Here is a 57,671-nt window from a genome sequence, read left to right as displayed (position 1 = left end):
AAACGTTTCGTTTCTGAGCGTGGTAAAATTTTACCTCGTCGTGTAACAGGAACAAGCGCAAAATACCAACGCAAACTTACAGTTGCAATTAAACGTGCTCGTCAAATGGCACTTTTACCATATGTTGGTGAATAATAGCGTATGAAATGCACAGTAGAGTCCGACTCTACTGTGCATTTTGCTATGCTTTTCTTTTTGAAAGAGAGGTTAAAATGTGAAACAAACAAAGTTTATTACAGAAGGTGCAGCATTATTAGCTATATATGCAATTTTATTGCTTATATCTATGTATGTTCCGATTTTGGGTACAGTTGTAACTTTTGCGTTGCCGTTACCATTTATACTATTAATGATAAGACATAAACTATCTAATGTGCTCGTGGTTTTTGTAGCAGCACTTTTTGTTACTATTATTGTGAGTCAACCGCTGAATTTAGTGAAGACAATTATGTTTGGATTGATAGGGATTGTTTTAGGATATATGTATAAAACAAGAAAAAAGCCAGTTGAAATCTTAATAGCGGGGACGCTTGCATACTTAATTGGTTTTGTGCTTATTTATGTTGCGAGTATAAAGTTTTTCAACATAGATATAATGAAGCAAATGCAAAGTATGTTTAGTGAAAGTATGGCGAAAAGCGAAAAGATAGTAAGTGCTACAGGTATGCCGATTAGTAAGGAACAAAAAGAGCTACTTGCACAAATGAATGATATATTACAATCGTTACTTCCAAGTATACTTGTGCTAGTTTCAGTATGTTTTTCTTGGATTACAGTGATAATATCAGGTAGTGTTTTGAAAAAGTTGAAACATGAAGTTATATCTTGGCCTAAATTTAAAGATATACAATTACCAAAGAGTATCATTTGGTATTACGTTATATTTATTTTGTTAGCAACTTTTATAAAAGTAGAACCAACATCATATTTACATATGGTATTTTCTAACCTAAATGTCATATTTGCACTATTGCTTGTACTGCAAGGTCTGACATTTATCGCCTTTTTAGCGTATAGAAAAGGTTTTACTAAAGGGGTTCCTATTATTAGTTTTATTGCATGCATGTTTATTCCGATGCTGTTTCCTCTTGTGACAATCTTAGGTATAATTGACTTAGGGATTTCATTGCGTTCTAAAATAGGGGGATAAAATAATATTCCTTATACTATTTTAATCTGTTTAACTAACTGGAAGGTAAGTTAGTTTTACTTTATAGGAGTTGTATACATGCCTGAATTTGATAAGAAACAGTGGTTTTTATATCCTGTTTATGTATTGGCATTTTTTGTGTTTGTGCTCATTTCAATTCTCTGTTATTTTCATTTAATTATGGGTATAGCTGCTTTTGTCATTTTTTGTATCGTATTCTTTATCGTTATACGATTTGAACTTAATTTTCAAAGGAATTTCGAAAAGCATACGACAGATATGATTACAAGAGTAAAGAAAGTAAGTAATGAAGCATTTAACCAAATGCCGATTGGTATTTTGTTATACAATAAGGATTATGGGATTGATTGGGCAAATCCTTATTTATCTTCATGTCTGGGACAGCACGCATTAGCTGGATGGCACCTTTACGATGTATCAGAAACATTACTTCTTTTCATTAAAGGAGAAACTTCTGATGATATAGTCTCTTTAAATAATCGAAAGTTTCGCGTTTTTGTAAGGAAAGAAGAAAAGTTAATTTATTTCTTTGATGTAACGGAACAAACAGAAATCGAAAAGATGTACGAGGATCAAAGGACTGTTTTAGCTGTCATCTATTTGGATAATTATGATGAAGTTACACAAGGATTAGATGATCAATTACGTACGAATATAACAAGTCTTGTGACATCGCGACTAAATGAATGGGCACTTAAGTATGGTGCTTATTTAAAACGTGCATCTTCAGAAAGATTCTTCGTTGTGCTAAATGAAAGTATTTTGACGCAGATGGAGAAAGGGAAATTTAGCATTTTAGATCAGGTGCGTGAAGAAACATCTAAAAGGAATATACCACTTACATTAAGTGTGGGTGTCGGATCAGGTGATTTACCTTTATCAGAGCTTGGAGCAATGGCTCAATCTGGTTTAGATCTTGCGCTTGGGCGTGGGGGAGACCAAGTAGCTATTAAACAAGCGACAGGTAAAGTTAAGTTCTATGGAGGTAAGACAAATCCAGTTGAAAAACGTACCCGTGTACGCGCCAGGGTCATTTCGCATGCGTTAAAGGATTTAGTATTAGAAAGTAGTAATGTCATTATTATGGGGCATAGGGCTCCCGATATGGACGCAATTGGTGCTGCGATTGGTATTTTAAAAGTGGCTCAATTAAATGAGCGTAAAGGATATATTGTGTTAGATGAAAATGATTCCGATAAAGGAATTAAGCGTTTGATGGACAAAGTGAAACAAAATGAGGAGTTATGGTCTCATTTTATTACTCCAGAGCAAGCGATGGAATTTGCAAATGATGAGTCGTTACTTGTTGTTGTCGATACGCATAAACCTTCTATGGTGATGGAGCAAAAACTGTTACATAAAATTGAAAATGTAGTAGTTATTGATCATCATCGCCGTGGAGAAGATTTTATTGAAGACCCATTGCTAGTTTATATGGAACCATATGCTTCTTCAACGGCAGAATTGGTTACAGAATTACTTGAGTATCAACCTAAAAATTTAAAGATGACAATGTTAGAAGCGACGGCATTGTTAGCGGGTATTATTGTCGACACGAAAAGTTTCACATTCCGGACAGGGGCTCGTACATTTGATGCTGCTTCTTATTTACGCTCACATGGTGCAGATACTGTACTTGTACAAGAACTTTTAAAGGAAGATATGGATCAGTATTTACGGGTTGCAAAAGCTATAAAAAATGCGTACATTTATAAAAATGGAATTGCGATTGCTAAAGTTGATAGTGATGATTACTACGATCAAGTGCTTATTGCGCAATCGGCAGACACGTTATTAACGATGACAGGGATTATTGCATCATTTGTTGTTGCGAAACGTGGCGAGAATCTCATTGGAATTAGCAGCAGGTCTTTAGGTGAAGTGAATGTGCAGCTAATTATGGAAAACTTAGGCGGTGGCGGGCATTTGACGAATGCAGCCACACAGATGAAAAATGTTACAGTAGATGAAGCTGAGGAGAAGCTTCGATTTATTATTGATGACTATTTACAGGGAGGCACACAATCATGAAAGTAATTTTTCTAAAAGACGTAAAAGGTAAAGGTAAAAAAGGAGAAGTAAAAAACGTACCAGATGGCTATGCAAACAACTTCTTACTAAAACAAGGATTAGCTGCTGAAGCAACAAATAGCAGTATGAAAACTTTAGAAGCTCAAAAGCGTAAAGAAGAAAAAGATGCAGCAGCAGAGCTTGAAAATGCAAAAGAGTTAAAAGAGACTTTAGAGAAATTAACTGTAGAATTAAAGGCGAAATCTGGAGAAGGTGGCCGTTTATTTGGTTCTATCACAAGCAAACAAATCGTAGATGCAATGCAAAAATCACACAAGATTAAACTTGATAAACGTAAATTTGAAATGGACGATGCAATCCGCGCGTTAGGTTATACAAACGTTACTGTGAAATTGCATCCACAAGTAACAGCAACAGTAAAAGTTCATGTTAGTGAACAATAAAAATAAATTAAGCAAGGAGGATTGCGTATGAGTGATGTACTTGCTGATCGTACCCCTCCGCATAATATAGAGGCTGAGCAGGCGGTTTTAGGGGCCATATTGATTGATCAAGATGCGTTAACTTCAGCATCAGAGTTATTGGTACCTGATTCGTTCTATCGAACGAAACATCAAAAGATTTTTGAAGTCATGCTTGGGCTATCTGATAAGGGAGAGCCGATCGACTTAGTAATGATGACATCAGCAATGGCTGATCAAGGATTACTAGAAGAGGTTGGTGGGGTTTCTTACTTAGCAGAGTTAGCAGAAGTTGTGCCAACTGCAGCTAACGTAGAATATTACGCACGCATCATCGCTGAAAAGGCGCTTTTACGTCGTTTAATTCGCACGGCGACTCATATTGTATCGGATGGATACGAGAGAGAAGATGATGTGGATGGTCTTTTAAACGAGGCTGAGAAAAAAATATTAGAAGTATCCCATCAAACGAATGCAAAAGCATTCCAAAACATTAAAGATGTTCTTGTAGATGCTTATGACAAAATTGAACTTTTGCATAATCAAAAGGGTGAAGTTACTGGGATACCAACTGGGTTTACTGAATTAGATAAGATGACAGCAGGTTTCCAACGAAATGATTTAATTATCGTGGCAGCACGTCCATCAGTAGGGAAAACGGCATTTTCATTAAATATTGCACAAAACGTAGCGACGAAAACGGATGAAAATGTAGCGATTTTTAGTTTGGAGATGGGTGCTGATCAGCTTGTTATGCGTATGCTTTGTGCAGAAGGGAATATTGATGCACAAAGACTTCGTACTGGTTCATTAACTTCCGATGATTGGGCAAAATTAACAATGGCAATGGGGAGTCTCTCAAATGCTGGTATATATATTGATGATACGCCAGGTATTAAAGTAAATGAGATTCGAGCAAAATGCCGTAGATTAAAGCAAGAACAAGGTCTTGGTATGATTTTGATTGACTATTTGCAGCTTATTCAAGGAAGTGGGAAATCAGGAGAAAACCGTCAGCAGGAAGTATCTGAGATTTCTCGTACCTTAAAAGGGATTGCGCGTGAATTGCAAGTGCCTGTTATTGCTTTATCACAGTTATCTCGTGGTGTAGAATCTCGTCAAGATAAACGCCCGATGATGTCTGATATTCGTGAATCTGGAAGTATTGAGCAGGATGCTGATATTGTAGCTTTCCTATATCGTGAAGACTACTATGATCGAGAAACGGAAAACAAAAATACAATTGAAATTATTATTGCAAAACAACGTAACGGTCCAGTAGGTTCAGTGGAACTTGCATTCGTCAAAGAGTTCAATAAGTTCGTTAACTTAGAACGTCGTTTTGAGGATGGACATGCTCCACCGGCATAAAGGCAGTATAAAAAAGAAACACATTTCTTATAATAAGATGTGTTTCTTTTTTTTTATAAGAAAGATAAGGCTTTCATAAGTTAAATATATAATTCTTACGAACGAAAATGTTTTTTTGTGAAAAAATGTTCGCTTTTCGGTTGACTTCTCTTTCGGTTTTGGTACAATTATATTGTTTGAATAGATCGTTTGAAAATTGCGGAGGTGCTTTAATAATGTCTTCAGTAGTAGTTGTAGGAACACAATGGGGCGACGAAGGAAAAGGTAAAATCACTGATTTTCTTTCTGAGCATGCGGAAGTAGTTGCAAGATATCAAGGTGGAAATAACGCGGGACATACAATTGTTTTCGGCGGAGTTAAATATAAATTACACTTAATTCCATCTGGTATTTTCTATAAAGAGAAAATTTGTGTAATCGGAAACGGATTAGTAGTAGATCCAAAAGCATTACTTGAAGAGTTGAAATACTTACACGATCGTGGTGTAAGTACTGATAATTTACGTGTAAGTAACCGTGCACATGTTATTTTACCTTACCACTTAAAACAAGATGAGTTAGAAGAAGCAAGTAAAGGTGATAACAAAATCGGTACAACGAAAAAAGGTATCGGTCCTGCATATATGGATAAAGCTGCTCGTATTGGTATTCGTATGGCTGATCTTTTAGACCGTGAAGCATTTAAAGAGAAGCTTGAGCGCAATTTAGTAGAAAAAAATCGTTTATTTGAAAAAATGTACGATACAGAAGGTTTCACTGTAGAAGAAATTTTCGAAGAGTACTTCGAGTACGGGCAACAAATCGCGCAATATGTATGTGATACGTCTGTTGTATTAAATGATGCATTAGATAATAATCACCGTGTATTATTTGAAGGTGCGCAAGGTGTTATGCTTGATATTGACCACGGTACGTACCCGTTCGTTACATCTTCTAACCCAATTGCTGGTGGTGTAACAGTTGGAACTGGAGTTGGTCCTGCGAAAGTTACTCGCGTTGTAGGTGTATGTAAAGCATATACAAGCCGCGTTGGTGATGGTCCATTCCCTACTGAGCTTCATGATGAAATTGGTCATCAAATTCGTGAAGTTGGTCGCGAGTATGGAACGACAACTGGTCGTCCACGCCGCGTAGGTTGGTTCGATAGCGTTGTTGTAAGACATGCACGTCGTGTTAGTGGTTTAACGGATCTATCATTAAATTCTATCGACGTTTTAACAGGTATTCCAACTCTTAAAATTTGTGTAGCTTACAAATACAATGGCGAAGTTATTGATGAAGTTCCAGCTAACTTAAACATTTTAGCGAAATGTGAGCCTGTATATGAAGAGCTTCCAGGTTGGGAAGAAGATATTACTGGTGTAAAATCATTAGATGAACTTCCTGAAAATGCACGAAAATACGTAGAACGTGTTTCTGAGTTAACAGGAATTCAAATATCTATGTTCTCAGTTGGACCAGATCGTAACCAAACAAATATTGTACGTAACGTATACGAAGCTTAATTAACATTTTTTGAAAAAAACTCATGTCTGCATGAGTTTTTTTCTTATTCTTTTATAAAAAAACAAAAAAAGTATTGCAATAAATACAGAATACATGTTATGATACATCTTGTCGTCACGAAAATATGACGTTGGTGAGTATGAGCCATTAGCTCAGTTGGTAGAGCATCTGACTTTTAATCAGAGGGTCGAAGGTTCGAGTCCTTCATGGCTCACCATTTTATTTTTCGTGGCCCGTTGGTCAAGTGGTTAAGACACCGCCCTTTCACGGCGGTAACACGGGTTCGAATCCCGTACGGGTCATGTTTTTTTTTGCTTATTTTTGGTCCCGTGGTGTAGTGGTTAACATGCCTGCCTGTCACGCAGGAGATCGCCGGTTCGACCCCGGTCGGGACCGCCACTTTTGTTTATACCACCATTAGTGGTTTTATATATAGTTTTGGCTCGGTAGCTCAGTCGGTAGAGCAGAGGACTGAAAATCCTCGTGTCGGCGGTTCGATTCCGTCCCGAGCCACTCTCAGGATATTAAGTGGGCCCACTTAATATCCTTTTTATTTATGTAATTTTACAAAACTGAGTAGTTATTTTAAAATAGAACGAGGAGCCTCTAGCAGTTGAAGCTAGAGGTTTTTCTATAGATCGTATAGGATGCCGTGTAAAAGTGGATCATACATGAGTCTATGAGAATAGAGGAGAAAATACTTAAACAAAGGATGCGGTCATATAGGACATACTATGTAAACATCAATATGTTTAGGGATTATTGACCATATTTTTATAAGGAGGAAATAGACGATGATGGGAAAGAAAATTTTAGTAGTTGATGATGAAAAGCCGATTGCAGATATTTTGAAGTTTAACCTAGAAAAAGAAGGTTTTGAAATAGTAATGGCGCATGATGGTGATGAAGCAATTGAAAAGGCTAATGAAGAGCAACCAGATATGGTTTTATTAGATATTATGCTACCAGGTAAAGATGGCTTAGAGGTTTGCCGTGAAATACGTAAAAGCTCAGAAATGCCGATTATTATGCTTACAGCAAAGGATTCTGAGATTGATAAAGTATTAGGGCTCGAGCTTGGGGCAGATGATTATGTAACGAAGCCATTTAGTACGAGGGAATTACTTGCTCGTGTGAAGGCGAATTTACGCCGCCATCAACAAGGTGGTGCTGCGGAAAAAGAAGAAAATACAGAAATGGTTATTGGACCAATTGTGATCAATCCAAATGCATATAGTGTAACGAAGCGCGAGGAAAATATCGAGCTTACACATCGTGAATTTGAGTTGCTACATTATTTAGCGAAACATTTAGGACAAGTTATGACACGCGAACATTTATTACAAACAGTTTGGGGTTATGACTATTTTGGAGATGTGCGCACAGTAGACGTTACAGTACGTCGTTTGCGTGAAAAAATTGAAGATAATCCAAGCCATCCTACTTTAATTGTAACTAGACGTGGAGTAGGGTATTACTTGCGTGACCCAGAGCAGGAATAGTATATGAAGAAAGTTGGTTTTTTTCAATCTATTCATTTAAAATTTGTGCTTATATATATGCTATTAATATTAATAGCGATGCAAGTTATTGGAGTATATTTCGTAAGGGAATTAGAGAAGAGCTTAGTACAAGGTTTTAGGGATTCTTTAACGCAGCAAACAAACTTATTATCATATAATTTGAAGCAAGAGTTTAAAAAAAGTTATACAAAAGCAGAAACAGAGTCAACAGATGAAACGATTAAAACTTCAATTCGAAAATTTGCCTCTGATCAGAAGAAAGTTATACAAGAGGTAAGTGTATTTGATTCGCACAGAAAGTTACTGGCTATTTCAGATGAATCAAAGCAGAATAAGGTGAATCGAACATCAACTGATATAGCTGTTCAGCGAGTGTTAGTACAAAAAAAGCCGGAAGTGAAAATTGAGAAGGATGGTAGTACAGGTCATCGTGTTCAAGTTATGCTTACTCCGATTCTAGATGATAACGGTAAGGATGCGCTTGGTGTTATTTACATTGTGGCATCTATGGAAGATGTATATAAACAAATGAAGGATATAAATCAAATTTTTGCTACGGGAACAGTAATTGCTTTATTAGTAACGGCCGTACTTGGGATTTTATTGGCTCAAACAATTACAAGACCAATTTCAGATATGCGGAGACAAGCAATCGAAATGGCAAAAGGAAATTATTCGAGAAAAGTAAAAGTGCATAGCCATGATGAAATTGGACAACTGGCATTATCCTTCAATAATTTATCAAAAAAATTACAACAAGCTCGTTCTTCTACAGAAAGTGAAAGGCGTAAATTATCATCTGTTTTATCACATATGACAGATGGAGTAATTGCTACTGACCGAAAAGGGGATATTATTTTACTAAATGATCCTGCGGAAAAGATGTTAAATGTTTCTCGTGAAACAGCGCTCGATCAATCTGTTTTAGAGGTATTAGGGATACAGGAAGAATTTACGCTCGATCATTTATATGAAGAGCCAGATTCTGTTTTATTAGATTTTAGTACGAGAAACGAACCATATATTTTACGTGCTAGTTTCTCTGTTATTCAAAAAGAAACAGGGAAGGCAAACGGCTTAATTGCTGTACTATATGATGTAACAGAGCAGGAGCGTATAGAACGGGAACGCCGTGAGTTTGTGGCGAATGTCTCTCATGAATTAAGGACGCCATTAACGACGATGCGCAGTTATTTAGAGGCACTTACAGATGGAGCATGGCAGGATCCAAATATTGCACCACAATTTTTAACGGTTACACAAGAAGAAACAGAAAGAATGATTAGACTTGTAAATGCGTTGTTACAGCTATCTAAACTTGATAGTACAGAGCATCGTTTAATGAAAGAATGGGTCGACTTTACTGATTTCTTTAATAATATTATTGATCGCTTTGAAATGTCTAAAGAGCAAAATGTAAGTTTCAAACGATCTTTCTCTAAGAAATCTAGATTTATTGATATGGATACTGACAAAATTACTCAAGTGCTGTATAACATTATTTCTAACGCATTAAAGTATTCACCAGAAGGTGGAACAGTAACATATCGTTTACGTGATCGCGGTGATTTATTAGAAATTAGTGTAAGTGACCAAGGAATGGGTATTCCAAAAGAAAACGTTGATAAAATCTTTGAACGTTTTTATCGCGTAGATAAAGCTCGTTCAAGACAAATGGGTGGTACTGGGCTTGGATTAGCAATTGCAAAAGAAATGATTGAGGCACATGGTGGCTCTATTTGGGCGAAGAGTGAAGAAGGAAAAGGGACAACTATTTATTTCACGTTACCAATGGCAGCAGATGAAGAGGACGATTGGGAATGAGTATGGAAAACTTTAAAACAATAGTTTTAATTAACCTAGTTGTAATTAGCCTGTTTCTTACTTTTAACCTATGGACGTATGTGCCAGATTCTACATCCATGCAAAACGCGAAATTTGTGCAGGGAAATGAAGGAATGAACCAAACTAAAATTTCCGATGTTGTCCGTCCTACTTCTATCATCGTGCATAAAGATAAAAATCATTATGGGAGCAGAAGAGAGGCAGATATAGAATCAATCTATAAGCCTCTGGAAGTAGGGGAACTACATGATTTTAAAGAGATATCAATCACTAAGGGTGATTTCCTTTCATATGTGCATGGTGAAGGGAAAGTTGAACTTGTTTTCCCTACCGATATCCCATTTGATGCAGTAAAATCCATGTTTAACATGAAAGAGAAGAGTACAGATAAGCCTAAACATTTTAACCGTATTCTCCTCGATCCTTCTCGAAGTAAGGATCAAGAAATTAAAATTAACTTTGTTTCTGATGGTGATAACTTTAAAATATACGAGGCAAAATTAAGTGGCGTGTATTTAAAAGATATTGTAAATGCCCAAAATCAATTTATAGTATCAGCAAAGCCTTATTTTGATTATCAACTTAATGATATGAAAAAGTTATTTTTACCAGATGGAACGACAGAGTTAAACAATATAACATATATTTCATCTAATTTAGCAGTTGATACGTTTAAGAATGCTCTGTTTAGTGATCCTCGTTATTTAAGTCCGATTACCGAGATGTCGAAAGAAACATTTACAGATGGTATTAGATCCATGGAAATTGAAAACGATCGTCACATGCTAAAGTATAAAAACTCTTCTGTCTTAACTGAGAAAACGATAGATAATTTAATGCTTTTACAAAAAAGCTTTGAATTCGTAAGTGGTCACAGTGGAAGTTTGGATTCATATCGTTTGGACTATATGAATAAAGGAGAGACAGTATTTCGTTTAAATGAAGATGGATATTCAGTATTCAATGAAGATGGATTAGCTGAATTGAGACAAATATGGGGATCAGAAGAAGTAATGGAATATGAAAGACCTTTGCTGTCTTTAAATACTAAAGGTATAGAACAGAAGGTTACTCTTCCGTCAGGGCATGTTGTAATAGCATCCCTAGAAAATAATCCAGAGATAAAGAAACAAGTAATTAAGGATATTGGTATTGGATACAAGTTATCACTAGATGGACAAGTAGTTCGATTACAACCAATTTGGTATGTAAAGCTTGTTGAAGATGAAACAGGTAAACAGAAAATCTATGAGTGGAGTGAGGGAGGACTAAATGGATTGGGATCGGATTAAAACCATATTTATTGTGACCTTTTTTGTTTTGGACCTCTTTCTCATTTTCCAATTCATTCAAAAGCAAGATAGTAATCAATTGGAGCTTATTGCAGAAACAAAGATAGATCAAGAATTAAAAGCAAACAAAATTACGATGGGAAATATCCCTAAAGAACCGAAAAAAGAGTCATTTATTAGAGCGGAAAATAAAGCCTTTAAAGAAGAAGATATACAGTCTTTGAAAAATCAAACGGTGCATATACAAAATATGTACAAGATAGAAAGTAAGCTAAAAGAGCCTTTTTTAAATACGAAATCATTATCAAAAGATAAGTATAATGAATTTTTGAAGAACTATGTATTGGATGGACAAAAGTATGAATTTGGAGCGGTGAAAGACTCTAAAATTTATTTCTTCCAAAAATATAAAGATAAGCCTATTTTCTATAATAATCAGGCGATGATTGTTGTGGAATTAAATGAAAAAAATGAACTTGTTTCATATACGCAGACAATGCTAACTGATTTAAAAGAAATGGGCGAAGGTGAAAAAACGAAAGAGCAAGAAATTATTACGGCTCAAACAGCTTTAGAAAATTTGTATTTAAAAAATAAAATTCATGGAAATACGCATGTTAAAGAAGCGCAAATTGGTTATGCCACTCTTACCGCATCTACTTCTAATAACCAAGTACTGGCTCCAACGTGGAATTTGAAAACGGAGCAGAAGCAGGACTTCTTTGTGAATGCAATTGAAGGACAAGTTATGGAATTAGGAGAAAAGGAAAATCAAGTGGTTGATGAACATACTGGAGTGAGAAAGAATGGGGTTGCATTTTAGCGTACTTGCAAGTGGAAGTACAGGAAATATGCTATACGTAGGAACCGATGAAAAAAAATTACTAGTCGACGCAGGTTTAAGTGGTAAAGCAACAGAGGCTTTATTTAAACAAGCAGAACTGAATATAAATGATGTATCAGGTATTCTTGTAACGCATGAGCATAGTGATCATATTAAAGGTTTAGGTGTACTGGCACGTAAATATGATTTACCTGTTTATGCGAATGAGAAAACATGGAATGCAATGGAACATTTAATAGGAAATATCCCAACTGAACAAAAGTTTATTTTCTCAGTTGGTGATGTGAAAACCTTTGGTGATATTGAAGTCGAGTCATTTGGAGTTTCTCATGATGCGGCAGAACCGATGTTTTATGCTTTCCATAACAATAATAGGAAGTTAGCGCTTATTACAGATACGGGATACGTAAGTGACCGTATGAAAGGCGTTATTAAGGGAGCTAATGCTTTCGTATTTGAAAGTAATCATGATGTAGAAATGCTTCGTATGGGACGTTATCCATGGAGCATTAAACGACGTATTTTAAGTGACGTTGGGCATGTTTGTAATGAGGATGCTGCATTAGCGATGGCAGATGTAATTACAGATGAGACAAAGCATATTTATTTAGCCCATTTAAGCTTAGATAATAACATGAAAGAACTAGCGCGTATGTCAGTATCACAAGTACTAGAGGAAAAAGGATTTGGAGTGGGTGAATCCTTTGAAATTCACGATACAGATCCAAAAATGCCTACAAAAATTCAATACGTATAATTCTTCATTTTAGTAAACAATAAAGGTGAATATAGTTGTTTTCAGGAAGATAGGTGAACAAATATGTCCTTTATTGATGAAGAAAATTATCGTATGAAACGTGCAGGAAAAAAGAAGCACAAAGGTATAGTTCTTTCTAGTATAGCGGGAACAATTGTAGGAGCTTCTTTATTCGCGTTTGGAGCGCCTTTATTTTCAAATTCTGCTGATACTCTTCCGCAAGCTGAAGCAAGCGGAAGTAATATGGCCGAAGCTCAAGGGATTAAACAGATTAGCTTTGTAGATGCTGTTGATCGTGCATCTGAAGCTGTTGTGGGTGTTATTAACATTCAACGAGATAACTTTTCAGAGGCAGATTCAGAGGCCGGTACAGGATCAGGAGTAATTTATAAAAAGACAGATGGTCAAGCTTATATTGTAACGAATAATCATGTTGTAGCTGGAGCGAATCGTATTGAAGTAAGTCTAAGTGACGGTAAGAAGGTTCCTGGAAAAGTATTAGGAACCGATGTAGTCACAGACTTAGCTGTATTAGAAATAGATGCAAAGCATGTGAAAAAAATAATTGAAATTGGCGATTCTAATACTGTTCGCAGAGGAGAGCCAGTTATTGCGATTGGAAACCCGCTTGGACTGCAATTTTCTGGAACAGTTACACAAGGCATTATTTCAGCTAATGAACGTATTGTCCCTGTAGATTTAGATCAAGATGGACATTATGATTGGCAAGTAGAAGTGTTACAAACAGATGCAGCGATTAATCCCGGGAATAGTGGCGGTGCGCTTGTAAATGCAGCAGGACAATTAATTGGTATTAATTCAATGAAAATTGCTGCAAAAGAAGTAGAAGGAATCGGCCTTGCTATTCCGGTGACTAGAGCTGTTCCGATTATGAATGAACTTGAGAAGTATGGAAAAGTAAGAAGACCATATGTTGGGATTGAACTTAGGTCATTAAATGAAATTCCAAACTATTATTGGTCAAAAACATTACATTTACCAGGTACTGTAACAGAGGGAGTTTGTATTTTGGATGTGAAAAGTCCTTCGCCAGGTGCGGATGCTGGTTTAAGAGAACATGATGTTATTGTGGCGGTAGATGGAAAACCGATTCGCGATATTATTGGATTCCGTACGGCCTTATATGATAAGGAAATTAATGATAAAATGACTCTTACGTTTTATCGTGGTACAAAAAGAGTAACAACAACAGTGAAATTAGGCATTCAAAAGTATTAAAAACAGGAGGGCCTACCTCCTGTTTTCTATTGTAGAAAAGTGAGGTGAAGAAAATGAATTTACCTTGTTGTTTAGAGCATGTTGAATTAGCGTTAGATATTATTGTGGATGAGTGTGAAGTTGCGCCAGTTATCAACAATGTGGATAACTCGGGAAAAGAGAAAAAAACATGTGAATTTTGTCAAAATGAGGCGACATATGTTGTATCGAACACAGATTCTCACACAATATGTGGGTAGTATTTGTGGATATGTGGATAAGTTTTGTGGATAACATGTTTGTAAGGTGGAGGATACGTGTGAATATCTCGATTATTTCAATTGGGAAATTAAAAGAAAAATATTTGAAACAAGGTATAGCAGAATACTTAAAACGATTATCTGCATACGCAAAAGTAGAAGTAATTGAATTGCCTGATGAAAAGGCGCCAGAAAATTTAAGTGAAGCAGAAATGTTAATTGTAAAGGAAAAAGAAGGTATACGTATACTGGATAAAATTTCTGATGACACGCATGTGATTGCATTAGCTATAGAAGGAAAGCAAAAGTCATCAGAAGAATTCGCGATAAGTCTAGATCGCCTTGCTACATACGGAAAGAGTAAAGTCGCATTTGTAATTGGTGGATCACTTGGACTAAGCTCAGAAGTGATGAAGCGTTCAAATGAATCACTTTCTTTTTCAAAGATGACATTACCACACCAATTAATGCGATTAGTGTTGCTTGAGCAAGTGTATAGAGCGTTTCGGATTAATCGTGGTGAGCCGTATCATAAGTGATGTATTCTATATAAAACACTGATATTATCATATTTATTTTATTATGCCTATAACTGGAGGCTATGTGAATGGTAAGTGATCAGACGAGATATTCTAGGCTCGCGAATATAACAAAAATAATAAATACGAAATTAGAACTACGTGACGTATTGCAGCGTGTGACAATGGCGATATCAGAGGAGATTGTTAGGTGCGACGCTGTTGGAATTTATTTACCCCAGGAAGATGGAACATTTAGAGGGTTTGCAGGAAAACCAGAGACTATAAATGGTGTAACGCTCGATACTCAAGTAATTGATCCTGAAATAGACTTACTGGCAAAAGAAGTTATTGAAACGAAAAGAACCATCTATATTCCTGATACCTCAAAGGATCATCGACCAGATCCGAGACCGGTTAATGCATTCAAAATTAAGTCCTTATTAGCTCTGCCTATCTCATTTGGGCAAGAGTTATTTGGTCTGGTTTTTTTATTTGATTATGGAATTCCGATGAACTTAACAGATTCAGAAATTCAAAGTGTTGAAGCTTATGTAAATATGGCTGCGGTTGCAATTCAAAACGCAAATAATTTAAAACAAAAGGAAAACCTTATTGCTGAGAAACAACTGTTACTAAATGTTACACGTGATTTATCGATGTGTTCCTCGATACAGGAGAGTTTTGATAAATGCTTTTTTTACCTAGAACAGATTTTAGAGAGTAAAAATATGACTGCTCATCTTCTAGATCCGCTAGACAAAACAACAATTAAAACAACGAAATTAAGTAAGGACTGTCATTGGACAGAAGCGGATTGGACAGAGAAAAGCTATGAAGCCAAGATCCAAGAGGTTATTCAAACAAAAAATATAGATAGTAAGGGTCTATTGATGATTCCATTGGTTTCAATGGGAGAAGTATTAGGGGTAATCGTCGTTGGCAAAGAAGGAAAAGCTCACAATTATGATGATTCCCAACTTCAACTAGCAAAATCTATCGTTGATGCCACAGCCCCTACGTTTTCGAATTTGTTGTATATGGATCAACTAGAGAGCATAGTGGAAGAGCGAACGAGAGAGCTAGCTGCTGCTAATGAAAAAGTTACAAGTGTGATTGAATGTATTACGGATGGATTTTTTATTTTAAATAATAAATGGGAATTTACGTACGTAAATAAGCACCAATATTTTCCGCAAAGAAAAACAGCAAAAGATGTATTAGGAAAGAATATATGGAATGTTTTCCCGAGTGAAATTGACACAGTTATGTATAAGGAATTTCATCGTGCGATGTCAGAGCGAACTACAGTTCATTTCGAATTTCTTTCTACTGCAGATGAATATTGGCACGAAGTTATTGCATACCCATATGATGATGGTATTTGTTGTATTTTTAAAAATATAACGGAAAAAAAGAAATATGAACAGGAATTGAAAAGATTATCCAATATAGATTTAATAGGGCAAATGGCAGCAGGTATCAGCCATGAAATTAGAAATCCAATGACAACAGTACTGGGATTTTTACAGTTATTAAAAGAAGAGAATACCTATGAGAAACATAATAAGTACTTTCATTTAATGATTGAAGAACTTAACCGTGCCAATTCTATTATTACTGAATTTCTCTCAATGGGTAATACAAGGAAATTGGATTTGCAGATGTTAGATTTAAATTCAATTATCCGCGATATTATTCCTTTAATAAAGATTGATACGTACAATCAAAATAAATATATTCAAGTCGATACAAATGACATTCCAGAATTACTTTTAAATCGTAATGAGATACGGCAATTATTAATGAATCTATATCGTAATGGCTTAGAAGCGATGAATACAGGGAAAGTTCTAACCATTAGCACTTACAAGGAAGGTCAAAATTGTGTGGTGCTTGCAGTGCGGGATCAAGGAAAAGGTATCAGGCCTGAAGTATTAGAGAAACTGGGTACGCCGTTTTACACGACCAAAGATAATGGAACTGGATTGGGGTTAGGTGTATGCTATGCCATTGCTGCCCGCCATAATGCAAAAATAGAAATTCAAACAGGATCGGAAGGCACTACCTTTTTTGTTAAATTTAATTATGAAAATAATAAAAAATAACCTTATTTAGAATAGTTACGATGAACCGTATCATAAATAAATTTATTCTTTGTATATAAAAGGATAAAAAGACCATTGGACAAAAATTACCGATGGTCTTTTAAATATTATTAGATGGTATGTAGATTTCCTAAAATAAGTATGTTTCTATTTCCATAAAAATATGCTGTAATATGAAGAGGAAAAAGTATAAGTAGTTAGAGAAGTGAGGAATTAAAGGTGAAGAAGTTTAAGAAGTTTTACTTGGAGATTACGAGTGTATGTAATCTTGCGTGTAGCTTTTGTCCGCCGACGGAAAGGCAGAAGCAATTCATTTCTGTGGAGGATTTTGCTAAAAGATTAGACCAAATTAAACCTCACACAGACTACATTTATTTGCACGTGAAGGGTGAGCCGTTGCTCCATCCGAAAATAGATCAACTATTAGACTTAAGTCATGAAAAAGGATTTAAAGTTAATATTACAACGAACGGAACGTTAATTAATAAGAGGAGACATAGGCTGTTAAATAAGCCTGCGTTAAGACAAATGAATTTTTCACTGCATAGTTTTGATGGACATCCAGGTTCGCAAGATAAAGAGGGCTATGTAAGGAGTATACTTTCCTTCATTAGGGAAGCGACAAGTCAATCAGATTTAATTGTATCGTTAAGGTTATGGAATTTAACTCAGGATAATAAAACAAATGCTGAAATCCAGAAAAATAGAGAGTTATTATCTATAATTGAAAATGAATTTGATCTATCTTATCAAATTGAAGAGAAGCTTACACCAGGAAAAGGTATAAAAATTGCAGAACGTGTCTTTATTAATCAAGACTATGAATTCCAGTGGCCAGCATTACATGAGGAAGAGGATGATGGGAAAGGATTCTGTCATGGACTTCGTAATCAAGCTGGTATTTTAGCGAACGGAACGGTTATTCCTTGTTGTTTAGATGGTGAAGGGATTATTAACCTTGGAAATATTAATAATGATTCATTTTCTAACATTATAGAAGGTGAAAGAGCAACAAACATTGTTGATGGATTTTCCAGAAGAGTTGCGGTTGAAGAGCTATGTAGAAAATGTGGATACCGTAAAAGATTTGGAAAGTAAATATGAAATAAGCCCTCATTAAAGCGAGGGCTTATTTTTTTATTCTTGATAAGAATGCTCTAATTCATCAATTAATGAACCAACGTAAGAAACAGCTTTACGGATTGCATCTGGTTTTGACATATCTACTCCGGCATGTTTCATTAGTTCAAGTGGTTTCATTGTACCGCCAGCACGAAGCACATCTAACCAGCGATCAATAGCAGGTTGTCCTTCCTCTTTAATCATTTGAGCTACTGCAGTGGATGCAGTGAGGCCTGCGGAATATGTATAAGCATATAGACCCATATAATAATGAGGCTGACGCATCCAAGTTAAGCCCGCACCCTCATCGATTTCTACAGAATCTCCCCAGAATGTCGAAAGGACATTTGTTTTAATTTCAGTTAAAGTTGTAGCTGTAAGGGCCTGTCCTTTTTCTGCTAGAGCATATACTCTACGTTGATATTCACCCTCAAGTAAATGAGTAACAAAGTTGTGATAATATGTGCCAAGTAGTTGTAGAGTGACCCATCTGCGCATTCTCTTATCGTCAGTAGTCGCTAGTAAATGCTGAGCTAATAGTAATTCATTCATGGTTGATGGTGCTTCAACAAAGTACATAGATGGGCGTATGTTCATGATACGTTGGTTTTTATTTGCTAAATAGAAATGACCAGCATGTCCAAATTCATGTGCTAATGTAAAGCATCCACGCATCGTATTTTGCCATGTAATTAAAATATAGGGATGAGAGCCGTATGGACTTGAGCAAAATGCCCCTGTTGATTTGCCTACGTTATCTGCAAGATCTACCCATCTTTCTTTGAATCCTTTTTGGATTATGGAACTATATTCATCGCCTAATATTTTTAAAGAATCTTGAATGAGCGTGCCTGCTTCTTCATAAGTAATCGCCGGATTAAATTCGGGATCTAAAGGTGCATGTAAGTCGCAGAAAAGCATTTGATCGAGTCCTAATACCCTCTTTTTTAAATCTGCAAAACGGCGCATATGAGGTGCTAGTTCTTTATAAATAATATCAAGTTGGTTGTTATACATTTCAAGTGGAACCTTTTGTGGTTCTAATAGCATATGAGTAACGGATTCATATTTACGTAAACGAGAAAGTGTTACTTGTTTTTTTACTTCAGTAGCATATGTTGTGGCAATTGTATTTTTATATCGTTTTAGTGTGGAAACAAATGATGAATATGCTTTTCGACGTATATATGTGCTTGGAGAAAATTCATATTTGCTTTCAAATAATGAGAATGAAACAGGAAGTTCGTTTCCTTGTTCGTCTTGTATAGAAGTGAAATCCATATCGGCCAATTTAGTCATGCCGTAAATTTTGTATGGAGAACTATGAACTTCGCCAAGTGCAGCAAGTGCTTCTTCTGTTTCAGGAGAGAGTGTGTGCTGTCTTTTTTGTAGTATCTCTAGTAAAGATTTACGGAAAGGTTCGAGTTTTGTTTCTTCAGTTAAACATCTTTCAATTGTTCCTTCGTCGAATGAGAGGATTTCATTATGAATAAAGGATAGTGCAGTATGTACTTTCGTCCATAAAGCAGAAATTTTGGAAGAGTTCGCTTGAATACTTGGATTTGTACGATCAGTAGCTTCTTTTAAATTTGCATATGAGTACAGTTTTGTTAACGTCATTAAAAGCTCTTCTTCTAAAAGTAGGCAATTTAATAAAGTGTGGGAGCTAGTATGTAAATGCCCTTTAAATGAATCAAGTTTCTGTATATCATTTTCCAATGCGTTTAATGCAGTATGCCATTCGGCATCGGAATTATACAAATGGGATAAATCCCATGTTAGTTCAGCGGGTACCTCTGCGCGATTAAGGCGATTTTCTATTACATTTTTCAAGTCGTATCTCCCCCTTATTAAGACTATCTAAACACATAATATTAGAAAATTCAGTTAAATTAAAATGTTTTACATTTTCATATACAAAAAAGAAGGACAAGCATGAAAATGCTTGTCCTTCGAGTTAATTTAAGAATTAATATACTTTGTCACCATTGAAAATCGAGTTTTTCACGACAACATAATCTACAGTACGAATAGCGTCTAATTTTGTTCCGCCAGCGTAAGAGATAGAAGATTGAAGATCTTGTTCCATTTCGATTAACGTATCTTCTAAAGAACCTTTATGCTCAACGAACATTTTCTTACCTTCAACGTTTTTCTTCTCACCCTTTTGGAATTCAGAAGCAGAACCGAAGTATTCTTTATAAAGTTTTCCATCTCTTTCAATTGTTTCCCCTGGAGACTCTTCGTGACCAGCGAATAGAGAACCGATCATGACCATAGTTGCCCCAAAGCGAATAGATTTAGCTACGTCGCCGTGTGTACGAATACCACCATCAGCGATAATTGGCTTACTTGCAGCTTTTGCACACCAGCGAAGTGCAGCTAGCTGCCAACCACCAGTTCCGAAGCCTGTTTTAATTTTAGTAATACAAACTTTACCAGGTCCAATACCAACTTTTGTTGCATCGGCACCAGCATTTTCTAATTCTCTTACCGCTTCTGGAGTTCCAACGTTTCCAGCAATAACGAAGCTCTCTGGTAAATGTTTTTTAATATGTTGAATCATGTTAATCACAGCATTAGAATGACCGTGTGCGATATCAATCGTGATATATTCAGGTGTAAGTTGCTCAGCAGCTAATTGTTGTACGAATTCATATTCGTCCTCTTTTACACCAACGCTGATAGAAGCGATTAATCCACGTGATTGCATATCTCTAATGAATGAGATTCGTTTCTCTGGTTGGAAACGATGCATGATATAAAAGTAGTTGTTCTCAGCTAAATAAGTTGCAATTCTTTCATCAATAATCGTTTGCATATTTGCAGGCACGACAGGTAATTTAAATTTATGTTTTCCTAAAGTGACAGTTGTATCACATTCAGAGCGGCTATTTACAATACATTTTGCAGGAATTAATTGAATATCTTCATAGTCGAATACGTTTTCCATCATTTACACCCCTAAAATACGAATATTTTATTTTTATTAATCAAAAATGTTCGTCCATAGGATAATTTACATTATTTTTATTAAGAAGTCAAAGGATTTCTTAACGTTTTTTGAAAAAATAGATTTTATACCTGAAAAACAACGTTAAAAACGAATTTAAAACGTTTTTTAAATTATATTGTTCGTTTATGGGAAGGGTTGAAAAATTAAGATAATTATAGAAGGTTGTATGTATTCTTTTTATTTTTTTGATTGGATGTAGGATACTATAAAAAGGTTAATGCTAACAATACGAGCAAAAGATGTTATCAAGTATTTGAACAATATATGAAATGAAAAGGTTTATTTCTATATAAAAAGATGAATCTGGCATGATTCACCTTTTATGTGAGGTTTCAAGTATAATAAGTAGGGTGATAGTAACGTATACAAAAGATAAAAAAGAAAATAATACAGAATAAAATGAGGTTAATATATGAGTAAAAAAAGTTTTTCTGATTATAAATTAAGTAAGGAAATTGTAAGGGCACTTACTGGGTTAGGGTATGATCATCCAACAGAAGTACAAGGTGAGGTTATTCCAGTTGCATTACAAAAGAAGGATCTTGTTGTGAAGTCCCAGACTGGAAGTGGAAAAACAGCTTCATTTGGTATTCCACTTTGTGAAATGGTGGAGTGGGAAGAGAATAAACCACAAGCATTAGTTTTAACACCAACGAGAGAGCTTGCGGTACAGGTAAAAGAAGATATTACAAATATAGGTCGATTCAAAAGGATTAAGGCTGCGGCAGTTTATGGGAAATCTCCATTTGCACGTCAAAAATTAGAATTAAAGCAAAAGACACATATTGTAGTTGGGACTCCTGGTCGTGTGTTGGATCATATTGAGAAGGGTACCCTTTCTTTAGAGTGTTTGAAGTATTTAGTTATTGATGAAGCAGATGAGATGCTAAATATGGGCTTTATCGATCAAGTAGAGGCAATTATTGATGAATTACCTACAAAAAGAATGACGATGTTATTTTCAGCAACACTTCCAGAAGATGTTGAGAAATTGTCTCGTACATATATGAATTCACCAACTCATATTGAAATTAAAGCGGCTGGGATTACGACGGATAAAATTGAACATACTCTTTTTGAGGTGATAGAAGACGAGAAGCTTTCACTACTTAAAGATGTAACAACGATTGAGAATCCTGATAGCTGTATTATTTTCTGCCGTACACAAGAAAATGTAGATCATGTATATAGACAATTAAAACGAGCTAACTATCCCTGTGACAAAATACATGGTGGTATGGTACAAGAAGATCGTTTTGAAGTCATGGATGATTTTAGAAAAGGAAAATTCCGCTATTTAGTAGCAACAGATGTAGCTGCGAGAGGAATTGATATTGATAATATTACACATGTTATTAATTATGATATTCCACTTGAAAAAGAAAGCTATGTACATCGTACTGGAAGAACGGGACGAGCTGGAAATAGTGGAAAAGCTATTACATTTATAACACCATATGAAAATAGATTTTTAGAAGAGATTGAGGAGTATATTGGATTTGAAATTCCAAAGGCAATTGGACCTTCAAAAGAAGAAGTTATGAAAGAGAAAGCTGCATTTGAAGAAAAGATACATGCTAAACCAATTATAAAGAAAGATAAAAATGCAGACATCAACAAAGGCATTATGAAGCTGTACTTTAATGGCGGGAAGAAAAAGAAAATTAGGGCGGTAGATTTCGTCGGTACAATTGCTAAAATTAAAGGTGTTACAGCAGAAGATATAGGTATTATTACGATACAAGATAATGTTTCTTATGTTGAAATATTAAATGGAAAAGGCCCACTCGTCTTGAAAGTTATGAAGACTACAACGATTAAAGGGAAACAACTAAAAGTTCATGAAGCAATTAAGTAAATAAAAAACTATCCACTTTAATAGGTGGATAGTTTTTTATTTATGATTCTTTTAAATCATCCACTAGTTGCTCCGCTAAACGTCTATACATATTACTCATAGTCACGAAGGATGTTAGTAGTAGAAATTTTTCTAGCTTTGTATCTTCTAAGGAAGAAATCTCATTTACTTCTGTAACACGGTTATTTACGTCTTGTTTAAAGCTTTCGACATTGCTTTCAGTAAGAGCAAGATAATTTTTGTATAACGTATTTAATTCGAATGAATCATCATTTAATAAGGAGTCATTTATAGTTTCTAATGAACTTTTTATGTCGTTAATGGAGAGAGCTCCCTTTAATTGATAAATTAGGCTAATTAAAATCATATGCTCTTTTGAATACTTTTTATTTTTGATGGGGATGAATAGTTTTCCTTTTGCGTAATTATTAATCATGGTTTTGGTTAATACTTTTTCATCATCAGTTCTCGTTGTATCTGCATAAGTATTCTCAAATAGTTGAACAACTTGATCTACATATAAGTCAACATTTGGAATATCCTCAAGTTTAATGTTTTTTTCTAAATGCAATGTCTCAAGTAATTCATTTATATTTTCCACGTAGAATCCCTCACTTTTATAACTTAGTGGAACTTAATGTTTAATATATCTTTAAATATGGTATTACGAAACAAATGAATTGTAAATGTTGACCTTAAAAAGAAATGTGTATATAATTACATGTAGTTATCAAAACTACATGTAATTATATGAGGGGTGTTATTATGAATGCTTATGTAAGGGAACCGGTTAATGCATTTACTCACTTAGGTGGAGCAATATTATCATTTATTGCCTTATTAGCTATGCTTGTGAAAGTTTCTATCAAGATGCCATCATTTGCTGCAATTACAGCTGTTATTTTGTTTGGTATTGGAATGATGGTCCTTTATACGGCGTCAGCTGTGTATCATAGTGTTGTGGCCAATGAACGTGTTATTTACTTCTTTAGGAAGCTAGATCATTCTATGATTTTTATATTAATTGCAGGTACATATGCACCCTTTTGCTTAATTACATTAAATTCAGCAAGTGGTTTACTATTATTTTGTTTAGTCTATGCAACTGCGATTTGTGGCATTGTATTTAAAATGTTTTGGTTTAATTGTCCAAGATGGTTATCGACAGCAATTTATATTACGATGGGTTGGTTAATTGTGTTATTCTTTGCACCGTTAGCTGAGAATTTAAGTACAGGAGGCATTATTTTCTTAGTACTTGGGGGCATTTTTTATACAATTGGTGGATTTATTTATGGAACAAAGCCAAAATGGTTAGAGTTTAAATATATGGGGCATCATGAAATTTTTCATGTTTTTGTATTATTAGGTAGTCTTGCGCATTTTCTAAGTGTATATTGTTATGTAATTTAATAAAAAAACGCCACATAATAAAAATTATGTGGCGTTTTTTTATTACCTGATTAGAATCGTATATGTTATAAATTTATTATGGGATAAAATGTAAGTTTCTGTGTTCGCATGTTAAACATAGGATAAGAAATATGTGATATACTTTGAGAAGTTTATAATGAATGAAATATGGAGGACTATAATTATGGCAATACTTGTAACAGGTGGAGCAGGATATATTGGTAGTCATACATGTGTAGAATTACTAAATAGCGGTTACGAAGTTATAGTAGTGGATAATCTTTCGAATAGCTCGGTAGAATCTATAAATCGAGTGAAAGAAATAACAGGAAAACAATTTAAGTTTTATAAAGAAGATGTTTTAAATCGCGAAGCGCTTGACGCAATTTTTGAAGAAAATGCAATTGAAGCAGTTATTCACTTTGCAGGATTTAAAGCTGTAGGGGAGTCAGTAGCGATTCCATTAACATATTATCATAACAACATTACAAGCACGTTAGTGCTATGTGAAGTAATGAAGAAACATAATGTAAAGAAGATAATCTTTAGTTCATCTGCAACTGTATATGGTATCCCAGAAACGTCACCGATTACGGAGGAGTTTCCATTAAGTGCAACAAATCCATATGGTCAAACGAAATTAATGATTGAGCAAATTATGCGTGATGTAGCATTTGCAGATGCAGAATGGAGTATCGCATTACTTCGCTATTTCAATCCGTTTGGTGCACACGAAAGTGGGCGTATCGGAGAAGATCCAAATGGAATCCCAAATAACTTAATGCCATATGTAACGCAAGTAGCGGTAGGTAAGTTAAAAGAATTAAGCGTATTCGGAAATGACTATCCAACGAAAGATGGAACAGGAGTCCGTGATTACATCCATGTTGTGGACTTAGCAAATGGTCATGTAAAGGCGCTTGAGAAAGTACTGAGTACAACGGGAGTAGATGCTTATAACCTGGGCACAGGTATGGGCTATAGTGTACTAGAGATGGTTGAAGCGTTTGAAAAAGTTTCGGGCAAGAAAGTTCCTTATAAAATTACAGAGCGTCGCCCAGGTGATGTGGCAGTATGTTTTGCTGATGCATCGAAAGCAAAGCGTGAATTAGGCTGGGAGGCAACACGCGGATTAGAAGAAATGTGTGCAGATTCTTGGAAATGGCAATCAAATAATAAAAATGGCTATTTAGAAGTTTAATGATGAATATAAAAAAATGACCTTTGCATAAAAGCAAGAGGTCATTTTTTATTAATTTTATTAGCGAACCTAGAAAAGAGCGTTCGCTGTTTTAAATGATGTGATTTTACAATATCTTATGCTAGAAGGTAGTAGAATGAGATAGAGGAATGTATTATTTTATTAATTTTTTATAGAAATTGAAAGCGTATTATTGAAAAGTATTCCAACACTTGTATCATTGCTAGAGTCCGTTTATAATCAAGGAATCCTAGTTCATGTTTTAATAGGATTATTTATTATTGAAAGCGTTTTAAGTTCGCTCCTTTTTGAGGTAGGAGGTCTGACTTATTTGAATGAAAAATTATGTATGTAGTTTTAAATGGGAAGAAAAATAATATAAGTATCACTTTATAGTGTGGGGAGGTTAAAAGTGTGAAAGGTAAAGATTTTCACACGAATATATATGGGTTATGTAGGATTATTACTTTCAGGGGCAGCTTTATTTTTAAATAGTCTTGTTATATTAGGGAAAGCAGAGATGAAAAGTGCGGGTGTTTTTAATTTATTTGTGGGTGCACTACAAATTATTATTCCGTTTTATTTGATCATGATTTCTGACCAAAGCAATTGGACAGTGTATTCATATGCGGCTACTTTCTTATTTGGATTAACTTATTTATATGTAGGTGTTACTTTTATAAAAGGAATGGATAGTAGTGGTCTAGGATGGTTTTGTATTTGGGTAGCAATTATAGCCTTATTCTATATGGTTGTTTCATTTGTTCAATTCCATGATGTTGTTAATGCGTTAACATGGTTTATGTGGGCATTACTTTGGTATTTATTCTTTGTATTAAATACACAAAAGAAGAACATTAATCAATATCTTGGAAGGATTGCCTTCGTACAATCATGGGTAACATTGACTTTACCTTCACTCTTTTATTTTATGGGAGTGTGGGGAGAGGGATTTGTATATGAACTATGGGTTTATGTATCAGTAATTTCTATTTTGTACTTCTGTTATTGTATTTATAAATATCGAGTACGTTAATATATTTTCTGTAGAAAAGCATGGAATCGTTAAACGAATTCCATGCTTTTTATATGTTGGCACTTATAATAGAGAGGTAGTATTTTACAATTTGCTAAAATGGGGATGATGAAGTTGAAAAAAGTATTGGTGCTAGGGGGAACAAGATTTTTTGGTAAACATTTAGTAGAAGCACTTTTGCAAGAGGGGCACGATGTAACGATTGCGACGAGGGGAGTTACTGAAGATTCTTTTGGTAGCGCAGTAAAAAGAATAATTATTGATAGAGAAGATGGAAAGCTACTAGAAAAGTGTCTAGAAGGAAAAAGTTATGATATTGTATACGATAATTTATGCTATAGCTCGAATGCAGCGAAGATAACATGTGAAGTGTTACGAGGGAAAACGAAGAAATATGTTATGACATCTTCAATGGCCGTCTATGAACCTGCCCTAAGCTTATCAGAAGAAGACTTTAATCCGTACGATTATGCAATCGCGTATGGAGATAGGAATGACTTCAATTATGGTGAAGGAAAGAGATTAGCTGAAGCCGTTGTATTTCAACAAGCAACATTCCCAGTTGTTGCAGTTCGTTTTCCAGTTGTTATTGGAGAAAACGATTATACGAAAAGGTTACAATTTTACGTTGAATGTATTGTGAACCAAAAACCTATCGTTGTGGATCATGTAGATGGAACTTTGTCATTTATACATGAAAAAGAGGCAGGAGAGTTTCTAGCTTGGTGCGGAATGGAAAATGTGAAAGGGCCAATTAACGCCTGTAGTAACGGGGTAGTTTCTACGGAAGAAATTATTCATTTCATAGAAGAGAAGACAGGAATAAAAGCACTCATTCAGAAAGCTGGGGAAAATATAGCTCCTTATAATGAGGTAACTAACTGTACATTACATAATGGAAAGGCTCGTGAATTCGGATTTTTGTTCCGAGAGCTGAAACTAGAAATGAAAAATGTTTTAAAACATTATATAAATACAATGAAGTAATCATAAATCCCCCGGTGGCAATCCGGGGGATTCTGGAGGATTTCGACAATACTGATTTTACATTACCAAATTTACCTTATACGTACGACTAATGTTTTTGTGATTGAATTGCTTGTAAATACTTCTCGTTTACTTGGTCCCAGTTTACTGTATGCCACCAGTTGGTAACAAACTCTGGGCGCCTATTTTGATACTTTAAATAATAAGCATGTTCCCATACATCAATTACTAGTAAGGGGATTTTCCCTTCTTGCAAAGGCGTATCTTGATTTGGTGTACTCATAACAGAGAGTTCCTCACCGTCAAGAACAAGCCATCCATAGCCACTTCCAAAACGACTAATAGCTGCTTTGGAAAGTTGATCTTTTAAGTTGTCAAAGGTATTGAAATAATAATCAATTACTTTTGCAACGTCTCCATTAGGCTCACCGCCACCTCGTGGGCTCATCACTTCCCAAAAAAGACTATGACAATAGTGACCGCCACCGTTATTTCGTACAGCTGTAACAATTTCCTTCGGTAAAGTATCTAAATTACATAGCAATTCTTCTAAAGATTTATTATGTAATTCAGTATAATTTTCTAAAGTAGCATTTAAATTGTTTACGTATGTCGCATGGTGCTTTCCATGATGAATGGAAAGTGTATTGCTATCAATATGTGGCTCTAGTTCATCATAGTCATATGAAAGCTTTGGCAATTGAAATGAAGACATAACATTACCTCCTTTCTATTTAAAAAGTTGGTCTAGGTAAAAATACTTTACCTGAGTCAAAAATACACCCATTTTCCATATAAGTCAATAGTAAGTCTATTAATTTTCTGAAAAATATTACAATAAAAGTAACACTCTCACTTTCATTTGTGACTCCTATCCTTTTTGCTTATACTGTAAAGTAGCAGGGTTTTGTTGAAATAGAAGGAGATTGTTTATGAGTAAAACGAAACAATTAATAGAGGAAGCAAGTAATTTTATTACGATTTGTTATAAGGAGCTTCATAAAGAACAATTGATAGAAGAACGTATAAAAGAAATTCAAATTGAGATAGAGAAGACAGGGACATATGAGCATACATTTGAAGAACTTGTTCATGGTTCACGAATGGCATGGCGTAACAGTAATAGATGTATTGGAAGACTATTTTGGAGTAAGATGCACATATTAGATGCGCGCGAAGTAAATGATGAAGAGGGTGTATATAATGCATTAATTCATCATATTAAATATGCAACGAACGACGGGAAAGTTAAACCAACCATTACGATTTTTAAGCAATATCAAGGTGAAGAAAATAATATAAGAATTTATAATCACCAATTGATTCGATATGCAGGATATAAAACAGAAACGGGAGTGATTGGTGATTCTCATTCCGCTACATTTACGGACTTTTGTCAGGGGCTTGGTTGGCAAGGAGAAGGTACGAATTTCGATGTATTGCCACTTGTGTTCTCTATAAACGGGAAGGCGCCTACATATAAAGAAATTCCGAGAGAAGAAGTAAAAGAAGTGCCAATTGAACACCCAGAATACCCTATTTCATCACTTGGAGTAAAATGGTATGGTGTTCCAATGATTTCAGATATGCGTTTAGAAATTGGCGGTATTTCTTATACAGCCGCTCCGTTCAATGGATGGTATATGGGAACAGAAATTGGGGCGCGCAACTTAGCAGATCATGATCGTTATAATTTACTTCCGGCTGTTGCGGAGATGATGGATTTAGATACATCGAGAAACGGTACCTTATGGAAAGATAAGGCGCTAATTGAGTTGAATATTGCCGTACTACACTCCTTTAAAAAACAAGGAGTTAGTATTGTTGATCACCATACTGCTGCACAACAATTTCAGCAATTTGAGAAGCAAGAAGCTGCTTGTGGTCGTGTTGTAACAGGTAATTGGGTATGGCTTATTCCGCCATTATCTCCAGCTACCACTCACATTTATCATAAACCGTATCCGAATGAAATTTTGAAGCCAAATTTCTTTCATAAATAATATTTAGTGCAGTTTTTTTCTGCAAAATATATTTTTTTTAATTACTGTTATGTAGCAAATGGAAGCCTTTACTCTCAGTTATTTTTGGAAGAGGCTTTTTGAACCAAGGAGTACCTTATGTTATAATCAAATTTCTGTTTCGAAGACCTTATAGAAATATAAGGTCTTTTGTTTTGCTTTTTTATGTAAGAGGAAGAGAATTTTTCTTTTTAATAAGGGATTTGGCATATTTTTAGGGACAACATAAGTATGTGGGAAGTCGATAAAATGTTATGCATATATAATTATTATGTTTTAGGTTTAAACAATAAAACATAATAAAGTTGTTTTTTTAGATTGCTGAGGAAGGAGGAAGTATAAATGAGGATGAAGAGTCGAAAAACTGATTGGCCTGTATTTATTATTAGTGGTGGTTCACTTTTATTATTTGTAATTGCAGTTTTTTTGAACAAGGATTATGTAGAGAGTGCGATTAATAAAAGTTTCGCTTTTTCAATTAAATATTTCGGTGCCTTCTGGCAAGTTTTATTATTAGGTACATTTATTGTTGCGATGTGTATGGCTTTCTCCAAATATGGGAGAGTTAAGCTTGGGGGATTAGAAAAACCTGAGATTAGTACGGCAAAATGGCTTGCTATTATTATGTCTACATTACTTGCTGGAGGTGGCGTTTTTTGGGCAGCAGCAGAGCCAATGTATCATTTGATGACGGTGCCACCAATACATGATGGTATATCTGCTGGAACGAAAGAAGCAGTCATGCCTGCTTTAGCACAAAGTTATATGCATTGGGGATTTTTAGCATGGACGATTTTAGGTACAATTAGTGCGGTAGTTATGATGTATGGACATTATCATAAAGATATGCCGCTAAAACCTCGAACACTTTTATATCCTATTTTTGGGGAAAAATTAAGAAAGAGCCTGCTTGGAACGATAATTGATGCAGCTGCAATTATTGCAGTAGCTGCAGGTACAATTGGCCCAATTGGATTTTTAGGTTTACAAGCAAGTTATGGATTACAAGAATTATTTGGAATTTCTGATGTGTTTACTACTCAATTAGCAATTATTGTTTGTGTGGTGGCCGTGTCTACCATATCGGCAGTAACAGGTATTGATAAAGGGATCCAAATTATAAGTAATTTAAATGTTAGATTAGCAATTGTGTTAATGGCATTCATATTACTATTTGGGCCAGGTGGATTTATTATTGATTCGTTTGTTTCTTCGTTTGGATTTTATGTAAATGAGTTTATACCGATGAGCACATACCGTGGTGATACAAGTTGGTTAGGATCTTGGACAATCTTTTTCTGGGGATGGTTTATTGGATACGGACCAATGATGGCAATTTTAGTGAGTCGAATTTCAAGAGGGAGAACGATTCGAGAAATCATCGTTGCAATTGGAATTATCGCACCTATTATTACAACATTTTGGTTTACTATATTAGGTGGATCAGGCGTGTTTTATGAGTTGATGAATCCTGGGTCTATCTCGGACGCATTAAGTGAATCTGGTATGCCGGCAGCTATGATTGCAATTACAGGGCAATTGCCACTTTCTAATATTATTGGACCAGCATTTCTTTTATTAACAATTTTATTTGTAGTGACAACAGGAGATTCAATGGCGTATTCCATTTCAATGGCAGTGACTGGAGACGGAGATCCTAGAATTAGTTTGCGAATTTTTTGGTCGCTTATTATGGGCGCAGTTGCAGCAATTCTTTTATATATGGGTGAAGGAAGTATTAATGCGCTACAATCGTTTATCGTGGTGACGGCAGTTCCGGTATCAATTTTGTTATTCCCAATGCTATGGTTAGCGCCTAAAGTTGCGGGAGAATTAGCATTAAAACAAGGTATTGTAAAAGAAGAAGATAAAACTGCATTCTTATTTCAGAAGGCTAGTAAATCAAAATAAATAAAAACGTAAAAGAGGAAGCATCTTAAATGAGATGCTTCCTCTTTTACGTTTAATCTAATACTTTTCCCTTTGTTTCTGGTACACATAGTAGCATTGTAATTAACCCGATTGGGTAGATGATAAAAATCAAGGACAATGCTCCAAGTAGGTTGCCACCTGTAGCGAGTAAGCCAATAATAACAGGCCCAAATCCAGCTAACCCACGTCCTGTACCGAAAATAAAGTTTTCAGCGGTAGAGCGAGCTTCAGCAGGATAGTTTTCAGCTAAAATTGCTCCAAATCCTCCCATCATTCCATTTGCAAAGAATCCAAGCAATGCACTTCCCCATAATAATAATGTTGAATCTGTGAATAAGAAGAAGTAAATGAGACAGTATACTGTACCGCCAATATAATAGATTGCAAAGGTTTTACGTCGACCAATTTTATCAGCCAGAATACCAAAGATTGCAATTCCAATTAGCATACCGATGGTAGAAATGAACATCCAGCCACTTGCTTTTGCTAATGTATAGTTATATTTATTTGCTAAAATAGTGGGCATCCATGTGAAGATTCCGTAATATCCGAAGTTTTGGATGAACGACATAATAATAAGACCAATTGTTGTAATTGTTACTTTTTTATTGGCAAATAACTTTCGAAGTGGAAATTTTTTTATATGTTTTAGTTGTTCTGCTTCAGTAGTTGTTAATTTACCTGCAGCTTCTTTTTGCAATAGTTCCTTTTTGTAGCGTTGTTTTTGCTCCCATATTTTCGGTTCACTTAAACTTTTACGGACATAGACAGCTAGTAAAGCTGGAATTAATCCAAATAAGAAAACGGCTCTCCATCCAAAGTGTGGGACAATAAATGCTGGAAGGAGTGAAGCAATCAGTACACCAAATTGCCATCCAAGTGCAACAACAGATGTCGCTTTAGCGCGCATTTCTTTAGACCATGTTTCTGTTACGATGGCCATTCCGATTCCGAATTCACCACCAACTCCCATTCCAACTAAAAAGCGCAGAATTAATAATTGCCAGTAGTCTGTTGCGAAATAAATGAGTGCGGTTGCTAGTGAAAACAGTAAGATTGTGAAGGCCATTGTACGAATACGGCCAAATAAATCAGCAATAAATCCAAATAAATAAGAACCAATTAACATTCCTATTGTGGTAGCTAAAGTTAAGTTTCCACCTTCAACAGGACTTAAGTGAAACTCTTTTAAAATATAGACAAGTACGAACGATAATAGCAACATATCTAAACCTTCTGCTGCATATCCTAGCGCAGAACCAAATAATGTTTTATATCTTTTCGCTTTTGTCTCCTCTGTTGTTTGTTGTACATCAGTAGTGGCGTTCATTATTACTCCTCCTTATTTTCTACAGTCGCTATGGAAGAATAACAAAAGGCCTTCTCACCTGATATGATGAGAAGGCCAAAAAAGCATACGTATCCCCAAGAAAAGAACATACGTATATTGTATTCCGACTTCCTTCTCAACCTCACGGGGTTGGGTTAAAGGACTGTATTATATTACTTTATTTTTAGCATTCTTCTATATGTATTGTCAAATAAAGAGGAAGTTATTATGTGTAAAATATTTCAAAAAACATTTCGTTCTTCTTGACGCCGACTTCATTATTTTCCCATAATAAAACTAACTAAATAAAAAGGAATGAATCAAAGATGCTAAATTTAGTACTCATGATGATTGAACGAGTCGGACTTATAGTTATTTTAGGATTTTTACTCTCTCATATTAAAACTTTCAGACGCCTCCTTCATAAACAGGATGGCTATGTAGATAAGCTTAAGCTTATTTGTATTTTTTCGGTATTTACAATTGTAAGCAATTACACTGGGATTGAAATAGCAGGAAATACGATTATGAATGAAAATTGGTTACAAGGTGTTTCATCATCGAGTACCATTGCGAATACACGTATTATGGGTGTTGGAATTAGTGGATTGCTTGGTGGTCCTATCGTCGGAATTGGGGTAGGATCAATTGCTGGTATTCACCGTTATATGCTTGGAGGGACGACAGCTCTAAGTTGTGCAATCTCTTCAATTTTAGCAGGCGTTATAACTGGTTATATCGGATACATTTTTAAAAAATATAACTGTACAATTACCCCTAAGTTTTCAGCGATTTTAAGTGTTTTTATCGTTTCTTTAGAAATGATTATGATCCTATTAATTGTAGAGGATGGAATGAGCATTGTGAAAACAATTGCGATACCAATGATCCTTGTAAATAGTTTTGGAAGTTTTATTTTACTTTCTATGATACAAGCTATTTTGCGTCAGGAAGAGAACGCAAAGGCACTTCAGACTCATAAGGTATTACGTATTGCAGATAAAACGTTACCATATTTTCGCCAAGGCTTAACAGAAGAATCGTGTAAGCATGTGGCACAAATTATTCACCGCTTTACAGGAACAGATGCGGTATCCTTAACAGATACAGAGAAAATATTAGCTCATGTTGGATTAGCATCAGATCACCATATTCCGTCACATAGTTTAATAACTGGTTTGTCGAAAGAAGTGTTACACACAGGGAAAATAATGAAAGCAAAATCACGTGAGGTTATTAATTGTCAACATGAAGGTTGCCCTTTGCAAGCGGCGATTGTTATTCCACTAACTTCACATGGAAATACAATAGGGACATTAAAACTGTATTTCAAAAATCCTAACCAGTTAAGTCGTGTGGAAGAGGAATTAGCAGAAGGATTAGCAAAAATATTCTCTACACAACTTGAATTAGGTGAAGCTGAGTTGCAAAGTAAATTATTGCAAGATGCGGAAATAAAGGCATTACAAGCACAAATTAACCCCCATTTTTTATTTAATGCGATTAATACAGTATCAGCTTTATGCCGAACAGACGTAGAAAAAGCAAGGAAGTTATTATTACAGCTTAGCGTATATTTCCGATGTAATTTGCAAGGAGCACGTCAGTTATTGATTCCGCTAGAACAAGAATTAAACCATGTACAGGCATATTTATCCCTAGAACAAGCAAGGTTCCCAAATAAGTATGAGGTAAAGATGTATATTGAGGACGAGCTAAAGACAACTTTAGTACCACCATTTGTTCTTCAACTATTGGTTGAAAATGCGTTGCGACACGCCTTTCCGAAGAAGCAACCAGTATGCGAAGTGGAAGTGCATGTTTTTGAAAAAGAGGGTATGGTTCATTTTGAAGTAAAAGATAATGGGCAGGGAATTGAGGAAGAACGTTTAGAACAATTAGGAAAGATGGTAGTTTCGTCAAAGAAAGGGACTGGAACAGCTTTATATAATATTAATGAACGTCTTATTGGATTATTTGGAAAAGAAACGATGCTTCATATCGAAAGTGAATTAAATGAGGGGACAGAGATTACTTTTGTTATTCCAAAAAAAGTAGGGGAGGAAGAACAGATTGTTAAAAGTATTAGTAGTTGACGATGAAATGTTAGCACGTGATGAACTAAAGTATTTATTAGAGAGAACGAAAGAAGTTGAGATAATTGGTGAGGCTGATTGTGTGGAAGACGCATTAGAAGAACTAATGCAAAGTAGACCAGATATTGTGTTTTTAGATATTCAATTATCCGATGATAACGGATTTGAAATCGCCAATATATTAAAGAAGATGAAAAATCCACCTGCAATTGTATTTGCTACTGCCTATGATCAATATGCGCTGCAAGCATTTGAAGTAGATGCGTTAGACTACATTTTAAAACCATTTGATGAAGAGCGTATTGTGCAGACATTAAAGAAGTATAAAAAACAAAAACAATCGCAAATAGAAACGAAGCACGAAATAAAGGGGACAGATGTAACAGTAGAGATGCATAAGTTAGCATTACCAATTGAAGAATCAATCGTACTTGTTAATATTGAAGATATTGTATATGTAGGACTTGTGGACGGAAAAGTGACAGTAAAAACAATGAGGGAAACATATGTAACACACGATACACTTGTGATTTTGGAAAAGAAGTTGCCGCAAGTAAGTTTCATGCGTGTTCATCGTAGCTTTATTGCAAATATTAATCATATTACTGAAGTTCAGCCATGGTTTAACTCTACTTATAATTTAATTATGAAAGAAGGATCAAAAGTACCTGTTAGTCGTACATATGCAAAAGAACTCAAGAAGCTGCTTCGTATTTAAGAAGCAGCTTTTGTATTTCATCCTTTTATATTTGTAACTGATTCTGTATATTTGACGTTCCGTTATGTAAACGCTTACTTAGGCAGTTATCTCCTATACAATAAAGGTACCAAATCGAAAGAGGTGGCCAAAATGAGTACGAAAAAAGTATATAGTTTCTTATCACAAGCATTCATATTCTCAGCTATTATGTTAATTTCTAATATTATTGCAACACATTTACCAATTCCAATGCCTTCATCGGTAATCGGGTTAGTTATTTTATTTAGTCTATTATGTTTAAAAGTTATTAAATTGGAGCAAGTTGAATCACTCGGAACAGCTTTAACAGGTATTATTGGATTCTTATTCGTCCCATCAGGTATTTCAGTTATTAATTCTCTTGGTGTAATGGGGCAATACTTTGTACAAATTTTAACTGTAATTGTTGTAGCGACAGTTATTTTACTCGCTGTAACAGGATTATTTGCACAATTTATTTTAGGAAAAGATGAAAAAGAAACAGAAGATATAAAAGAATTGAAAGTAGTAAATAAAGGACGCAAGCACGGAAAGGTTGCGTAACCATTGTATTTATATATTGTTGGGAGGTAATGAACATGGCAAGCACAATGACTCCATATTTCGGAATCGTCGTTTCATTAATCGCATACGGAATCGGAACATTATTATTCAAGCATTCAAAAGGGTTCTTCCTATTTACACCATTATTCGTAGCGATGGTATTAGGGATTGTATTTCTAAAGGTAGGTAACTTTACTTTTGAAGAATATAATACTGGCGGAAAAATGATTAGTTTCTTCTTAGAGCCAGCAACAATTGCATTCGCTATCCCACTATATAAACAAGTTGATAAGTTGAAAAAATATTGGTGGCAAATTTTATCAGCTATCGTGGTTGGATCTATTTGCTCAGTAATTGTCGTGTTCATTGTTGCAAAAGCAATCGGTTTAGATACAGCAGTAATGAATTCAATGCTACCACAAGCAGCAACAACAGCAATTGCGTTACCAATTTCAGAAAGTATTGGTGGTATTCCAGCAATTACATCGTTTGCAGTTATTTTCAACGCAGTTATCGTATACGCATTAGGAGCATTATTCTTAAAAACATTTAGAGTGAAACATCCGATTGCAAAAGGTTTAGCACTTGGAACAGCGGGTCATGCATTAGGAGTTGCAGTAGGAATTGAAATGGGTGAGGTAGAGGCAGCGATGGCAAGTATTGCTGTAACGGTAGTTGGGGTTGTAACAGTAGTTGTCATCCCAATGTTCATGCCATTCATTGGATAGTAAAACTTACTTAAAAAATAAGAAAAGCAAGCTATTTGTAGGACAGATTTCTACTGATAGCTTGCTTTTTATGTTACAGTAGTGGTAAGACCTATTTAAAAAAATGTAAGTTTCCTTAAATCTTCATTAATACTATGTAGAATACGTTTTGAATTAGGTCATTGTATTGTAAAATAAGAAGTAAGCTACTATATACCTGTTAAAGTAGGCATATAATGAGTTTATAAAAATCTTAATATGAATGAATAATTGAAAGTAGAAAAGAGAGAGAAATCTACTTATTAACGTTTTAGTTTATAGGACAGGAGAGAGTATTCGTCGATTATGCAAATAAAAAACCTGTTTCAAAGCAAAGGATTTCAGAGGTTACTCGTATTAGTAATACTTGCTCTCGTGTTATACGGGCTGCAAAGTATGTTGAATTTAATATTAATTACGTTTATTCTCACGTATTTAATGGATCGATTCCAAAAGTTTATTTCACGCAAATTAGATCATTTCATGCCTATTAATCGAAAAATTATTATAGCATTTCTATATGTAATGTTAATTGGTGGAATTGCTATTACGCTATTTAAATATTTACCAGTATTGACGATACAAATTTCACAACTGATTTACCAATTCAATGTATTTTTAAGAAACCCACCAGATAGTGAACTAATTAAGTATGCAGTTAATGCTGTCAATCATATGGAGCTTTCTAAATATGTAGGACAAGGCGTAGACATTTTGTATAAATCGATTACGAATGTCGGTAAATTTGGCCTTCAAGTTTTACTTTCTTTAATTTTGAGTTTGTTTTTCTTATTAGAAAAATCTCGTATTGTCGGTTTTACTGCAAAGTTTAAAGAAAGCAGGCTTGCAATTTTCTATACTGAAATTGAGTACTTCGGAAAGAAATTTGCACGTTCATTTGGAAAGGTAATCGAAGCGCAATTTTTAATTGCTGTTGTTAACTGTGTTCTTTCAGTTATCGCATTATGGATATTAGGATTCCCACAATTATTAGGTTTAGCGTTAATGATTTTCTTGCTGGGCTTAATTCCAGTAGCGGGGGTTATCATTTCGTTATTCCCACTTTGTATGATTGCTTACAATATTGGCGGTATCATGTACGTTGTTTATATTTTGGTTATCGTAACAGTGATTCATGCGCTTGAAAGTTACGTATTAAACCCGAAGTTTATGTCGCAAAAAACAAATTTACCGATTTTCTATACATTTATGGTATTAATCTTCTCAGAACACTTCTTAGGTGTATGGGGATTAATTATCGGTATTCCAATCTTCATCTTCTTATTAGATGTTTTAGACGTGACAAGTGATGAAATGGAGAAGGATGTTGGAAAAAATAAAGTGAAGTAAAGAAAAAGCATCGATGTTCGGTGCTTTTTCTTTTATAATATGATGTTTCTTATGCCATACTGTAAGCAGAACATAGAATAGGGGTGAAGTAATGGCTGTAAATGAAAAGATAGAATTGGCTACATTTGCTGGAGGGTGCTTCTGGTGTATGGTTTCGCCATTTGAAGAGATGGAAGGGATTATAAAGGTTGTTTCTGGCTATACAGGTGGTCATAAAGAGAATCCAACGTATAAAGAAGTATGTTCAGAAACGACGGGACATTATGAGGCAGTAAAAATTACATTTGATGCAAATAAAATGCCGTATGAGGAATTGTTAAATATATATTGGAGACAAATTGATCCGACCGATATTGGTGGACAATTCCACGACCGCGGACAGTCTTATGAAACGGTGATTTTTTATCATAATGAAGAACAACATAAAAAAGCAGAGGCCTCAAAAGAAGAGCTTGAGCAGAGTGGACGCTTTTCAAAACCAATTGCGACAAAAATACTACCAGCAGCTACATTTTATCCAGCTGAAGAATATCACCAAGGATACCATAAGAAAAACACATTCCGCTATGAGTTATATCGTAAAGGCTCAGGACGAGATGCTTTTATTAAGCAACATTGGCCAAAGGATAATGCTCATTTAAAAGAAAAGCTCAATGAGATGCAGTATTATGTAACACAGGAAAATGGTACAGAACCACCATTTCGAAATGAGTATTGGAACCATAAAGAGGAAGGTCTTTATGTAGACATCGTTTCAGGTGAGCCGTTGTTTACTTCTCTAGATAAATTTGATAGTGGATGTGGATGGCCTAGTTTTACAAAACCAGTGATGTCAGCAAGTGTGAAAGAAAAGATGGATGTGAGTCATAATATGACACGTACAGAAGTGAGAAGTAAAGAAGGAGATTCACATCTTGGGCACGTATTTCCAGATGGTCCAGGACCAAATGGCCTTCGTTACTGTATTAATTCCGCAGCTCTTCGATTTATTCCAAAAGAGGAATTAGAGAAAGAAGGCTATGGCGATTTCCTAATCTTGTTTGGAAATAAAAAATAACCTCGCAGTTAGCGAGGTTATTTTTTTGTTATTTTGTTTTTTTCTTTTTAAATTTGCTTAATACTTCATAAACGATTGGAACAATAAGAAGTGTTAATAACGTTGAACTTGTTAATCCACCAATTACCGTTACGCCAAGTCCTTTAGAAATTAAGCCACTACCTTCAAATCCTAATGCAAGCGGGATAAGAGCACCGATTGTTGCAATTGCAGTCATTAAAATTGGACGAAGGCGTGTTGCACCAGCTTCTAATAAAGCTTCACGTGTTGATAGTCCTTCATTTTCCTTATGAATAACGCGGTCGATAAGCACGATTGCGTTTGTTACAACGATACCGATTAACATAAGCGCACCAATCATTGCAGATACACTTAATGTTTCACCAGAGATTAATAAGGCAACAAGAGCCCCAATAATTGTAAATGGTAGCGAGAATAAAATTGCGAATGGTGCTAGGGCACCACCAAATGTAACGACAAGAACGAAGTATACAATGGCAATCGCAGCTAACATCGCTAGGCCAAGTTGCTTGAATGATTCTTGAATATCTTTAGTAACACCGCCCATAGAAACATCTACACCAGAAGGAAGATCCATTTTATCTACTTCTTTTTGTACTGCAGCAGATGCTTTTGAAACGTCATCAGATGTTAATTTGGCACTAACCTCTGCATAAACACGTCCATCTCGGTGTGTTACTGTATTCGATGTTTCACCTTCTTTTACATTCATAACATCTTTCACAGCTACTTCATTACCAAGTGGTGTTGTAATTTTGCGATTTGTTAAGTCATCGATTGTTTCATAATTTTGTTTTTCAGCTTCTACATATACATTGATATCTTTACCGTCTTTTTTAATTGTTGTCAGAACAGGGCGATCATGTTGATTAGAAAGTCCCATTCCAATTTGAGCAGCCGTTAAGCCCATTTTACTCAGCTTTTCTTGATCTGCGACTAAAGTGTACTCTGCATATGTTTTTGCAATACTAGAATCTATATCTTTTAAGTCTTTATTTTTCTTCATGATATTTTGAATATCTTTTACGACAGGCTTAATGTCTTCTGAGCTATCTCCATAAACGTATAGTTTAATTTCGTTACTACCGCCACTTGCTCCGAAGTCTTGGTTTTTCCATTCGCCTTTGCCAGACATCTTCTGTAAATTTTTAACGACTTGTTCTTTCTCTTTTTCAAAGTTTTTCGTGTCGTTATCATATTGCACGAAGAACATTGCTTGGTTTGATTGACCAGGACTCATTGGATTCTCTCCACCTAATGAGAACTGAATTGTTTTGACGTCTTTATTATCTTGGAAGTGCTTCTCAGCTTTTGTTGCAATTTTTTCAACGTCTTCTAACGTTTGACCTGGTTCAGGATTATATGTTGCAATAATCATTTTTTCTTCTTCAGAAGGTAAGAAACTTACACCGATAACTGGTACAAGTGCAAGGCTACCAACTAATAGAAGGACAGCGATACTTGATGTAATAATTTTGTGATTTAAAGCCCATGCAAGTATGCGTTTATATCCATTTGCTAATTTACTTGGTTTTTCTTCATGATGTACTTCTTTTTCCCTCATGCTCTCTTTCTTAAATAAGGAATGAGCTAGCATCGGTACGATTGTAACTGCTACTAGTAATGATGCTAATAAAGCAAAGACGATAGTTAAGGCGAATGGTAAGAACATTTCACCAATCATACCTTTTACTAGTCCAAGCGGTAAAAATACAGCAATTGTTACAATGGTGGAAGACATAATTGGGATAAACATTTCTTTCGTAGCTTCACGAATTAAATCTTTTCCACGTAATTTCTCTTCTGATAACGACATACGTCGGTAAATATTTTCAATAACAACAATTGAGTCATCGACAACGCGGCCTATAGCAACGGTCATTGCTCCAAGTGTCATAATGTTAAGCGTAATATCCATTTGCTTTATGACTAAAACAGCAATTAATAAAGAAAGTGGTATTGAAACGACAGAAATTAACGTTGTTCGAATATTTCGTAGGAACAGCATAATAATAACAATCGCAAAGATAGCACCGAAAATTGCTTTGCTCAGCATTGTTTCAACTGATTTTTCAATAGGTGCACCTTGGTCGAATGTTGAAATGATCTCTAAATCTTTATATTTTTTCTCAAGATCTTTTACTTTATCTTTTACTGCATTTACAACATCAACTGTATTTGCATCAGAGGCCTTCACAATTTGAATTCCAATTGCTTCTTTTCCATTTGTTCGAGAAATAGATTCTGCTTTCCCAACTTCTTTAATGTCAGCAATTTCGTCTAATGTAACTGTTGGAATCCCGTTCATAGCAGCTGGATTCATTTGCGGCGTTTGTGCACCAGCGCCAGCATTTTGACTACCTTGACCGTTAGGTGAGGAAGGTATAGCTGGGATTTTAAGTTCTTTTAACGCTTTAATCGTTGTAATATTGCCATCTACAACAACTGATTTTTCCATGTCTTTAAATGTGTATAAGCCAAGTGGTAAAGATACATCCGATCCCTTAATCACATTTTTTACGGTATCTTCACTTAGTCCTAGTTCTTTCATTTTATCTTTCTTGAAGACAAGCTGTACTTCATCTACTTGTTGGCCAGCAATTTGAACAGATGCAACACCATCAAGTCCTTTTAATCCTGGTACAACATTTTTTTCTACATTTTCAGTTAAGGTAGCTAAAGATTCATTCTTACTTGCCACGCTTAACGAAATAACTGGAAAGGCATTGAAGTTTACTCGTGAAACTTTAGGATCTTTAACACCTTCTGGGAGTTTTACATTTGTGAGAGCTTCTTTAATTTCTGTTTCTGCTTTTTCCATATTTTTATCAAAATCGTATTCTACTTGAATAGAAGATGCGTTTTGAAAAGATGATGAACTCACAACGTTAACACCGCTTAAATTTTGTAGTTGTTCTTCCATCGGCTTTGAAACTTTATCAGCTACTTCTTCTGGTGTAGCACCAGGATAGACCGTAGTTACTGTCACAATCGGTGTTGTAATATCAGGGATTGTTTCCAGCTTCATATTGAGTCCAGAGTAGATCCCCGCAATAGTAACAATAATGGTTAGTAGCCAAACTGCGAACTTATTTTTTAACGAGAAATTGATGATTTTGTTCATGTTTGCGCTCCCTTTTTATTATATTGACCAACTGGTCAGTCTAATACATAATATAACTGACCGTTCGGTCAATCGTCAATAAAAAGAGATGGTATAATACATTTATAATAAGATGCGAGATTAAATTTAGGAGAGAAGATATGAAAGAAAAAGAGCGTTTAATTATAGAATCGGCTATGAAGTTATTTGCTACTAAGGGTGTAAATGCGACATCAGTGCAGGAAATTGTGACAGCTAGTGGTATATCTAAGGGAGCTTTTTACTTATATTTTAAATCGAAAGATGAGCTTTTATTAGCGACACTTCGATATTATTATGACAAAATCCAAAAGAAAATGCTGGATATTGAACAAGAGCCTTTATTACCACGTGAAAAATTTGAAAAGCAATTATACTTTCAGTTTACTGATGTGCAAAAACATAAAGAGTTTATTATTATGCATGCAAGAGAAAATGCCATTCCGTTTAATAAAGAAGTGGAAGAATTTATGATGCGGATGAAGTTAGAGTCTCATGCATTTTATCGGAATAGTTTATTGTCCATTTATGGTGAAAAGGTTATGCCATATTTATTGGATTTAGTAATTATGGTAGAAGGTATATGCCATGGTTATTTACAATTGATTATTTTAAATGAACCAAAAATTGATTTCATTCATGTTGCCTCATTTATTTTAAAAAGAGTAGACGATTTAGTAGAAGGGCTTCTAGAATCTTCGGAAGGGCCTGTTTTAAATGAAGCAAAAATGGGAGAATTTTTTTGTAGCTCAGAGCTTATTAAAGAACAAGTAAAAGAGCATTTTTTAAATGAAATTATTATATTAAAACGAACATTAGCAGACCAACTAGAAAATGATGAGGTTTTAGTTACTTTAGATGTTTTAGAATCCGAAATGAGAGTGCCAAATCCAAGGATTCCAGTTATTCGAGGGATGTTAGCGAATTTAGAAGCGTATAATGATTTGAAGGATTTTAGATTGAGGTTAGCTCGATATTACTATATAAATTGAGACTTTAATCAGTGGGATTTCATTCCCACTGATTAAAGTTGAAAATAGTATTTATTTTACATTTTGAAATTTATACATGTCACCATAAACGTTGGTGTCGTTGTATATAAACAATACAATATCTGCATTTTGTTCTTCTAGTTGCTGTTTCACACTTTTTCCTTGCGTGTAACGAGGGTCAATAAAAGTTGTTTTAGCAAAATTACGTGCGAATAAAGGATATGTAGCATCAGCATACGAATCTTTTAAGATAACAAGGTGTAAATCATTGTCTGCCTTTGTATTAATGATGTTTATTTCAGGGAAATCTGTTTGATAAACATTAGCATATCCAGGAGCAGGAACATCTTTTTCTTTTCCGTAAAACTGAGTCATTGATTCTTTAGCGGTATTATCTTTAATAGCACCGTAGTAAACTGTGTAGTCGTCCCAAGATTCACCGAAATTATAGCGGACATATGGGATTTGTACGGATGAAGTATCAATTAAGCGGTACAATTGATTATTCCAGCTACCAACAAACTTTCCTTTCGGTTTTTCCCAGTTAATAGTGTAGTCGTCTTTCTTTATTGGTTGTCCTTTATATTTATTTGAATGAGAATTAATAAAGTTCATCGTATCCTCATATGCATAAAAGGCACCTTCCATATTCCAATGATGATCTGTAGTTAAATACATTCGTTCTAGTTTTTCTTTAGTAAATCTTTCTTTAAACATTGGTAATACATCAATAATAGGGAATTTCGTTGCTGTCAATTTCTCAGCAAGGTGATCCCTAAGAATTTGTTCGTAACCAAGGTTTAGGTAAGAGGGAAGCTTATACTGTAACGCTGTCTGCTTACTAGGAACTAAAGAGAAATAGAATTCTGTTTGTGGAAAATCTTTTTTCAAAGTTTTTAATTCCTGAACACCAGCATCAACATCATTTAAATGATTTTCCATATTAGGTCTATTAAAAATAAATTGATCGTTTGTAACATGAATGTTATTTACAAATGTTCGATTCATAGAGAGTTGGAATTTTATATAGCTTTCAAGAAAGAGATCCCTAGGTCCAACATGGTCTGTAAAGTATGTTTCGATACCCTTGAATAACTCTCCAGTCTTTATAGTAGAAGCATTTACAGCAGGTCTAATAGCTAAGTTCCTGTTTTCAAATTCAGAAAATGTTTTTTTATCTATAAGGATAACTTTTGCTGTCCAAATACCCACCCCAAAAATAACTGTAAGGAACCCCATTATTAAAGTGAGGTTTTGAAATTTTTTCATAGTGAACCTCCTTTAAAAACGGAAATAAATAAATGGATTATAAGTTGCATTTGTTAGGAATACTAAAACAATGACTAGAATACTTAAATAATATACTGGCGATAAAACAGCAAATCTTTTTGTCGATAACATTTTTTGTAACCATGGGAATACGGGTGCTGCAGTAATAATAGCTAATAAGAAAATTCCCCAATAATTCATTATATAGAAGTAACTGTTAATATCTGTTAACGGACTGTTAAATCCGAACATGGATTTTAGGAATTCAAAGCAATAACTGAAGTTATCTGCACGGAAAAACACCCATCCAATAATAACTAAAAACATCACGTAAATATGTTGAAGAGGACTCCATAATTTTTGAAGCAGGTTTTCGAGTCCAGCTTTTTCAAGTGCAATTAGAATTCCGTAATAAATACCCCAAATCATAAAGGTCCAACTAGCACCATGCCAAAAACCGGTTAGTCCCCATACGATGAAGAGGTTACGATAAACTTTCCAAGTTGTAACGCGATTTCCTCCAAGTGGAATATAGACATAATCACGGAACCAAGAACCGAGCGAAATATGCCAACGACGCCAAAATTCAGAAATGGATTTTGAGATATATGGATAATTAAAGTTTTCTAGAAAATCAAATCCAAACATCTTTCCTAATCCAATTGCCATGTCACTATATCCAGAAAAATCAAAGTAAATTTGTAGCGTATAGGCAATGGCTCCCATCCAAGCTAATGATACACTCATATCAGAAGGATTCATTGAGAAGATTTCATCGGCTATAACACCTAATTGGTTAGCAATTAAAACTTTTTTACCCAAACCAATAATAAATCGGCGGACACCTTCAGAGAATTTGCCGGCATCAACAGTTCGCTGGTGTAATTGGTGAGAAATTGTATTATAACGAACAATTGGTCCTGCTACTAACTGTGGAAATACAGTAAAGTATAAGGCCAAATCAAAGATATTTCGTTGAGCATCGACTTTTTTCTTATAAATATCGATAATATAACTCATCGCATGGAACGTGAAAAATGAAATACCAATTGGTAAAGGTATTTTTTCAAGAACAATATTGGTATGTAAGATAGAGTTAATATTATCTACTAAAAAGTTTGCATATTTAAAATATCCTAAAATAGCGATGTTCATTACAATTGCAAACGTTAGTAATAATTTTCTTTGACCATTTGTGAAGCGACTATTCCCTAATAAAATCCCAAACCAATAGTTAACAAGGATAGAGAATAGCATTAGAAAAACATAAATGGGTTCGCCCCAAGCATAAAATACTAAACTAAAAAATAATAAAACTATATTTTGTAGTTCTTTGCGTACAGCATAATAAATTAAGAGTACGGCAGGTAAAAATAAACATAAAAAGACAAGGTTACTAAATACCATTTTAATTAATTCCTTTCCTATTTTATCTAAATAATACCAAAAATATCATTTAAATGTAATCATTAAAAAACTAGGATATTATTAACGTATTTAATTTTTTTATATTGTGAGAGATATAAAAAATCCTTGTTTATAAAAAAAGGCCGTCCCAAAATATTTTTAGGAACGGCTTTTTTACTGATAGGAAATAATTTAGTTGTTTTTTTCTGCCCACTCTTCAACATCCCAAACCTTTGTAATCCAATCTTTATAGAATTCTGGTTCGTGACATACAAGAAGAATAGTCCCTTTATATGCTTTCATAGCCTTCTTAAGTTCTTCTTTTGCTGTAACATCAAGATGGTTTGTCGGCTCATCAAATAGTAGCCAGTTACTTTCCTCGCCCATTAGCTTACATAAACGAACTTTTGCTTGTTCTCCACCACTTAATTGACTTAATGGGCGAGAAATATGTTCATTTTTTAATCCGCATTTTGCTAACATCGCACGAATTTGATGCTGGTCTAGGCCAGGGAATGTATTCCATACATCATCAATTGGTGTTATATTATCAGCTTTAACTTCTTGTTCAAAGTATGCAGGCTCTAAGAAGTCACCAAGACTTGTTTTACCGCTTAAAGGTTTAATTTTACCTAAGATTGTTTTTAGTAACGTTGATTTACCAACACCGTTACATCCAACAATAGCAATTTTTTCACCACGTTCAATCGTCATTGATAGCTTTGGTAGTAGCGGATGTGTATATCCGATTTCTACATTTTCACCTTCAAAGACGAAGCGACTACTTGCACGACTTTCTTTAAATGAGAATTCCGGTTTAATTGCTGTTTCCGGACGATCAATAAGCTCCATGCGATCAAGTTGTTTTTGACGACTCTTTGCACGACCTGTCGTTGAATAACGAGCTTTGTTCTTTGCAATGAAGTCTTCTTGCTTTTTGATAAACTCGCGCTGTTTTTCATAAGCGTTTATATGTTGATTTTTATTGATTTCTGCTAGTTCTAGGAATTTTTCATATGTCGCTGTATAGCGTGTCATTTTTGTGAATTCTAGATGGAAAATAACATCAACACATTTATTCATAAATTCCGTATCATGAGAAATCAATAAGAATGCATGTGGGTATTCTTTCAAATAATTTGTTAACCAATGAATATGTTCAACGTCTAAATAGTTAGTAGGTTCATCAAGCAATAACACTTCTGGCTGTTCAAGTAATAGCTTTGCAAGCAATACTTTTGTACGTTGTCCACCACTTAGTGCTGAAACATCACGATCTAAACCAATTGCATCAATTCCAAGACCACGTGCAGCCTCTTCAATTTTCATATCTAGTAAATAGAAACCACCTGCTTCAAGTGCATCTTGTATTTCTGCCATTTGCTCAAGAAGTTCTTCTAGTTCTTCTGGTGTAGCAGTTCCCATTTTTTCTGTAACTTCATTTAAAGCTTTTTCCTTTTCGAATAACGGTAAAAATGCATCCGCTAGTACGTCACGGATTGTACGCCCAGGCGTTAAAACAGTATGCTGATCTAAGTAGCCATAATGTGTGCCCGGTGTCCATTCTACGCGACCTTGGTCATGAATAAGCTGACCAGTAATGATATTCATGAATGTTGATTTACCAACACCGTTTGCACCAACTAATCCAACGTGTTCACCTGCTAATAATCGCATAGATACATCTTTAAATAATGTACGATCGCCAAATGTATGTCCTAATTTTTCAACTGTTAATAAGCTCATAGTATCCTCCGTCCAACTTGAAATAGTACCTTGAATCATGATACTAAATTCTTTCATATAATGCCATCATTTCAAAATGTATATTTTTTCAAAAGAAGTGTTTGTAAATGTTAGTATATAAAAAAGTTACTTCTACCTACAGAAGTAACTTTTTGGTTATGCCTTTTGTTTAACTTCACTAACTTTCTTTTCAGCTACAATAAAATGCGGTCTACGTTTTGTTTCATAATAAATACGACCGATATATTCACCAATCACACCTAGGAATATGAGTTGAATACCGCCAATAAATAGTATAGCGGAAATGAGAGTAAAGTAACCAGGAACTTCCACACCACCAAGGATGATTTGAACGAACGTAGTGATTACGTATAAAAGTCCTAAAATGGTTGTTAGTAATCCGAGATATATAGATAGACGTAACGGTTTATTATTGAATGAAATTACACCATCAATTCCGTAATTTAATAATTTCGAGAAGGTCCATTTACTTTCTCCATCAGAACGTAATACATTTTCATATTCAATGATTAATTCGTTATAACCAATCCAAGAGAATAAACCCTTTGAAAATCGGTTGTATTCACTTAAAGACACTAAAGAATCCACTGCTCTTCGACTTAAAAGTCTAAAGTCACCAATACCATCTACTAATTCAATATCTACAAACTTATTCATCACCTTATAGTAAAGACGAGAGACGAAAGAGCGAACAGGTGAATCACCAGTTCTTGTTCTTTTTGCAATGACTTGGTCGTAGCCTTCGTTATATCCTTCTAACAGTTCTTTTATTAACGTAGGAGGGTGTTGTAAGTCAGCATCCATAATAACAATTGCATCGCCTGTAGCATATTTTAAACCAGCTAACATTGCAGCTTCTTTTCCGAAGTTTCGACTAAATGATATATAGTGTACCGATGAATCTGCACTAGCTAAATCACGTAAAATATTTAATGTATCATCTTTACTACCATCATTAACAAAAACAAATTCATAATCGGTAGTTAATTTATGAATTTCAAGAGAAGTCTCTGAATAAAAGGCACGAAGCACCTTTTCTTCATTGTAGCATGGTACTACTATTGAAAGGGTCATGTTAGGACCTCCTTAGGTGTAATTTTAAAGTGGGCATGAAGTAAAAGTGAAGCAATCATCTTCAACTTTTACTTCACTTCATTTTAATACCTTTTTTTAAAACGACTTTTTAATTTTGAATATCTTTTCGTATCTCCAAGAACTAGAAGCGAGATGCAAATGATAAATGAAATGATAGAAATAACGAGACCCATTTTGAAATAAGGTGTGACGTATTTCATTTCAACTACATGTTGCCCTTTGGAAATAGGAACGCCAATAAAGGCGGAATTAGCCTTCGTAAATTCGGTTTCTTTACCGTCAACTTTTATTGACCATCCTTTACTATATGGTACCGATAAATATAGTAATCCATCTTTAGTGGAATTAATATCACCTTTTAAGGAGTTACCTTCATAGTAAATGTTTTGTAGGCTATTTTCTTTTAAAGTATTTACTTTTTTCGGGACAGTCTGATAGTTAGTACTGTTGATTTGTAAATCTTTCAACTCATATTGACCAGGAGTAGGAATAGAAATGATTAGCTCGGTTGGCTTTGCATCTTTTCCTAAGTTGTAAACAAATCTTTCTAACGGATAAGCATAAGCTCCATCTTCATTACCTTTTATCATAGATTTGTCATTCACGGTAACCCCAAATGATTCCTTGTTTATATTTCTAATTTTAATTTCAACAAGAAGATCACCTAACATATCGTTATTATCAATAGGTACTATTATACGCCCATTTTCATGAACAGTGAGTATATCTTTCTCTTTCTCTATATTTTCCCACTTCATTTTATTTGGATTAATCTTAATTTGTTTTGAATCTAGCTGTTTTGTATTAAATTGTTTTAGTGGGAGACTTCCAACATCATTTACAACTACAGCATCTAATAAAAGTTGATCTTTCTCGGCAAAATTAAGTTTTGAAAAGTCTTCATCACTTATTCCAGCTTCGTATACATAGCCTAATGGTAGTGCAAATTCATTTTTATAAATGTTGTAAGGACCTACTTGTTGTAAATGCGTATAGCCATAAGGAATTTCGGTTTTATTAGCACCTTCACTTAGTACATAATATTTTACCCCTAGCATGTTCTCAAGGAATAATCGTTTATCTAACTGGAAGAACATAGATGGGCTATCATATCCTTGGAAAACATTGTACTTATTCTTCATAAAGTCATGAATATGATAATTGACTAAGCTTTGATAAGTACTTGTACCATGATAACCTTGCAACATCGGCGTATTTTTATAATTATTGTTTGGATTGATAATTCGATAAAAATCTTTATCTTGATTTTGTATATAACGAATTGCGTCAATTTCATCCTTATTATCAAGACCTGGCCCGTGTAATGATTCTTTTGTCACGCCTGCTTGATTAAAGTGTTTACTAAGAGCAAAATCTGAATAGAAGTAATTAATAAATATTACATTGACGAGTACATTTAATACAATGAAACATTGTAAGGCTACTTTTGATAAATAGCGCCATAGTAATATGGTAATAATAGATAATACAGTAATGCAAATTAAAATGTTATCAATCGTTTGTAGTGGCTGTGCGTTTATATTTACTTTTCTATAGAATGCGTAAATAAATAATGCTGTTGCTAGTAAAGGACCTATTAAATAATTGACCTTCTTTTTGTGGAGTAGCATCCAATCTAAAATGTAGGCAACAGTTTGCGCAACCACAAATGCAAATAAGTAAAACCATCTGTGTTGCATGGCAGAAAAGCCATTAAATACGGAATACGTATATGGAAGCATATATAGCACTAACATAAACCCAGTAAAGAGTAATTTATTTGTGACAAGTTTATTGCGTATTAGAAGCGCGCTAGTAATAAGGAAGAGGATGAAAACAGGGAATGCAAGCTGATACTCCTCTGTATTATTAATGAAAAAGATACTTTCCATTAAGTTTTTATAAAACGTATCTTCAAAAAATAACGGTATAGTAAATTTTGTAGCGAGTCGATCGGAACTAAATACACCATTTACAGATGGTATAAAGCAAACAGCAGATAAACCTAGTGATAAAGCATATAGAAAAGAAATTCTAATATAATAAATTATAAATGTTTTAATTGTTTTGTTCTGCTGTGTAGCGAAATATTGGAAAAAGGCATAAATATAGATAAAAATACTAGTAATGAAAGCGAAATAGAAATTTGATGCAAGCATAAGTGCTGTTGCAAACAGGAATAATCCTTTTTTTCGCTCTAAAATATATTTATCTAATCCCCATATTACTAAAGGTAAAAACACTATAGCATCTGCCATGAAATCCCATAATAAAGAATGGCGAATGAAAGTTATACATCCTCCATATATAATGGCAGAAATGAAAGAAGAAAAAATAGTTTTATTGTGATAACGTAAAGAACCATACATGAATAACATAGCTAATGTACTTTTTAAAACACTCATATATAGTTTCAGCTCAAAGATTTGATCAAAATTTAGTTTAGGAAGTAGAAGCGTAAGCCAGAAAAATGGTGCTGTACTATAGTAATAACTAAATTCTCCGAATAAATCTCCACCTAAGCCATAATCCCAAGACCAAAATAAATTTCCATCTTTAAATGCGTGTTGTAAAAGGAATGTAAAGAAACTGAATTGTGATAATGCATCTCCCGTACTAGAAAATACACTGTCTGATTTTAGGAAAAAGTAATGAAAAGCAAATGCACATATTATTAATAATGGAATAATAATAAGTGTGCTTTTAGTGAAAAATGTTCTTTTATTTACTTCTGAAGTCATTAAATAAATAAGCCTCCTTAAATGCAATTGCCACATTCTTCATCTCTAGTTATCTTTTTAGGATGAAGAAAAACTATGTATGAATCGGCGATTTTTAATAGTATTAATAAAGTGTTTATTTGTGTAATTTATAGTAAATTTAGGGTGTTTGTAGTTAATATTTACATGAAGAATTAACTATGAATTACCTTAATAATAGGTGTTTTACATCTAGTGCTGTTCGTTTCCAAGTATAATCATTCCAGAAAGGCAAGTCAATTTAAGATATAGATTGAAAAAAGGCCATTTTCTAAGTGAAGAAGATAAAAATAAAAACTTCAAATTTAATTTGAAGTTTTTATTTTTATTTATTTTCGAGCCAGCTTTTTATTTATAAATCCTAAAATCAATCCTCGTATTTGTGGATCGATTGCAAGACCGATAATCCCGTATAATATACCAGTAATTGTTAAAGCAACTAGTGGCGGTAAGGTAATTAATATTGTACGGTATAGAATATAGCTTAATATAAAGGCTAAGGTATTGAATATAATCCCTTTAAATAGTAACGAGAAGCCTTTACGAACAAATAGAGTGAATCCGATCAATAACGTAATCTCGGTAAGGATAGCGGCAATAGCGGCTCCCATCATTCCGAACTGACTACCTAAGACGATGTAACTTATAATGGCAGTAGCTAGTCCGATTCCCATTGTTGTTGCACGTTTCCATTGTTGACCAATGGTCGTTAAATTATCAGCAAGTGGATAGTTAATAGATTGTAAAATGACCATAAAGGCTAAAATGGCAAGAGCATCACCAGCTGGCGCATACTCTTCGCCTAATAAAGTAACAATCCAAAAACTTGGGTCAGCGATAAATGGAATGGAGATTCCCATCCCTAAGAAAGACATTAGTTTTAATTCAAACTGAGATAGTTTTCTATGTTCATCAATATTCTTTTCATTTCCAAAAGTAAATAATTTTGGATAGAAGGCTGCTGCAATTACACCAGGTATTTGATAAAGGACTGCAGGTATTTTCGATGCAGCTCCAAAGAATCCAACTTGCTCATACGTCGAAACTTTTTCTAATATAATAGGGCCTAACTGTGGTAAAAGCATAATAATAATGCCATTGATTGTGAAAATCAGCAGTTGATCTAAAATCCCTTTGTCCCAGCCCTTATGAACTGTCGTATGGCGGAGTACCATTATGAAGGCGATGACTCCTGTTACAAGACTAGATATCCCATACATAGCAGCGACCGTCATAAGTGACCATTTCAACGACATTCCTAGTAGAAGCGCAGCTGCGGCTGTTATACCTTGTAGTACAGAAATAATCGCTGTAAATTGCATACGTTCTGTTACTTGGAAATAAGCCATTCCAACGCCTTGTAAAGTTGCTCCAAACATTGTTGGTAGTACAACCCAATATACCATGGCGCGTAAGTAGGCATCAGTATAGAAGAACTGAGCAAAAATAGCGAAGAGTACAGAAATTACGACAGCTAATACGAAACGAATGCGTAAATAACTACTGATTAGTACACTAATATTTGCATCCTTTCTCGTTCCTTCACGCATAAACGTATGTGTCAAACCTGCATCTGTGAAATAACAAATAACAGCGGAAACTGCTAATGCAGTTGTAAACATCCCATACTCACCAGGAGAAACGTATCTTGCGAAGAGAATCGTCGCGATAGCAAGTACAAATCGAACAGTAATATTTCCTACAAATAGGTAGGAGGCATTTTTAAGAATCTTATTTGTTTTCATGAGAAAAAACCTTTCTATTCTTTAGGACCTTTTTCGTTTGTCCTATTTGTAAATTTGATTTGTTTACGGAAAGAGAGATGAGTACTATATTTTCAGTTTAAGAAAACAGAAATTTAATTCGCACAAACCAAAGCATTGCATATAGTTTTTTACTACGCTTTCCGTTTTTTGAATAGATTTTACGGCAATATTTCTTTATATCTTTTTTGATTAATTGGACTTGGGTATTATTTAATTGAGAGTTTTCCTTAATGTATATACAAGCATTATTGATAACCGTATAAGGGAATAAATAAGTCTCAAGAATCTCAATAAGTGACTGAGGGTCTTTCGTAATGAAGTCTTGAGATTTATTATGTACCCAGTCTTTCATACGATTGAATACTTCTAGTTCTTTAGTTGTTTTTAATTCGTAATCTTTATATTTAGAAGAAAGATTTCCTTCGGATAAGATTCTATAATATGTTAAATATTCATCGACATAGCATACATTTGTCACACTCATTAGTTTAAATAAAAACTCCAAGTCTTCTCCCCAGCTACATCCTGGTGTAAAACGGATATTATGATTCATTGCGATAGAGCGTTTGAAAATCCAAGTACTTGTTTGAGCAACAACTTGGTGTGTTAAGAATGCTTTTGCCATATCACCTTTAATAAAGTTTGTTGTATGCTCAACCTTTTCGCCTGTTTCTTCGTAGAAATTCATATAACCACAATAGCACGCATCCATGTTGTTTTTATGCATACTCTCGATTTGTTTCTCAATTTTAGTTGGATGCCATAAGTCATCACTATCAAGGAAAGCGACGTATTCCCCGCTAGCATTTTCAATCCCTGTATTACGAGCTACTGAAACGCCTTGGTTTTTTTGGTGAACGTATTTTACTTGCCCCGGATATTTTTCTGCAAGATTTTTTACGATAGAAGGTGATTGATCTTTACTTCCATCATCTACAATTACAATTTCAATGTTTTTATATGTTTGATCCAGTATTGACTGCATTGTTTCTTCAATATATTTTTCTGTGTTATACAGAGGTATGACAACAGAAACAAGTTGTTTTTGTTCCATCATAGAATTTTTATCTCCTCAAATTTTTTATGTCTTGCACCATATATACAAGCCTTTTGAAAGGAAGAAGATTACAAGAACATCTGTATCAGTTTAACGCATATAAACTTTGTAAATCAACTTTCTATTATTGTACTTTGTATAAAAGTATTCATTATAGAATATATTTTCTTGTAAAAATATAGAAATGCAATTTGGAAATTATGTATTTTAAGGGAAAGTATGAAATGTTAAGGCGATTTGCGCTTCGTTTTGCAACTTTACAAGCACATGGTGCAGATTGGACTCTAGCTAGCGATGATATAGGTCATCAAAAAACGGCAACTATTTTATTGGAAACAGGAATGTTGATATATCATGAGATGGATAAACCACCTATTCATATTATGCCAGGTTTTCCAGTGTTTTTAGTTACTGTATTTTACTTTTTTTGTAAATGGCAATAAAGGCCTTTTTGTAGCTAAATTAATTATTATCCTATTAGGGGTACTTATTATTTTACTAATTTATAAGATTGGTACTTATTTATTGAATCCCGCTGCAGGATTAATAGGTACTTTCTTATTAGCCGTGTATCCTCCAGAGATTGTTTTGGAAAATTTAACTTTAACAGAAGGACAGCTTCTATTCTTTTCATTGGGATTATTATATTGGAGTTTAAAATTAGCTGATACTCATAAAACGAAACATTTTCTACTTTTTAGCATTGTACTTACGCCTACAAGTTGCTTTATATCCAATACCATTACTTATATATCTTTTAATGAAGCGCTATCCATTCCACATTGATGAAGCAAGCGATAGTATTTTTTATAATAAAAAATACATGCAAGGAAGGACCTGTGCATGTATGATGAGAAGATTATGTTAAATATTCCAAGGTTTACTTAAAGTTAAAACTTCAGCCATCTCTTTACTTTTTAAACGTCCCTTTTTTCGGTTTTCCGCGCGTTCTAAACCGGTTGTGTGTAACCAATGTTCTTCCTCAGTTTCAGGTAGTACTTGTGGTACCGACGAAGGTTTTCCATCTTTTATTGCTACAAATGTAATGAAGCAAGTAGCAGCAATTCTACGCTCGCCTGCTAATAAATTTTCTGCGATTACTTTTACGAAAACTTCCATTGAAGATTTCCCTGTATAACATACAAATGCTTCATAACAAACAGAATCAGCCTGGTGAATTGGAGTTAAAAAATCAACTGAATCAATAGATGCTGTTACGCAATGTTTACGACTATGTCTTGCAGCCGCAATCGAAGCAATACTATCAATTTCTGCTAATAATTTCCCTCCAAAAAGTGTTTGGTGATTATTTAAATCGTTAGGAAAAACACGTGTTGTCTTAATTGCTTTAGATTCTCGCATGAATTTCTTTTCCATATATTCAGCCCCTATAGTCTGTTTTCAATCAGAATAATATGTGTAAGCGGATTACTCATATTAGATATTTAATGAAGTAAAGTGTATTCCAAAAGAGGATTATTTAAACTTCTGTATTTGTATTCATGTAACTGAAAGAAAATTTATTTTATCTAAAATGTAGTGTAAAAGAGGATTCGCTTACATTGCAAGTAAAAAGTAATGACTATGTATTTGTCATAGAAATTCTCTATCAGCCGTGTACTCATTCATGATAGAATCGTTTTGTTATGAATGGAAATAGAGGTGCAATGGACATATGAATCATATACAAACAAATTTTTCATCTTTCTTTAATAAAATTACAATCGGTGCGATGCTCGCATTTTTTGTTTATAGTTGTTGGGCAGCATTTGAGAAAAGTAAGCAATTTTTTGGAGGAAGTACAACAAGTGTAACAATCATATTAGCAATTTTTATCATACTCATTTTGTTAGTGGCATCAATTCTACAATATCGTTTTACAGATAAACAATTTCTTATTTTTCTTATAAGTATATCTATAGTTGTGAGACTTAGTATGCTGTTATTTGTAGACGCTCCAATAATTGGTGATCTGAAAGTGATGTATGAGTCTGCAAAGCAGATTGCAATTGGTAATAATATAGAGACTGTAACTCATTTGCCTTTTATTATATATGAGTCAGTAATTATTCGTATATTTGGTGATACATTATTCGCTTTACAACTATTTAATGTGTTATTTTGCGCAGGAACCGCATTTTTTATTTATCGTATTGCAGCAATGGTTTTTGGAGAAGAATGCGGTCGTATTGCTTCTATCTTTTATGCTCTGTATATTTCAAATATATTCATGAGTTCCGTATTAACTCCTGAGTCACTTGCAATATTTTTATTTTATTTTGCTTGTTACATACTTTTATATAAAGGATTAGATCATCCTTATATGTGGGTATTTTCAGCGATTTTATTTGCATTTAGTAATATGATTTTCCCAATGGGATTATTTCTTCCTATTTTTATCACGGTATATGTATTATTAATCGAAGTATTTCAATCAGCAACGAAACAAAAGGTGTTACTAAAGATGATAGGGATACTTATTCTATTTTATAGTGCCCATTTTGGTGTGAATTATGGAATTAAGACAATGGGAATGTCACAATATACGATTGCGAATGAGACGTATGTTCAATCTGTTTTAATTGGAAAAACGCAACATGAAGAAAAAATATCGAAAAATCAAAGTGTAACAGAGCATATTGATCAAAAGTTAAAAGAGATTGAGGGAGAAAGATTTAAACTTTTAGAACCGATGATAAATCAGTTTTCAGATGAGGGGATAAATTCTATTCTTTTCAAATATGAAAAACTGATATATATAGCCGTAACATTGTTTATGACTATAGCTCTATTACACTTCCTTATTAAGAAACAACAAAATGAGGGATATATGTTGTTCTTATTTTTAATTAGTGGATACGTATTGTTAAAGCTCTTCCAAGTAGATATGGCATATTACAATGTAATTATGCCAGCATTGTTTATTTTGCAGAGCTTTGGTGTTTATATGAGTTATGTGTATTGTCAAAAAATATTTTTCAGAAAATAAAAAGAATCCATTCTGGATTCTTTTTTTTGATGGAAGATGAAATTTAGTAGTTAGT

Annotated in this window: 45 protein-coding genes, 4 tRNA genes and 2 pseudogenes (1 of these 51 only partly in view); 37 read left to right on the top strand and 14 right to left on the bottom strand. The window is 34.4% G+C overall.

Going from position 1 to position 57,671, the window contains the following annotated elements; translation table 11 throughout:
* From rpsR to ACTL4X_RS27435, 20 genes are all read left to right on the top strand, one after another.
* Positions 1-135, top strand: partial view of a 30S ribosomal protein S18 gene (gene rpsR, locus ACTL4X_RS27530; protein ID WP_000918873.1) — the 3' portion only. It extends 99 nt beyond the left edge of the window; only the last 135 of its 234 coding nucleotides appear in the window; its start codon lies beyond the left edge, outside the window; the stop codon is at positions 133-135.
* A 79-nt stretch (positions 136-214) separates the two neighbouring features.
* Positions 215-1,150 carry a YybS family protein gene (locus tag ACTL4X_RS27525; RefSeq protein WP_000814840.1) on the top strand — a complete coding sequence of 312 codons (936 nt, stop codon included), beginning with the start codon at positions 215-217 and terminating at the stop codon, positions 1,148-1,150.
* 78 nt (positions 1,151-1,228) lie between these two features.
* A complete protein-coding gene (locus ACTL4X_RS27520; RefSeq protein WP_001113784.1) occupies positions 1,229-3,202 on the top strand; it encodes a DHH family phosphoesterase in 1,974 nt (657 codons plus the stop codon).
* Entirely contained in the window at positions 3,199-3,645 is a 447-nt protein-coding gene (rplI, locus tag ACTL4X_RS27515) for a 50S ribosomal protein L9 (RefSeq protein WP_000864228.1), read from the top strand. The genes ACTL4X_RS27520 and rplI overlap by 4 nt, the downstream gene beginning before the upstream one ends.
* A 27-nt stretch (positions 3,646-3,672) precedes the next feature.
* Entirely contained in the window at positions 3,673-5,034 is a 1,362-nt protein-coding gene (gene dnaB, locus ACTL4X_RS27510; RefSeq protein ID WP_001286148.1) for a replicative DNA helicase, read from the top strand.
* A 215-nt stretch (positions 5,035-5,249) separates the two neighbouring features.
* Complete coding sequence (locus ACTL4X_RS27505; RefSeq protein WP_000100238.1) at positions 5,250-6,539, top strand: adenylosuccinate synthase; 1,290 nt, start codon at positions 5,250-5,252, stop codon at positions 6,537-6,539.
* Between the two features lie 142 nt (positions 6,540-6,681).
* Positions 6,682-6,757: transfer RNA gene (locus ACTL4X_RS27500), tRNA-Lys, on the top strand.
* Between the two features lie 13 nt (positions 6,758-6,770).
* Positions 6,771-6,842, top strand: a tRNA-Glu gene (locus ACTL4X_RS27495).
* 21 nt (positions 6,843-6,863) lie between these two features.
* A tRNA-Asp gene (locus ACTL4X_RS27490) sits at positions 6,864-6,939 on the top strand.
* A gap of 41 nt (positions 6,940-6,980) precedes the next feature.
* Positions 6,981-7,053 (top strand) — tRNA-Phe (locus ACTL4X_RS27485).
* A gap of 281 nt (positions 7,054-7,334) precedes the next feature.
* Positions 7,335-8,042, top strand: a complete 708-nt coding sequence (gene walR, locus ACTL4X_RS27480; protein ID WP_000971865.1) for a cell wall metabolism DNA-binding response regulator WalR — start codon at positions 7,335-7,337, stop codon at positions 8,040-8,042.
* A 3-nt stretch (positions 8,043-8,045) separates the two neighbouring features.
* Complete coding sequence (walK, locus tag ACTL4X_RS27475; protein ID WP_000755367.1) at positions 8,046-9,887, top strand: cell wall metabolism sensor histidine kinase WalK; 1,842 nt, start codon at positions 8,046-8,048, stop codon at positions 9,885-9,887.
* Positions 9,884-11,200 (top strand): YycH family regulatory protein, encoded by a 1,317-nt coding sequence (locus ACTL4X_RS27470; protein WP_000061560.1) that lies wholly within the window; start codon positions 9,884-9,886, stop codon positions 11,198-11,200. The genes walK and ACTL4X_RS27470 overlap by 4 nt, the downstream gene beginning before the upstream one ends.
* A complete protein-coding gene (locus tag ACTL4X_RS27465) occupies positions 11,181-12,023 on the top strand; it encodes a two-component system regulatory protein YycI (RefSeq protein ID WP_000383740.1) in 843 nt (280 codons plus the stop codon). Before ACTL4X_RS27470 ends, ACTL4X_RS27465 begins: the two co-directional genes overlap by 20 nt.
* On the top strand, positions 12,007-12,801 hold the full coding sequence (locus ACTL4X_RS27460; protein WP_000522837.1) for an MBL fold metallo-hydrolase: 795 nt from the start codon (positions 12,007-12,009) through the stop codon (positions 12,799-12,801). The genes ACTL4X_RS27465 and ACTL4X_RS27460 overlap by 17 nt, the downstream gene beginning before the upstream one ends.
* A 63-nt stretch (positions 12,802-12,864) precedes the next feature.
* On the top strand, positions 12,865-14,040 hold the full coding sequence (locus tag ACTL4X_RS27455; protein ID WP_000008031.1) for a S1C family serine protease: 1,176 nt from the start codon (positions 12,865-12,867) through the stop codon (positions 14,038-14,040).
* 53 nt (positions 14,041-14,093) lie between these two features.
* Positions 14,094-14,279 carry a CxxH/CxxC protein gene (locus ACTL4X_RS27450; RefSeq protein ID WP_001052831.1) on the top strand — a complete coding sequence of 62 codons (186 nt, stop codon included), beginning with the start codon at positions 14,094-14,096 and terminating at the stop codon, positions 14,277-14,279.
* 59 nt (positions 14,280-14,338) lie between these two features.
* Entirely contained in the window at positions 14,339-14,818 is a 480-nt protein-coding gene (rlmH, locus tag ACTL4X_RS27445; RefSeq protein WP_001027000.1) for a 23S rRNA (pseudouridine(1915)-N(3))-methyltransferase RlmH, read from the top strand.
* 68 nt (positions 14,819-14,886) lie between these two features.
* Entirely contained in the window at positions 14,887-16,905 is a 2,019-nt protein-coding gene (locus tag ACTL4X_RS27440; RefSeq protein WP_000253113.1) for a GAF domain-containing sensor histidine kinase, read from the top strand.
* Positions 16,906-17,124: 219 nt separating this feature from the next.
* Positions 17,125-18,003: a radical SAM/SPASM domain-containing protein gene (locus ACTL4X_RS27435; protein WP_000713634.1), complete on the top strand. Its 879-nt coding sequence runs from the start codon at positions 17,125-17,127 to the stop codon at positions 18,001-18,003.
* A 39-nt stretch (positions 18,004-18,042) separates the two neighbouring features.
* Here ACTL4X_RS27435 and pepF read toward each other — a convergent pair whose 3' ends face one another.
* Both pepF and guaC read right to left on the bottom strand, forming a co-directional pair.
* A complete protein-coding gene (pepF, locus tag ACTL4X_RS27430; RefSeq protein ID WP_086401119.1) occupies positions 18,043-19,860 on the bottom strand; it encodes an oligoendopeptidase F in 1,818 nt (605 codons plus the stop codon).
* Positions 19,861-19,996: 136 nt separating this feature from the next.
* Complete coding sequence (guaC, locus tag ACTL4X_RS27425) at positions 19,997-20,980, bottom strand: GMP reductase (protein ID WP_000432447.1); 984 nt, start codon at positions 20,978-20,980, stop codon at positions 19,997-19,999.
* Positions 20,981-21,455: 475 nt separating this feature from the next.
* On the opposite strand from guaC, the gene dbpA reads away from it, so the two are divergent.
* Complete coding sequence (dbpA, locus tag ACTL4X_RS27420) at positions 21,456-22,901, top strand: ATP-dependent RNA helicase DbpA (protein ID WP_000039350.1); 1,446 nt, start codon at positions 21,456-21,458, stop codon at positions 22,899-22,901.
* A gap of 40 nt (positions 22,902-22,941) precedes the next feature.
* Here the strand turns inward: dbpA and ACTL4X_RS27415 are convergent, their stop codons facing one another.
* The gene (locus tag ACTL4X_RS27415; protein ID WP_000427879.1) at positions 22,942-23,502 is read right to left on the bottom strand and encodes a DUF1836 domain-containing protein; all 561 of its coding nucleotides are present in this window, start codon (positions 23,500-23,502) and stop codon (positions 22,942-22,944) included.
* Positions 23,503-23,666: 164 nt separating this feature from the next.
* Between ACTL4X_RS27415 and trhA the strand changes: the two genes are divergently transcribed.
* From trhA to ACTL4X_RS27395, 4 genes are all read left to right on the top strand, one after another.
* Positions 23,667-24,314: a PAQR family membrane homeostasis protein TrhA gene (gene trhA / locus ACTL4X_RS27410; RefSeq protein ID WP_000995363.1), complete on the top strand. Its 648-nt coding sequence runs from the start codon at positions 23,667-23,669 to the stop codon at positions 24,312-24,314.
* A 184-nt stretch (positions 24,315-24,498) separates the two neighbouring features.
* The gene (galE, locus tag ACTL4X_RS27405) at positions 24,499-25,515 is read left to right on the top strand and encodes a UDP-glucose 4-epimerase GalE (RefSeq protein ID WP_086401118.1); all 1,017 of its coding nucleotides are present in this window, start codon (positions 24,499-24,501) and stop codon (positions 25,513-25,515) included.
* A 445-nt stretch (positions 25,516-25,960) separates the two neighbouring features.
* Positions 25,961-26,551 (top strand): AmiS/UreI family transporter, encoded by a 591-nt coding sequence (locus tag ACTL4X_RS27400; protein ID WP_000542569.1) that lies wholly within the window; start codon positions 25,961-25,963, stop codon positions 26,549-26,551.
* A 99-nt stretch (positions 26,552-26,650) separates the two neighbouring features.
* Positions 26,651-27,538 (top strand): NAD-dependent epimerase/dehydratase family protein, encoded by an 888-nt coding sequence (locus ACTL4X_RS27395; protein WP_002195968.1) that lies wholly within the window; start codon positions 26,651-26,653, stop codon positions 27,536-27,538.
* A gap of 88 nt (positions 27,539-27,626) precedes the next feature.
* Here the strand turns inward: ACTL4X_RS27395 and sodA are convergent, their stop codons facing one another.
* Positions 27,627-28,253 (bottom strand): superoxide dismutase [Mn], encoded by a 627-nt coding sequence (sodA, locus tag ACTL4X_RS27390; RefSeq protein WP_000094042.1) that lies wholly within the window; start codon positions 28,251-28,253, stop codon positions 27,627-27,629.
* A 217-nt stretch (positions 28,254-28,470) separates the two neighbouring features.
* Between sodA and ACTL4X_RS27385 the strand changes: the two genes are divergently transcribed.
* A complete protein-coding gene (locus ACTL4X_RS27385) occupies positions 28,471-29,541 on the top strand; it encodes a nitric oxide synthase oxygenase (protein ID WP_000047627.1) in 1,071 nt (356 codons plus the stop codon).
* Positions 29,542-29,901: 360 nt separating this feature from the next.
* The gene (locus ACTL4X_RS27380) at positions 29,902-31,470 is read left to right on the top strand and encodes a BCCT family transporter (protein ID WP_001242442.1); all 1,569 of its coding nucleotides are present in this window, start codon (positions 29,902-29,904) and stop codon (positions 31,468-31,470) included.
* A gap of 52 nt (positions 31,471-31,522) precedes the next feature.
* On the opposite strand, the gene ACTL4X_RS27375 is transcribed toward ACTL4X_RS27380, so the two are convergent.
* Positions 31,523-32,821, bottom strand: a complete 1,299-nt coding sequence (locus tag ACTL4X_RS27375) for an MFS transporter (protein ID WP_071740976.1) — start codon at positions 32,819-32,821, stop codon at positions 31,523-31,525.
* A gap of 326 nt (positions 32,822-33,147) precedes the next feature.
* On the opposite strand from ACTL4X_RS27375, the gene lytS reads away from it, so the two are divergent.
* The 7 genes and pseudogenes from lytS to msrB all read left to right on the top strand — a co-directional run bounded on the left by lytS (position 33,148) and on the right by msrB (position 39,352).
* On the top strand, positions 33,148-34,917 hold the full coding sequence (lytS, locus tag ACTL4X_RS27370) for a two-component system sensor histidine kinase LytS (RefSeq protein WP_071740975.1): 1,770 nt from the start codon (positions 33,148-33,150) through the stop codon (positions 34,915-34,917).
* Complete coding sequence (locus tag ACTL4X_RS27365) at positions 34,895-35,635, top strand: LytR/AlgR family response regulator transcription factor (RefSeq protein ID WP_017657608.1); 741 nt, start codon at positions 34,895-34,897, stop codon at positions 35,633-35,635. Before lytS ends, ACTL4X_RS27365 begins: the two co-directional genes overlap by 23 nt.
* Positions 35,636-35,767: 132 nt before the next feature.
* The gene (gene lrgA, locus ACTL4X_RS27360; protein WP_000104900.1) at positions 35,768-36,199 is read left to right on the top strand and encodes an antiholin-like murein hydrolase modulator LrgA; all 432 of its coding nucleotides are present in this window, start codon (positions 35,768-35,770) and stop codon (positions 36,197-36,199) included.
* Between the two features lie 35 nt (positions 36,200-36,234).
* The gene (gene lrgB / locus ACTL4X_RS27355) at positions 36,235-36,927 is read left to right on the top strand and encodes an antiholin-like protein LrgB (RefSeq protein ID WP_000168869.1); all 693 of its coding nucleotides are present in this window, start codon (positions 36,235-36,237) and stop codon (positions 36,925-36,927) included.
* A 324-nt stretch (positions 36,928-37,251) separates the two neighbouring features.
* Positions 37,252-38,295: an AI-2E family transporter gene (locus ACTL4X_RS27350; RefSeq protein WP_001166010.1), complete on the top strand. Its 1,044-nt coding sequence runs from the start codon at positions 37,252-37,254 to the stop codon at positions 38,293-38,295.
* Positions 38,296-38,386: 91 nt separating this feature from the next.
* Positions 38,387-38,854: pseudogene (msrA, locus tag ACTL4X_RS27345) on the top strand (peptide-methionine (S)-S-oxide reductase MsrA); the annotation flags it as partial.
* Positions 38,855-38,899: 45 nt separating this feature from the next.
* Entirely contained in the window at positions 38,900-39,352 is a 453-nt protein-coding gene (gene msrB, locus ACTL4X_RS27340; protein ID WP_224201069.1) for a peptide-methionine (R)-S-oxide reductase MsrB, read from the top strand.
* A 28-nt stretch (positions 39,353-39,380) separates the two neighbouring features.
* Here the strand turns inward: msrB and ACTL4X_RS27335 are convergent, their stop codons facing one another.
* A complete protein-coding gene (locus ACTL4X_RS27335) occupies positions 39,381-42,497 on the bottom strand; it encodes an efflux RND transporter permease subunit (protein ID WP_071740974.1) in 3,117 nt (1,038 codons plus the stop codon).
* Between the two features lie 140 nt (positions 42,498-42,637).
* Between ACTL4X_RS27335 and ACTL4X_RS27330 the strand changes: the two genes are divergently transcribed.
* Positions 42,638-43,507, top strand: a complete 870-nt coding sequence (locus ACTL4X_RS27330) for a TetR/AcrR family transcriptional regulator (RefSeq protein WP_000659635.1) — start codon at positions 42,638-42,640, stop codon at positions 43,505-43,507.
* Positions 43,508-43,558: 51 nt separating this feature from the next.
* Here ACTL4X_RS27330 and ACTL4X_RS27325 read toward each other — a convergent pair whose 3' ends face one another.
* The 7 genes from ACTL4X_RS27325 to ACTL4X_RS27295 form a co-directional block, all read right to left on the bottom strand.
* Positions 43,559-44,776, bottom strand: a complete 1,218-nt coding sequence (locus ACTL4X_RS27325) for an alginate O-acetyltransferase AlgX-related protein (RefSeq protein WP_000714499.1) — start codon at positions 44,774-44,776, stop codon at positions 43,559-43,561.
* Between the two features lie 12 nt (positions 44,777-44,788).
* The gene (locus ACTL4X_RS27320; RefSeq protein WP_086401116.1) at positions 44,789-46,183 is read right to left on the bottom strand and encodes an MBOAT family O-acyltransferase; all 1,395 of its coding nucleotides are present in this window, start codon (positions 46,181-46,183) and stop codon (positions 44,789-44,791) included.
* A 192-nt stretch (positions 46,184-46,375) separates the two neighbouring features.
* Positions 46,376-47,929, bottom strand: coding sequence for an ABC-F family ATP-binding cassette domain-containing protein (locus ACTL4X_RS27315; RefSeq protein WP_001986897.1), 1,554 nt, complete (start codon positions 47,927-47,929; stop codon positions 46,376-46,378).
* A gap of 156 nt (positions 47,930-48,085) precedes the next feature.
* On the bottom strand, positions 48,086-49,024 hold the full coding sequence (locus tag ACTL4X_RS27310) for a glycosyltransferase family 2 protein (RefSeq protein ID WP_000175826.1): 939 nt from the start codon (positions 49,022-49,024) through the stop codon (positions 48,086-48,088).
* A gap of 83 nt (positions 49,025-49,107) precedes the next feature.
* Positions 49,108-51,786, bottom strand: a complete 2,679-nt coding sequence (locus ACTL4X_RS27305) for a YfhO family protein (protein WP_071740972.1) — start codon at positions 51,784-51,786, stop codon at positions 49,108-49,110.
* 347 nt (positions 51,787-52,133) lie between these two features.
* Positions 52,134-53,549, bottom strand: coding sequence for an oligosaccharide flippase family protein (locus tag ACTL4X_RS27300; RefSeq protein ID WP_000856146.1), 1,416 nt, complete (start codon positions 53,547-53,549; stop codon positions 52,134-52,136).
* A 97-nt stretch (positions 53,550-53,646) separates the two neighbouring features.
* Complete coding sequence (locus ACTL4X_RS27295; RefSeq protein WP_000970527.1) at positions 53,647-54,627, bottom strand: glycosyltransferase family 2 protein; 981 nt, start codon at positions 54,625-54,627, stop codon at positions 53,647-53,649.
* Positions 54,628-54,827: 200 nt separating this feature from the next.
* Between ACTL4X_RS27295 and ACTL4X_RS27290 the strand changes: the two are divergent.
* Positions 54,828-55,430, top strand: a pseudogene (locus ACTL4X_RS27290) (glycosyltransferase family 39 protein); the annotation flags it as partial.
* A gap of 61 nt (positions 55,431-55,491) precedes the next feature.
* On the opposite strand, the gene ACTL4X_RS27285 reads toward ACTL4X_RS27290, so the two are convergent.
* Complete coding sequence (locus ACTL4X_RS27285) at positions 55,492-56,004, bottom strand: acyl-CoA thioesterase (protein WP_000412120.1); 513 nt, start codon at positions 56,002-56,004, stop codon at positions 55,492-55,494.
* 298 nt (positions 56,005-56,302) lie between these two features.
* Between ACTL4X_RS27285 and ACTL4X_RS27280 the strand changes: the two genes are divergently transcribed.
* The gene (locus ACTL4X_RS27280) at positions 56,303-57,616 is read left to right on the top strand and encodes an ArnT family glycosyltransferase (protein ID WP_441394969.1); all 1,314 of its coding nucleotides are present in this window, start codon (positions 56,303-56,305) and stop codon (positions 57,614-57,616) included.
* The last annotated feature ends 55 nt before the right edge of the window (positions 57,617-57,671 follow it).

Origin of the sequence: Bacillus sp. RE35, from assembly GCF_052146655.1 — a bacterium.
In the GTDB taxonomy this organism is placed as follows: Bacteria; Bacillota; Bacilli; order Bacillales; family Bacillaceae_G; genus Bacillus_A; species Bacillus_A cereus.
Note: the sequence above shows the minus strand (reverse complement) of the source record. Positions and strands in the feature narration are given on the sequence as shown.

Coding starts and splice junctions, on each gene's coding strand:
- ACTL4X_RS27520 (WP_001113784.1), top strand. CDS start 1,229: ATGCCTGAATTTGATAAGAAACAGTGGTTTTTATATCCTGTTTATGTA.
- rplI (WP_000864228.1), top strand. CDS start 3,199: ATGAAAGTAATTTTTCTAAAAGACGTAAAAGGTAAAGGTAAAAAAGGA.
- dnaB (WP_001286148.1), top strand. CDS start 3,673: ATGAGTGATGTACTTGCTGATCGTACCCCTCCGCATAATATAGAGGCT.
- ACTL4X_RS27505 (WP_000100238.1), top strand. CDS start 5,250: ATGTCTTCAGTAGTAGTTGTAGGAACACAATGGGGCGACGAAGGAAAA.
- walR (WP_000971865.1), top strand. CDS start 7,335: ATGATGGGAAAGAAAATTTTAGTAGTTGATGATGAAAAGCCGATTGCA.
- walK (WP_000755367.1), top strand. CDS start 8,046: ATGAAGAAAGTTGGTTTTTTTCAATCTATTCATTTAAAATTTGTGCTT.
- ACTL4X_RS27470 (WP_000061560.1), top strand. CDS start 9,884: ATGAGTATGGAAAACTTTAAAACAATAGTTTTAATTAACCTAGTTGTA.
- ACTL4X_RS27465 (WP_000383740.1), top strand. CDS start 11,181: ATGGATTGGGATCGGATTAAAACCATATTTATTGTGACCTTTTTTGTT.
- ACTL4X_RS27460 (WP_000522837.1), top strand. CDS start 12,007: ATGGGGTTGCATTTTAGCGTACTTGCAAGTGGAAGTACAGGAAATATG.
- ACTL4X_RS27455 (WP_000008031.1), top strand. CDS start 12,865: ATGTCCTTTATTGATGAAGAAAATTATCGTATGAAACGTGCAGGAAAA.
- ACTL4X_RS27450 (WP_001052831.1), top strand. CDS start 14,094: ATGAATTTACCTTGTTGTTTAGAGCATGTTGAATTAGCGTTAGATATT.
- ACTL4X_RS27440 (WP_000253113.1), top strand. CDS start 14,887: ATGGTAAGTGATCAGACGAGATATTCTAGGCTCGCGAATATAACAAAA.
- guaC (WP_000432447.1), bottom strand. CDS start 20,980: ATGGAAAACGTATTCGACTATGAAGATATTCAATTAATTCCTGCAAAA.
- dbpA (WP_000039350.1), top strand. CDS start 21,456: ATGAGTAAAAAAAGTTTTTCTGATTATAAATTAAGTAAGGAAATTGTA.
- trhA (WP_000995363.1), top strand. CDS start 23,667: ATGAATGCTTATGTAAGGGAACCGGTTAATGCATTTACTCACTTAGGT.
- galE (WP_086401118.1), top strand. CDS start 24,499: ATGGCAATACTTGTAACAGGTGGAGCAGGATATATTGGTAGTCATACA.
- ACTL4X_RS27400 (WP_000542569.1), top strand. CDS start 25,961: ATGGGTTATGTAGGATTATTACTTTCAGGGGCAGCTTTATTTTTAAAT.
- ACTL4X_RS27395 (WP_002195968.1), top strand. CDS start 26,651: ATGGGGATGATGAAGTTGAAAAAAGTATTGGTGCTAGGGGGAACAAGA.
- sodA (WP_000094042.1), bottom strand. CDS start 28,253: ATGTCTTCATTTCAATTGCCAAAGCTTTCATATGACTATGATGAACTA.
- ACTL4X_RS27385 (WP_000047627.1), top strand. CDS start 28,471: ATGAGTAAAACGAAACAATTAATAGAGGAAGCAAGTAATTTTATTACG.
- ACTL4X_RS27380 (WP_001242442.1), top strand. CDS start 29,902: ATGAGGATGAAGAGTCGAAAAACTGATTGGCCTGTATTTATTATTAGT.
- ACTL4X_RS27375 (WP_071740976.1), bottom strand. CDS start 32,821: ATGAACGCCACTACTGATGTACAACAAACAACAGAGGAGACAAAAGCG.
- lytS (WP_071740975.1), top strand. CDS start 33,148: ATGCTAAATTTAGTACTCATGATGATTGAACGAGTCGGACTTATAGTT.
- lrgA (WP_000104900.1), top strand. CDS start 35,768: ATGAGTACGAAAAAAGTATATAGTTTCTTATCACAAGCATTCATATTC.
- lrgB (WP_000168869.1), top strand. CDS start 36,235: ATGGCAAGCACAATGACTCCATATTTCGGAATCGTCGTTTCATTAATC.
- ACTL4X_RS27350 (WP_001166010.1), top strand. CDS start 37,252: ATGCAAATAAAAAACCTGTTTCAAAGCAAAGGATTTCAGAGGTTACTC.
- ACTL4X_RS27335 (WP_071740974.1), bottom strand. CDS start 42,497: ATGAACAAAATCATCAATTTCTCGTTAAAAAATAAGTTCGCAGTTTGG.
- ACTL4X_RS27330 (WP_000659635.1), top strand. CDS start 42,638: ATGAAAGAAAAAGAGCGTTTAATTATAGAATCGGCTATGAAGTTATTT.
- ACTL4X_RS27325 (WP_000714499.1), bottom strand. CDS start 44,776: ATGAAAAAATTTCAAAACCTCACTTTAATAATGGGGTTCCTTACAGTT.
- ACTL4X_RS27320 (WP_086401116.1), bottom strand. CDS start 46,183: ATGGTATTTAGTAACCTTGTCTTTTTATGTTTATTTTTACCTGCCGTA.
- ACTL4X_RS27315 (WP_001986897.1), bottom strand. CDS start 47,929: ATGAGCTTATTAACAGTTGAAAAATTAGGACATACATTTGGCGATCGT.
- ACTL4X_RS27310 (WP_000175826.1), bottom strand. CDS start 49,024: ATGACCCTTTCAATAGTAGTACCATGCTACAATGAAGAAAAGGTGCTT.
- ACTL4X_RS27305 (WP_071740972.1), bottom strand. CDS start 51,786: ATGACTTCAGAAGTAAATAAAAGAACATTTTTCACTAAAAGCACACTT.
- ACTL4X_RS27300 (WP_000856146.1), bottom strand. CDS start 53,549: ATGAAAACAAATAAGATTCTTAAAAATGCCTCCTACCTATTTGTAGGA.
- ACTL4X_RS27295 (WP_000970527.1), bottom strand. CDS start 54,627: ATGATGGAACAAAAACAACTTGTTTCTGTTGTCATACCTCTGTATAAC.
- ACTL4X_RS27285 (WP_000412120.1), bottom strand. CDS start 56,004: ATGGAAAAGAAATTCATGCGAGAATCTAAAGCAATTAAGACAACACGT.
- ACTL4X_RS27280 (WP_441394969.1), top strand. CDS start 56,303: ATGAATCATATACAAACAAATTTTTCATCTTTCTTTAATAAAATTACA.